Consider the following 57,671-nt stretch of genomic DNA (forward strand, 5'->3'; position numbering starts at 1 on the left):
GGAGCTCGGCGTAGGTGATCGACCTCCGGTCGCCGCCCTCCCCCGCAGCGTCCACACTCACTGTCACCGCATCCCCGAAGCCGAGGCCCCCATGTCGTTCACCCGCTCCCCGCTCACCCGCCGCACCGCACTCGCCGGTCTGCTCACCGCCGCCGCCGTCCCGCTCCTCGCGGGCTGCGTGCAGGGCGAGGGCGGAGGAGGAGCGGCGGCCGCGACCGCCGACGCCGCCTCCGGAGGAACCCAGGGGGGCACGCTCACGCTCGACTTCGCGACGTACAACCCGCTGAGCCTGGTCATCAAGGAGAAGGGCTGGCTCGAGGCCGCCCTCGCCGACCAGCAGGTCACCGTCGCCTGGGTGCAGTCGGCCGGCTCGAACAAGGCCAACGAGGCCCTGCGCGCCGGAGCGATCGACGTCGGCTCGACCGCCGGCTCCGCCGCGCTGCTCGCCCGCTCGAACGGCTCGCCGATCAGGACGATCGACATCTTCTCGCAGCCGGAGTGGTCGGCCCTCGTCGTCCCCGCCGGCTCGGCGATCACCTCGGTCGAGCAGCTGAAGGGCAAGCAGATCGCGGCCACCAAGGGCACCGACCCCTACTTCTTCCTCGTGCAGGCGCTCGAGGCCGCCGGGCTGGGCATCGGCGACGTGACGGTGCAGAACCTGCAGCACGCCGACGGCTGGGCGGCGCTGCAGAACGGCTCCGTCGACGCCTGGGCGGGCCTGGACCCGATCATGGCCGGCGCCGAGGCGGCCGGGGCGACCCTGCTGTACCGCAACGTCGACTTCAACTCCTACGGCCTGCTCAACGCGACCGAGAGCTTCCTCGCGGAGAAGCCGGACCTCGCGCAGACCGTCGTGAACGCGTACGAGCACGCCCGCGCCTGGGCGCTCGAGAACCAGGACGAGACGGCGAGCATCCTCGCCTCCGTCGCCGGCCTCGACGTGGCGGTGGCGACGACGGTCATCACCGAGCGCAGCAACCTCGACGTCGACAACGTCCCCGGCTCCGCGCAGACCGACGTGCTCGCCGTGATCGGCCCGATCTTCGTCGAGAACGGCGACGTCGCCTCGCAGCAGCAGGTCGACGACGCGCTCGACTCGCTGCTCGACGACACCTACGCCTCGGCGGCCGACCCGAGCGCCATCGGCGCCTGAGGGCCCGGCCCTCCGCCCCCGACCCCCGCGATCCGAGGAGACCGACGATGACGATCCGCGACGACGACACCGCGACCGACGCCGATGTGCTGCGCCGGAGCGCGCTGTCCGCGCTGATGCCGGGTGCGCCCGGACTCGTGACGGCGGGCCCGTCGGTCGCGGCCTCCCAGCGCCGGCTCCGCGAGGACCGCTCCCGCCCGCTCACGTCGCGGCGGTGGTTCGTCGTCGCGGGAGGCGCCGTCCTGCCCGTGCTGCTGCTCGCCGCCTGGCAGATCGCGACGACGACCGGGATGGTCTCGGTCGCTGTCTTCCCCTCGCCCGCGATGGTCTGGGCGGCCGGCGTCGACCTCGCCCAGCGCGGCGACCTCGGCCAGGACGTCGCCATCTCGACGCAGCGCGTGCTCATCGGGTTCGCGCTCGGGTCGGCGCTCGGGCTCGTGGTCGGCGCGCTCTTCGGGCTCTCCCGTGTCTGGGAGGTCGTCCTCGGGCCGACCCTCGGCGCGATCCGCGCGGTCCCGTCGCTGGCCTGGGTCCCGCTGCTGCTGCTCTGGATGGGCATCGGCGAGGAGTCGAAGATCACCCTGATCACGATCGGCGCGTTCTTCCCCGTCTTCACCACGGTGGCCACCGCGCTGGGCCACGTCGACCGGCACCTCGTCGAGGCGGGCCGCGCCTTCGGGCTCTCGGGCGTCCGGCTCTTCACGACGGTGCAGCTGCCCGCGGTGATCCCCTCCGTGATCTCCGGGCTGCGCCTCGCGCTCGCTCAGTCGTGGCTGTTCCTGGTCGCCTCCGAGCTCATCGCCTCCTCGATGGGCCTGGGCTTCCGCCTCATCGACAGCCAGAACAACGGCCGGATCGACCGGGTGTTCCTGGCGATCGTCCTGCTGGCCGTGCTCGGCAAGCTCACCGACGCCGTCGTCGGCGTGTTCCAGCGCTACGCCGTGAGGAAGTGGGCGTGAGCGCCGGGGAAGGAGCTCGGAGCGTGAGCGGGACGATCGCCAACCTGCTCGACGAGCACCGCCGGTTCCCGCCGCCCGCGGACTTCGCCGCACAGGCGAACGCCGGCGCGGAGGAGTACTCGCGCGCCGCCGCCGATCCGGTCGCGTTCTGGGAGGAGGCGGCCCGCCGCCTCGAGTGGGCGGAGCCGTGGCACACCGCGCACAGCTGGGAGCCGGCCGCTCCGCTGCCCGACGGCTCGCTCTCGGTGCCGCGCACGACCTGGTTCGAGGGCGGACGGCTGAACGTGGCCGTCAACTGCGTCGACCGCCACGTGGACGCGGGACGCGGCGGGAAGACCGCCCTCCACTTCGAGGGCGAGCGCGGCGACCGGAGGTCGATCACCTACGCCGAGCTCCAGCGCGAGGTCTCCCGCGCTGCGAACGCGCTGACCGCGCTCGGGATCGGCAAGGGCGACCGCGTCGTCGTCTACCTGCCGGTGATCCCCGAGACCATCGTCATCACGCTCGCGATCGCGCGGATCGGAGCGATCCACTCGCTCGTCTTCGGCGGCTTCTCGGCCGAGGCGGTGCGGTTCCGCGTGGAGGACACCGGTGCGAAGCTCCTGGTCACCACGGACGGGCAGTTCCGGCGCGGAGCGGCGGTGCCGGTCAAGGCGGGCGCCGACCGGGCGGTCGAGGGCGTCGCCTCGATCGAGCACGTCCTCGTCGTCCGCCGCACCGGTGAGACCGACGTCCCCTGGACCCCGGGCCGCGACGTCTGGTGGCACGAGCTGGTCGACGCGCAGAGCGACGTCCACGAGGCCGAGGCCTTCGACTCCGAGACGCCGCTGTTCATCATCTACACCTCCGGCACGACGGGGAAGCCGAAGGGGCTGGTGCACACCAGCGGCGGCTACCTCACGCAGGCCTCGTGGACGCACTGGGCGGTGTTCGACGCGAAGCCGGACGACGTGCACTGGTGCACCGCCGACCTCGCCTGGGTCACCGCGCACACCTACGAGATCTACGGACCGCTCTCGAACGGGCTCACCCAGGTGATCTACGAGGGCACCCCGAGCACCCCGCACACGGCCCGGCACTTCGAGATCATCGAGCGGTACGGGGTGACCGTCTACTACACGGCGCCGACGCTGATCCGCACGCTGATGACCTGGTTCCCCGACGGCGTGCCCGCGCAGTACGACCTGTCGAGCCTGCGCCTGCTCGGCACGGTCGGCGAGTCCATCAACCCCGAGGCCTGGGTCTGGTTCCACGAGGCGATCGGCGGTGGGCGCTGCCCGATCGTCGACACCTGGTGGCAGTCCGAGACCGGCGCCGCGGTGATGTGCCCGCTGCCGGGCGTCTCGACCCTCAAGCCGGGATCGTCGCTCGGAGCCCTGCCCGGGCTCGGGGTCCTCGTGGTGGACGAGCACGGCGAGCGCGTGCCGAACGGCTCCGGCGGCTACCTCGTGGTCGACCGGACCGGGCCGGCGCTCGCCCGCACCGTCTGGGGAGACCCGGAGCGCTACCGCGACTCCTACTGGGCCCGCTACGCGTCCCAGGGGTGGTTCTTCTCCGGAGACGGCGCGAAGTACGACGCCGACGGCGACGTCTGGGTGCTCGGCCGCGTCGACGACGTCATCAACGTCTCCGGGCACCGCCTGTCCACGATCGAGATCGAGTCGGCCCTCGTCGCCCATCCGGCCGTCGGCGAGGCCGGAGTCGTCGGAGTCGCCGACGCGACGACCGGGCAGGCGATCGCGGCGTTCGTCATCCCCTCCGACGAGGCCGTCGACCGCGCCGAGGAGGACCCGGCCTACTGGACCGCGCTCGGCACGACGCTCTCGGCGGTCCTGCGCGACCACGTGGCGGTCGCGATCGGGCCGATCGCCAAGCCGCGCGACGTGGTCGTGGTGCCGGATCTGCCCAAGACCCGCTCCGGCAAGATCATGCGGCGGCTGCTCGGCGACATCCGCGACGGCCGACCGCTCGGAGACGTGACGAGCCTCCAGGACGACACCGTCCCGGCGCGCATCGCCCGCATCGTCGCCGAGCGCGGGTAGGCGCCGCGCCGAGCGGACGAGGCAGCGGCGTCTCGGAAGGCGGGGCGGTGTGTCGACGCAGGGCGCGACGCGGGACGCGACGGGGCGCGGGCGGCGCCTGTTTCGGGGAGACGTCCGGAGCCTGCGCGTCCGCGGCGAGGAGGGGCCGCCGGGGAGCATCCGGAGTAGCGTTGAGCCGTGCGCGACGTCCAACAGCAGATCATCTCCGAGCTCCACGTCTCCCCCGCCGTCGATCCGGCCGCCGAGGTCGAACGGCGCAGCGGCTTCCTCGCCGACTACCTCCGCAGCACCGGCGCGAAGGGCCTCGTCCTCGGCATCAGCGGCGGCCAGGACTCGAGCCTCGCCGGGCGCCTCTGCCAGCTCGCGGTCGAGCAGGTCCGCGCGAGCGGCGGCGACGCCTCCTTCATCGCGGTCCGCCTGCCCTACAAGGTGCAGGCCGACGAGGAGGACGCCCAGCTCGCCCTCACGTTCATCCGCCCGGACCGCCAGGTCGTCTTCGACATCCACCAGGGCGTCGACGGCGTGGCCGCGGCGTTCGGCGACGCGGTCGACGAGCCGATCAGCGACTTCGTCAAGGGCAACGTGAAGGCGCGGATGCGCATGATCGCGCAGTACGCGATCGCCGGCCAGGCCGGGATGCTCGTCGTCGGGACCGACCACGCGGCCGAGGCGGTCACCGGCTTCTTCACGAAGTACGGCGACGGCGGCGCCGACGTCCTCCCGCTCACCGGTCTCACCAAGCGGCAGGGCCGCTCGCTCCTCGAGCACCTGGACGCTCCCGCCCGGCTCTACGAGAAGGCGCCGACGGCGGACCTGCTCGACGACAACCCCGGCCAGACCGACGAGACGAACCTCGGCCTCACCTACGCCGACCTCGACACCTACCTCGAGGGCGGCGAGGTCGACCGGGCCGTCGCCGAGGCGATCGAGGCGCGGTACGCCGCGACCGAGCACAAGCGCCAGGTGCCGCTGTCGATGTTCGACGACTGGTGGCGCTGAGCCGCCGCTGACCGCCTCCAGCGGTCCCGCGGCTCAGGACCGCACGGGGCCCCGCTGAGTCAGGAATCGGCGCGGGCGTTGTAGACGAGCACCTCGCCGGAGTCGACGGAGGCGCGGTAGGCGCGGAACACGTCGAGGGCCTCGTCGCGGAGCACGCCGTCGACGACCTCGATGCCGCGGGCCTCGAACTGGGCGGCCCAGTCCTCGCGCATCGGCCCCTCGTCGAAGGTGCTGATCTCCTCGAGCTCGGGGCCGGAGCCCGCGACGACCAGGCGGCGCACTCCCGACCACATCGTCGCTCCGTAGCACTGCACGCAGGGGCGCCAGTTGACGACCAGGTCGTGCGCGGGGAGGCCCTCGCCGCCGAGGTCCCAGGTGCCGAGCGCGGTCTGCGCGAGCCCGAGCGCCGTGACCTCGGCGTGGCCGGACGAGACTCCGCTGCCGAGGACGACGTTCACTCCGACCGAGACGAGACGACCGGAGTCGCGCTCGACGACGATCGCCGCGAACGGGCCGCCGTTCCCCTCCCGGAAGTTGCGGTCGGCGAGCGCGTGCACGAGGGCCATCCGGTCCTCGAGGCTCGGGAGGACCTCGGGGACGTCGCGGAGGGCGTCCCCGATCCAGGCGGGCAGGGCGATCTCGTAGCGGGTGGCGAGGCGGTCGATGTCCATGGGTCCTCCTGGAGACGGGCGGGTCGGCGGGGCGGGGACGGGTCCGGCGCACGTGCGGCGCAGGTGGCGCGCGGACGGCGGCGGCCGCCGCCCCTCAGCCTCGCAGTGCCGAGCGCCGGAGACGGAATCGGCGCGGCGCGTCGAGGCGGGGCGTCGAGGCGGGGGTCAGGCGAGGAGCGCCCCGGCGAGCGCCGCGGCCTGCGCCGCCCAGAAGCGCCTCGCCACGCCGGTGCGGCGGAACAGGGCGTCGAAGCCGTGGAAGGCGCCCTCCACGATCTCGAGCCCGCACGGCACTCCGGCCGCGCGCAGGCGCTCGGCGTAGCGGACGTCCTCGTCGTGGAAGAGGTCGAGGCTGCCGACGCCGATCCAGGCCGGCGGGAGGCCCGTGAGGTCGTCGCGGCGGGCGGGGGCGGCGTACGCCGGGACGCCGGGAGCGCCGGGCTCACCGCCGAGGTAGGCGGTCCAGCCGAAGCGGTTGCTGCCCGGGGTCCAGACGCGGACACCGCGCGGAGGAGGACCCGGCCGGGTGACGGTGCGGTCGTCGAGCATCGGGTAGACGAGCAGCTGGAACGCGGGCTGCACTCCTCCGCGGTCGTGGGCGAGGAGGGTCGCACCCGCGGCGATCCCGCCGCCCGCGCTCGCGCCTCCGACGGCGATGCGCGCCGGATCGACGCCGCGCTCCTCCGCGTGCTCGACGAGCCGGTCGAACACGGCCAGCACGTCCTCGACGGCCGCCGGGGCGGGATGCGCGGGCGCGAGGCGGTAGTCGACGGAGACGACCGTGATGCCCAGGGTGCGGGCGAAGTCGATGCAGGACGCCTCGTCCTGGAGGTGGCTCCCGAGCACCATGCCGCCGCCGTGCACCCAGAGGAGCGCGGGAGCGGTGCCGCGGAGGATGCGCGGCCGGTAGCTGCGGGCCCGGACGGGAGGGGCTCCGGCGACGGGGATCTCCAGGTCGTCGACCACCATGTCGGGCGGGGCCTCGCCTCCCTCGGCCGCGCGTCGCGTGGCGAGGCGCAGCAGTCGCGGGCCGAGGACGATCGGCGGGAGGAAGCGGCCGAGCGCGAGATCGGGGTGGAAGAGGGGCGCCGTCGCGGCGGTGCGGGCTGACGCGGTCATGCGCGGGAGGCTACTCCTCGCGGCCGTGCCGGCGCCCCTCGGCGGGACTACGGACGCACGAGGGTCTTGATCGCGCGGCGCTCGTCCATGGCGGCGTACGCCTCGGCGATCTCCTCGAGGGGCAGCTCGAGGTCGAAGACCAGACCGGGCTCGATCGCACCGCTGAGCACGTCGGGGAGCAGCTCGGCCATGTAGCCGCGGACCGGCGCGACTCCGCCGTTCACGCCCACGTTCGAGCCGAACATCTGGCGGACGGGCAGCTCGGGGCCTCCGTTGGGGACGCCGACGTAGCCGACCATGCCGCCGGGGCGGGCGGAGTCGAGGGCCTGCTGCATCGACTCCTTCGTGCCGACGCACTCGAGCACGCAGTCGGCGCCGATCCCGCCGGTCAGCTCGCGGACGCGCGCGACGCCCTCGTCTCCGCGGGTCTCGACGATGTGGGTCGCGCCGAAGCGGCGGGCGAGGTTCTGCCGCGACTCGTGCCGCGACATCGCGATGATCGTGGTCGCGCCGAGGCGCTTGGCCGCCAGGACGGCGCAGAGGCCGACCGCGCCGTCGCCGACGACCGCGACGGTCGAGCCCGCGGTGACGCCGGCCGAGACCGCGGCGTGGTGGCCGGTCCCCATCACGTCGGCGAGGGTGAGCAGGCTGGGGATGAGCGCCGGGTCCGGGTCGATGCCCACGCGGAAGAGCGTGCCGTCGGCGAGGGGGACGCGCACCTTCTCGCCCTGGGCGCCGTCCGCGAAGCCCTCCTCGCGGACCTCGGCGCCCCACCAGCCGCCGGTGAGGCACGAGGTGGAGACGCCGTTGGCGCAGTTCGCGCAGGTGCCGTCGCAGACGTAGAACGGCGCGATCACGAAGTCGCCGACCGCGACGTCGTGCACGTCGTCGCCGATCTGCTCGACGACGCCGACGAACTCGTGGCCGATGCGGTGCGCCTCCTCGGTCGGAGTGACGCCGCGGTAGGGCCACAGGTCGGAGCCGCAGACGCAGGCGGCGGTGACGCGGACGATCGCGTCGCGCCCCGTCGAGAGCTGCGGGTCGGGGACCTCCTCGAGTCGGATGTCGCGCTCGCCGTGGATGAGTGTTGCTCGCATGGGTGCTCCTGGTCGGGAGGGGGGTGGGGTCGGCGTCCACGGTACGCCCGCGACCGGCCTCGGGCGCCGGAGAGGCGGGGGCTTGCACGAACGCGCGCCGACACTCCACGCGCGGGCCCCGGGCGCCACCGGGGGCGGTCCGGCGGCCGGCCGGGAGGCGTCGTGTCGGACCGGAGCGGCCCCGGAGCGGCCCTGCGCCGCGTCACGGCAGCGCCTCCGCCCACCCGTCGCGTCCGATCACGACGTGCGCGAGGAACCGCAGGCCGCACGCCTCGGCCCCGTCGGCGATCGCCCGCGTCGCCGCTCGGTCGGAGGGGAGCACCGCGGCCTCGCCCGCGTGGCTGTGCGCCAGGCCGATTCCCGCAGCGCCCCTCGCGAGCACCTCGGCGAGCACGGCGGCGACGGGGATCTCGGCGTGCGCCGGAGCTCCGTCGGCCAGCGTCAGGACGTCGCGGACGGCTCCGGACTCGGCGAGCGCCACCGCCAGCACGGTCTCGAGCGGCCGGGCGGCCAGCAGCGGAGCGACGAGCCCGGCCAGGCCGGCGGCGTCGGTCACGCGGGCGGCGCGCGCGGCGCGGTTCATCCTCCGCCGCAGCTCGAAGGAGGCGACCAGGCGGCAGGCGGCGACCTCGCCGACTCCGCGGTGCCGCATCAGATCGGCCACCCCGGCCCGGGCGACGGCGTCGATGCCCCCGAAGCGCGCGAGGAGGCGCTGCGCGACGACGGTCGCGTTCGCGCCGCGGACGCCGGCCCCGATGAGCACGGCGAGGGTCTCGGCGTCGGTGAGCGCCTCCGGTCCGTAGGCGCGGAGGCGCTCCCTCGGCCGCTCCTCGGGAGGGAGGTCGGCCATCCGGGGGCCGGGCGTTTCGAAGGACATGCCGCCGACGCTACGGAGCCCGCTGGACGCGCGGACCGTGGATCCCGCGACTGTGGACGACCGCCGCACTCGTGTGCCCTGTGGAGGGACGTCCCGTCGCCGCCCCCGCGGTCGCCCCCGCGAGAGCGCAGAAGTCAGGCGCCGGGCGCCCCGGTCAGCCCGACGCGGGCATCCCCGCCGTCACCGACAGACTCTCGCCGTCCGGCGCCACGTCCACCAGCACCACGTCCCCGTCGCGCACCGCGCCGCCGAGCAGCGCCGTCGCCAGCTGGTCGTCGATCGCCCGCTGCATCAGCCGGCGCAGCGGCCGCGCCCCGTACTGCGGGTCGTAGCCGCGCTCGGCCAGCCATCCGCGGGCCGCGGGCGTCACTGCCAGGTCGAGCCGTCGCTCCGAGAGCCTCCTCGACAGCCGGTCGACGTACAGCGACACGATCTCGCCGAGCTCCGTGCGGTCGAGCGCGTCGAAGATCACGATGTCGTCGAGCCGGTTCACGAACTCGGGCTTGAAGGCCTGGCGCACCATCTGCTGGACCGCCTCCTCCTTCTGCGGCCGCGACAGCGCCGGGTCCACGAGGAACTGCGACCCCAGATTGGAGGTGAGGATGAGGATCGTGTTGCGGAAGTCGACCGTCCGCCCCTGGCCGTCGGTGAGGCGGCCGTCGTCGAGCACCTGCAGCAGGACGTCGAACACCTCGGGGTGCGCCTTCTCGATCTCGTCGAGGAGCACCACCGAGTACGGGCGGCGGCGGACCGCCTCCGTGAGCTGGCCGCCCTGCTCGTAGCCGATGTAGCCGGGAGGGGCGCCGACCAGCCGCGAGACGGCGAACTTCTCGCCGTACTCCGACATGTCGATGCGGACCATCGCCTTCTCGTCGTCGAAGAGGTGGTCGGCGAGCGCCTTCGCCAGCTCGGTCTTGCCGACGCCGGTCGGCCCGAGGAAGAGGAAGGAGCCGGTCGGCCGGTCGGGGTCGGAGATGCCCGCGCGGGTGCGGCGCACCGCGTCCGCGACGGCCGACACCGCCTCGTCCTGGCCGATCAGCCGGCGGTGCAGCTCGGTCTCGAGGTGCAGCAGCTTCTCGGTCTCGCCCTGCAGGAGGCGCCCGACGGGGATGCCGGTCCAGGCGGCGATCACCGCGGCGATGTCGTCGGCCGTCACCTGCTCGTTGACCATGCGGCCCTCGGCCGGCTCCTCCTCCGCCTCGGCGGCCGCGAGCTCGCGCTCGATCACGGGGATGTCGCCGTAGAGCAGCTTCGACGCGCGCTCGAGCTTCCCCTCGCGCTGCGCCCGCTCGGCGGCGATCCGCAGGGCGTCGAGGCGGTTCTTGAGCTCGCCGACGCGGTTGAGGGAGGCGCGCTCGCGCTCCCAGCGCTCCTGCAGCTCCTCGAGCTGGGTGCCGCGGCGGGCCAGGTCCTCGCGCAGCTTCTCCAGACGCGCCTTCGAGGCCTCGTCCTTCTCCTTCTTCAGCGCCAGCTCCTCGAGCCTCAGCCGGTCGACCGAGCGTCGCAGCTCGTCGATCTCGACCGGGGCGGAGTCGATCTCCATGCGCAGCCGTGACGCGGCCTCGTCGATCAGGTCGATCGCCTTGTCCGGCAGCTGACGGGAGGTGATGTAGCGGTTCGAGAGCGATGCGGCGGCGACCAGGGCGGAGTCGGCGATCGCCACCTTGTGGTGCGCCTCGTAGCGCTCCTTCAGCCCGCGGAGGATCGCCACGGTGTCCTCGACGGTCGGCTCGCCGACGAAGACCTGCTGGAAGCGGCGCTCGAGAGCGGCGTCCTTCTCGATGTACTGGCGGTACTCGTCGAGCGTCGTCGCGCCGATCATCCGCAGCTCGCCGCGGGCCAGCATGGGCTTGAGCATGTTCGCGGCCGCCACCGACCCCTCCCCGCCGCCCGCGCCCATCAGCGTGTGCAGCTCGTCGATGAAGGTGATGATCCGGCCGTCGGACTCCTCGATCTCCTGGAGCACGGCCTTCAGCCGCTCCTCGAACTCGCCGCGGTACTTCGCTCCGGCGATCAGGGCCGAGAGGTCGAGGCTGACGAGCTGCTTGCCCTTGAGGCTCTCGGCGACGTCGCCCGCGACGATCCGCTGGGCGAGCCCCTCGACGACGGCGGTCTTGCCGACGCCGGGCTCTCCGATGAGGACGGGGTTGTTCTTGGTGCGGCGCGTGAGCACCTGGCTGACGCGCCGGATCTCGGCGTCCCTCCCGATCACCGGGTCGAGCTTGCCGCTCGCCGCGATGGCGGTCAGGTTGACGCCGTACTGCTCGAGAGCGGACTTCTCGTCCTGCTGGGGCATCCGACCGGCCTGCATGATGGTGGTCTCCTCCGTGGCTCGAAAGTTGAGTTCGACGGACTCAACTTTACTCCCGCGACGGCTCCGGCGGTCAGGCCGTCAGAAGATCGCTGTCGCGGCCCTGGAGCGCCTCGAGCGCGGTCCGCAGGATCGAGCGCAGCCGGAACTCGTCGATCCCGGTCAGCGCCGAGATCTCGGCCTGCGAGAAGCCGCCGGCCGCAGCCAGCAGCAGGAGCTCGCGGTCGGGGCAGTCGAGGGCGAGCAGGCCGCTGCCGAGCGGACGCCGGGCGAGCTCCTGCGCGGAGCCGAGGGTCTCGCAGAGCACCTCGAGCACCCAGAGCACGGGCTCCGTCGAACGGGCGCCCTCGCGGGAGCGGCGCCAGACGGCGGTGAAGACGTCGGTGCAGAGGCGGTCGCGGCCGGCCGGGTCGGCCTGGACCGTGCCGACGCACGCCGAGACGAGGCCGCCGAAGCGGTCGACGAGCTCTCCCAGAGCGGAGGCGTCCCCTGTGGCGGAGCGGGCCAGCAGACGAGCGGCGTCCTGCGTCAGCGGCGGACGCACCCGTCCTCCGGTCGCGTCCTCGCCTCCAGCACTCACAGGCCTCAGCGTGTCACCGACTCCGGGACGGCGGGACCAGTTGCGCGGAAGGGGGGGTGACAGGTATGGAGCGGATCCGCTCTCCGACATCAGAGGCGCGGCCAGCGCGCGCGGGCGAAGCAGAAGAGCCCGTAGGCGATGAGGCCGACCGCGACGAAGCCGAGGAGGAACACGCCCGCCGGCAGCTCCACGAGCGACTTCAGCGCCTCGTCGAGCCCGCCCGCCTGCTCCGGATCGTGGGTGACGGCGGCGACGATCAGCAGCACGCCGAGCGCGCCGAGGACCACGCCCTTGGCGACGTAGCCGGCGACGCCGAGCACGGTGACGACGGTGCCCGCCGTGCCGCCCGGCTCCGCGACGTTCTCGAGGAACTTCCGGCTCGCTCCGCGGTACACGAAGACGCCGCCGACCGCGAGGACGGCAAGTCCCGCGATCACGAGCAGCACCACTCCGCCCGGCGCCGCGAGGACCTGGGCGCTCGCGCTCTCGGACGACTCGGACGAGCTCGACCCGCCGCCCGTCGCGAACTTCAGCGCCGTCACGCCGAGGGCGCCGTAGACGACGGCCTTGCCCGCCTCCTTCAGCCGGCTGCCCCAGGTCTTCAGGGCGCTCTCGCGCGGGCGGACGAGGAACGCCTCGAGCAGCCCCCAGAGCGCCAGGCCGAAGAGGCCGACCGTGCAGATCCAGAGGATCACCAGACCGCCGGGCTGCGCCGCGAGGGCGCCGAGGGCACCGCTCTGGTCGGCGTCGCCTCCGCCGCCGCGGGCCACGCCGAGCGCGATCACTCCGATCAGGAGGTGGACGAGGCCGTTCGCCGCGAAGCCGCCGCGGGCGAGGGTCCGCACCGCCCGCGAGTCCTGGATGTCGTCGGCGGTGCGCTGGACGTCGGCGGTGCTCGGAGTGTTCACAGGGTGGACGCTACGCGTTTCCACACCCCCGCGCCCGGCGCTCCGCCGTTCCGAGGTGCTCCCGGAGCCGGTTCTCCACACCTTTCCACAGGGTTGTCCACAGCTGTGGAATCGCTGGAAGGACGAGCGGATCACACGTCGACGGCGCGGACGAGTCCGTCCTGGACGCCGCCGAGCCAGTCGTAGACGCTGCGGATCGCGGCCGCGCCGCCCTCCTCCGGGACGACGTCGTCGGTGTCGTCGATGCCGAGCCGCACGGCCAGAGCGAGCCGCATGTCGGTGAGTGCGCGGAGCCAGGCGATCGCCTGCGGCTCCTCGAGACGCACCGCGACCTCGCCCAGCCCCTCGAAGATCCGGCCGTGGCTCGTCCCGTCGCCGGCGTCGAGGGCCGCCGTGACGGCGCGGGCGTCGTCCATCTTGCGGGCGGCGAGGTCCGGAGCGGTGAAGCGGCGGAACTCGTCGGCCGCCTCGGCGTCGTCCCGGTAGGCGTCGGGCAGGAGGCGGGCGAGCGCCGGATCGGAGCGGGCCTGGTCCGAGGACGCCCCGCGGTCGAGCAGCTCGAGCATCTCGCCGGCCAGATGACGGAGGATCCCGGCCTCCTCGCGGTCGAAGCGGGCGACGGCCGCTCCGGAGGAGTCACGGCGGAACGCGCGCATCAGCGGGGCCCCCGGGTGCCGCGGTCGGGGTGCTCTCTCGTCCCCGCTGCGGCGGGGCTCAGCGGGACGCTCATGCGTCGGCCTTCTGCAGCGTCGCCCACAGGCCGTAGCCGTGCATCGCCTCCACGTGCCGCTCCATCTCCTCGCGGTTGCCGGTCGCGACGACCGCGCGCCCCTCGGTGTGCACCTGCAGCATCAGCCGCTCCGCCTCGGCCCGGCCGAAGCCGAAGTAGCTGCGGAAGACGTACGAGACGTACGACATCAGGTTGACCGGGTCGTCCCAGACCAGCACGATCCACGGGACCTCGGCCGCCGAGCGGGTCGCCAGGCGCTCGTCCGCGCGCTCGATCGTGTCCGCCATCCCTCCAGCGTAGGCGGCGGCGCGGGCGGGCGCCCGAGCGCGCGGGCCGGAGCCGGCGACCGTCGAGCGCGGAGTCGCGTGGACGGGGACCACGAGAAGCCAGGAGTCGTCGCACTCGGCGTCCAGTGCGACAACTCCTGGACGGTCGGCGCGGAGCCGCGCGTGGGCGGAGATCGCGAGAGGCCAGGAGTTGTCGCAGTCGAGCGCGAGTGCGACAACTCCTGAACAGTCGGCGCGGAGCCGGCGGCAGCAGCGGCCACGCCGGCAGCAGCGGCCGACCTGGCAGCGGCGCCCGCCCTAGGCCGACAGGCGCGGCAGGACCTCCCGGGCGAAGAAGTCGAGGTGGTCGAGGTCCTGCAGGTCCATGAACTGCAGGTAGACGCGCTCGCAGCCGGCCTCGCGGAGGGCCTCGAGGCGGTCGACCGCCTCGTCGACGCCGCCGGCCACTCCGTGCTCGCGCAGCTCGGCCGGCTCGCGGCCGATCGCCGCTGCACGACGCGTGAACTCCGCCTCGTCGCCTCCGCCGACCGCGATCAGCGCGACCGAGTGCACGAGCGACGAGGGCTCGCGCCCGATCGCGCGGCACGCCTCGTCGACGCGCTCGAAGGCGCCCGGGATCGCGTCGAACTCGGGGAAGGGCAGGTTGAACTCGCTCGCGAACCGTGCCGCGAGCGCCGGGGTCCGCTTGGGGCCGCCGCCGCCGACGATCACCGGCAGCGGCAGGCGCGCGGGCTTGGGCAGGGCCGGGGAGTCGGTCAGCGTGTAGTGCTCGCCGGTGAAGGAGTAGCGCTCGCCGATCGGCGTCGACCACAGGCCGGTCACGATCTCGAGCTGCTCCTCGAGCAGGTCGAAGCGGCGCGGAGGGAAGGGGATGCCGTACGCGGCGTGCTCCTGCTCGAACCAGCCGGTGCCGAGGCCGAGCTCGGCGCGGCCCCCGGACATCGCGTCGACCTGGGCGACCTGGATCGCGAGGATCCCCGGCGGCCGGTAGGTGACGGAGGAGACGAGGGTGCCGAGCGCGATCCGCTCGGTCTCGCGGGCGAGGCCGGCGAGCGTCGTCCACGCGTCGGAGGGGCCGACTCCGGGGTCGCCGTCTCCCATCCGGAGGTAGTGGTCGGAGCGGAAGAAGCCGTCGTAGCCGAGGCTCTCGGCGGCCTGCGCGACGGCGAGGAGATCCTCGTAGCTCGCGCCCTGCTGGGGTTCGGTGAAGACTCTGAACTGCACGGGTCCAGCCTCCCGCACCAGGGCCGGATCGTGCCAGCCCGGCTCCCCCGGCCGGGGCCGCCGACGGGCCCCCGTGTACCGTGGACGGTTGCCGCCGACGAGAGGACCCCATGTCCGAGCACCCGTCCTCCCCGGACACCGCCCCCGCCACCGCGGGCACGACCGCCCCTCCGCACCGCCTCGCGCGGTGGGTCTTCTGGCCCGCCGCCGTCCTCACGCTGTCGATCGCGGCCTTCGCGATCCTCGCGCCCGACGCCGCGACCTCCGTGTTCTCGACGCTGCAGACCACCGTCGTCAACACGTTCAGCTGGTACTACGTGCTGATCGCCGCGGTCTTCGTGGCCTTCGCCATCTGGATGGGCGTCAGCCGCTTCGGCGACATCAAGCTCGGCGCCGACGACGACGAGCCCGAGTTCTCGATGCTCGCCTGGATCTCGCTCCTCTTCGCCGCCGGCATGGGCATCGGCCTCGTCTTCTACGGAGTCGCGGAGCCGCTCACCCACTTCGCCACTCCGCGCCCGGGCGTCACCGGCACCGAGACGGAGCTCGCGCAGAGCGCCATCTCGCAGACCTACCTGCACTGGGGCGTCCACGCCTGGTCCATCTACGTGGTGGTCGGCCTCGCCCTCGCCTACGCGATCCACCGCCGCAAGCGGCCGGTGTCGATCCGCTGGGCGCTGGAGCCGCTGCTGGGCCGCCGGGTCCGCGGAGGCTGGGGCAACGCGATCGACGTGGTCGCCCTGGTGGGCACCATGTTCGGAGTCGCCACCTCGCTCGGCCTGGGCGTCACCCAGATCTCCGCGGGCCTGGAGGCGAGCGGCATCGTGGAGTCGTCGCTCACCGTGCAGATCGTGGTCATCGCCGTGGTCACGGGCCTGACCGTCCTCTCGCTGATCTCGGGTGTCGGCAAGGGCATGAAGTGGCTCTCGACCGGCAACCTGCTGCTCGCGGCGGCGCTCCTCGTCTTCGTGCTCGTCGCCGGCCCGACCCAGTTCCTCCTGCGCGAGTTCGTGCAGTCGCTCGGCAACTACCTCCAGAACTTCATCGGCCTGACCTTCACGGTCAGCGCCTACGCCGGCCGCGAGGGTGAGCAGTGGCAGGCCTCGTGGACCACGTTCTACTGGGGCTGGTGGATGTCGTGGGCGCCGTTCGTCGGCATCTTCATCGCGCGCGTCTCCAAGGGCCGGACGGTCCGCGAGTTCGTCGGCGGCGTGCTGCTCGTGCCGACGATCATGACCTTCCTCTGGTTCAGCGTCCTCGGCGGCACCGCCATCTACCGCGAGCTCTACGGCGACGGCGGCCTCGTCGGCGCCGACGGCTCGGTGGACACCAACCTGGCGCTCTTCTCGATGCTGCAGGGACTGCCCGCCGGATCGGTGCTGACGATCGGCGCCATCCTCCTGATCGGCGTCTTCTTCGTCACCTCCGCCGACTCCGGCGCGCTCGTGATGTCGATGATCGCGACCGGCGGCGAGCCGGAGCCGCGCAACCGCATCCGCGTGTTCTTCGCCGTCGCCACCGCGCTGCTCGCGCTGTCGCTCCTGATCGCCGGCGGCCTCGACGCCCTGCAGACCGCGGCGATCCTCTCGGCCCTGCCCTTCAGCGTCGTGATGATCCTGATGTGCGTCGCGACGGTGATCGCCTTCCGCCGCGAGATCCGCGCCTACGACAGGGCCCGCCGCAAGGCGTTCGTCGGCGACATCGGCACGTTCTACGGCCTCGAGGTCGAGGACCCGGCGGAGCGCGAGCCCGCCCACCCGATCAAGCGCCTCGCGCAACGCCTGAAGCCGGGCTCGAAGGAGTAGTCCGCTCGGAGGAGCAGCCTGTTCGGAGGAAGCCGGGCGCCGCTCGGGCGCCCGGCCCGCCGATCAGCTGGGCGACGGGATGAAGGGGTGCTCCGGCGGGTCCTGGTCGTCGTCGAGGCGGGCGTCGGCGCCCTGGTCGAGCGCCTCGTCGATCGCCTCGGGGTCGTCGATCTCGGCCGGGTCCTCCGGCGGGACCGGCAGGGAGTCGCCGTCGGGGCGGGTGGTGTCGGTGACGTCCTCGGGGGCGTCGAAGCCGAAGCTGCTCATGGTTCCCTCTCCGCGGTGCGCCGGGAGGCGGCGCCGCTGCGGGCAGCCTAGGTCGCGCCCCCGCGGGCGGTCACGGACTTGACGAGGCGCACGAGGGGCCCCGCCTGGTCGGCCTGCCCCGGAGGAGCATCCGACTCGGCAGCCGTCAGTGCACGTACTCGAGCAGGTCGGCTCCGAGGGTGCGCATGCCCTCCAGCACTGCGAGGCGGTAGTGCAGGGTCGTGTCGTCGAACTGGGTGGCGACGGCGTAGGCGACTCCGGCGCGCGGGCCGCGGAGGACGCCCGCCTCGGCGCGGACGCCGACGTCGGTGCCGGTCGCGTTGACGAGCAGGACCCCGTGGTCGGGGTGGCGGTGCGCGAGCGGGTCGAGCCCGAACGAGGCGGCGACCATCGAGAGGTCGGTGCCGAGCGAGAGCCAGCCGATCACCCGCGAGCTCACGGCGGCGTCGACGATCTCGCCGTTCGCGAGGGTGGCGAGCAGCCAGGTCAGCTCGCGGGCGGAGCCGATCGAGAGCTGCGGCGCGTCGTCCGGGCCGCGCTCGTCGCGCACGACGTCGAGCAGGGCGGTACGGGAGAGGCCGAGCGCTTCGGCCCGCTCGCGCACGGCGTCGAGGCCGACGCGGCGCAGCAGGACGTTGGTCGCGAGGTTGTCGCTCGAGGCCCCGACGAGGGCGGCGAGGTCGGCGATCGGCATCGACGGCACCTGGAGGTGCTGCCAGAGCCCGGAACCGGAGACCGCGTCCGCCGCGGTCCGGTCGACCAGGCGCAGGTTCTCCTGCGGCTCGTTCGCCAGCCGGGCGGCGACCTCGATCAGCAGCACGACAGTACCGAGGGAGGCGGTGGGCATCGAGACGGAGTCGTCGACCGCGAAGAGCGTGCGGCCGGTCGCCAGGTCGACGGCGCGAGCCGAGACGACGACCCCGTCGATCGCGAGACGCCCGAGGGCGTCGAACCCGCGCTGGAAGTTCTCGCGGTCGCCGCCGCCCTTGTGGCGCCCCCGGCGGTTGCGTCGGCTCTCACGGCGGGTCTCGCTGGTGGGGATCACCACGGGTACGGCCCCTCTACGGGTCGGGAGTGCGGTCGTGCGGAGGGGGGACCTGGGTCCTCACGCGCCGGCAGGACGCGCGATCGGCGGACGACCCCGCGGCATCGGTCGGCTCTCGATGCCCGGGGCTCCTCGTCCGTGGTGCGGAGGTGGTCGGCGGCGACTACCAGATGGTGACGCGCTCGCTCGGGGAGAGCCAGAGGGCGTCGCCTTCGGAGACGTCAAAAGTAGCGTAGAACTCGTCGATGTTCCGGACGATCTGGTTGCACCGGAACTCGGCCGGAGCGTGCGGATCGATGGCGAGGAGGCGGATCGTCTCCTCATCGCGCGACTTCTGCTGCCAGGCCTGCGCCCAGGAGAGGAAGAAGCGCTCGGCGCCGGTCAGGCCGTCGACGACGGGCGGCTCCTCGCCGCCCAGCGAGAGCACATACGCCTTCCACGCGATGCCGAGGCCGCCGAGATCGCCGATGTTCTCGCCGATGGTCAGGGCGCCGTTCACGTGGTGCCCGGGCGTGGTCGCGGGAGCGAGCGCGTCGTACTGCGCGATGAGCGCCTTCGTCCGCTCCTCGAACGCGGCCCGGTCCTCCTCGGTCCACCAGTCGGTGAGGCGGCCGTCGCCGTCGAAGCGCGAGCCCTGGTCGTCGAAGCCGTGGCCGATCTCGTGGCCGATGACGGCGCCGATGGCTCCGTAGTTGGCGGCGGGGTCGCGGTCCTCGTCGAAGAAGGGGAACTGGAGGATCGCGGCCGGGAAGACGATCTCGTTGAAGCCGGGGTTGTAGTACGCGTTGATCGTCTGCGGGGTCATGAACCACTCGTCGCGGTCGAGCGGGCGGCCGATCTTGCCGAGCTCGCGGGCGAACTCGAACTCGGCGACGCGGCGCGCGTTGCCGAGCAGGTCGGCCGGGTCGATCGAGAGGGCGGAGTAGTCGCGCCAGCGCACCGGGTAGCCGATCTTGGGCGTGAACTTCGCGAGCTTCTCGAGCGCGCGCTCGCGGGTGGCGGGGCTCATCCACTCCAGGTCGACGATGGAGCGGCGGTACGCCTCGATGAGGTTGGCGACCAGCACGTCCATCGCGGCCTTCGCCGTCTCGGGGAAGTGGCGGGCGACGTAGGTGCGGCCGACCGCCTCACCGAGCGAGCCCTCGACGAGCGAGACGGCGCGCTTCCAGCGCTCCCGCTTCTGCGGGGTGCCGGTGAGGGTGCGGCCGTAGAAGTCGAAGTTGGCGTCGACGAAGCCGCTGGACAGGTAGGCCGCGGCTCCGCGGATCACCTGCCAGGACAGCCAGTCGCGCCAGGCCGGGAGCCGGTCCTCGGTGAGCAGGCCCGCGAGGCCCTGGAGGAAGCTCGGCTGGCGGACGACGACCTCGGCGAGCGCTCCCTCCGGAGCGCCCATCGCGGTGAGCCAGACGCCGAGGTCGACGCCCGCGGCGAGCTCCTCGACCTCGGACCAGGAGCGGAGGTTGTAGGTCGCCTGGCTGTCGCGGCTGCGGACCTTGTCCCAGTGCGCGGCGGCCAGATCGGTCTCGAGGGCGACGATGCGCTCGGCGCGGGCCTCGGCGGCGTCGATGCCGGCCAGCGCCAGCATCCGCGCGACGAACGGCGTGTAGGCCTCGCGGACGGAGGCGAACTCCTCCTCGCGGTAGTAGCTCTCGTCCGGCAGGCCGAGGCCGCCCTGGTTGACGAAGACGAGGTAGCGCTCGGGGCTGCCCGGGTCGTTGTCGACGAAGAGGCCGAAGAGGCCGGGGACGCCGGTGCGCTCGAAGGCGCCGACCGCGCGGAGCAGGCCGGGGATCGAGTCGACCCGCTGCACGGCGGCGAGGTCGTCGGCGATCGGGGCGGCGCCGAGCTCCTCGGCCCGCTCCTCGTCCATGAAGGAGGCGTAGAGATCGCCGAACAGGCGCTCCTCGGTGCCGTGCTCCGCGGTCTGCGCCTCGACGATGATGTCGCGCACGGCCTTCTCCGCCTCCTCCTGGAGGACGTGGAAGGAGCCGTAGCGCGCCTTGTCGGAGGGGATCTCGGTGCGGTCGATCCAGAGCCCGTTGACGTGCCGGTAGAGGTCGTCCTGCGGGCGCGTCGCGGGGTCGAGTTCGGAGCGGTCGATACCGGAGCGAGGCGTCGTCGAGGTCATGGCGGACAGCCTACGTCGGGGCGCCGACACGGTGGCGCGAGGGGCGGCGGGCCGGGCGCGCCAGGCGCCGGGAGGCCGGGCGGGCGCGCCCGCGTCCGGCTCGCGGGAGCGGGGTGCTCCTCGCGAGCCGGACGGGGCCGGCGGGGACGCCGGAGCGTCAGCGCCCGATCTGCTCCTCGATGTACGCGCGGATCGTCGTGGTCGGCCGCCCGATCAGACGGGAGAGCGAGCCGTCGGTCCCGCCGAGGAGGCCGTCGGCGATGTTCGCGTCGAGGCCGACGACGAAGCCGACTCCGCCCTCGGGGACGCCGGCGCCGGTGAGGACGCGGGCGTGCTCGTCGGAGGAGACGTGGCTGATCGCGGCGTCGCGTCCGGCGACCTCGGCCACGATCGCGGCCAGCTCGTCGAAGCTCCAGGCGGTGTCGCCGGAGAGCTCGTGCACGGTGCCGACGAGGGACGGGTCGGTCAGGGCGACCGCGGCGGCCTCGGCGTAGTCGGTGCGCGCGGCGCTGGCGACGCGGCCCTCGCCGGCGCTCGAGAGGGTGCTGCCGGTGGCGGCGAGCTCGGCGACGGTCTGCTCGTAGTTCTCGTTGTACCAGCCGTTGCGGAGGATCACGGCGGGGACGCCGCTGGCGGCGATCGCCTCCTCCGTGGCCTTGTGATCGGGGGCGAGGATGAGCGGGCTCGTGGTCGCCTTCAGGGCGCTCGTGTAGACCAGGCGCGCGCCGGCGCGGACGGCGGCCTCGATCGCGGCGGTGTGCTGCGCCACGCGCCTGCCGACCTCGGAGCCCGAGACGAGGAGGACGGCCTCGGCGCCGGAGAAGGCGGCGTCGAGCGAGGCGGGGTCGTCGAAGTCGGCGACGGCGGTGCGGACGCCGAGGTCGGCGGCGAGCGCCTCGAGCTTCGCGGCGTCGCGGCCGGTGGCGACGATGTCGGAGGCGGCGGTGCCGCGGGCGAGCAGGTGCTCGACGGCGAGACGGCCGAGGTGGCCGGTGGCTCCGGTGACGACGAGGGTCATGAGGGGTCCTTCCTGACGGGTGGGGCGGGCGGGGTCCGCCGCCAGGAGGGTGCAACCGGCGCATCCTCCTCCTGCTTCCCGGAATGCAGTACCCACTATTTTGTTAGTACTGTCACCACCCCTGATCCCGAGGAGCCCCCATGACCATCGCCGACTCCCCCCTGCTCGTCGGGGACGTCTACTCCGCTGACTGCCCGAGCCGCGAGATCTTCGGGCACGTGACCAGCAAGTGGGGCGTCCTGGTGCTCGCGGCGCTCGCGCCGGGCACGCTGCGCTGGGGCGGACTGCGGCGCCGGATCGGCGGGATCAGCGAGAAGATGCTCGCCCAGACGCTGCGGACCCTGGAGGAGGACGGCTTCGTGCACCGCGAGGCGCGGCCGGTCGTCCCGCCGCACGTCGAGTACCGGCTGACGCCGTTGGGGGCGGAGCTGGCGGAGCGGCTGCTGCCGGTCGTCGAGTGGATCGCGGGGAACGTCGGTGCGGTCCTGGAGGCCCGCTCGGAGGGCCGCCGGGAGGGAAGGTGAGGCTCGCCTTCTTGTGAGAACGTTCATATTCCGTTCAGGGAGGAGCCTCCGCCCGGCGGCATCGGCGCCCCCTCCCCCTGCTTGCCTCGATCGCATCTCCTGCTCGTGATCGAAGGACCTCCATGTCAGACACCGCCCGCCGCCCGCTCCTCCTCCCGATGGCCGGCCACGTGCGCGGCAAGCGCAGCCCCGTCACCTGCGCGCTGAAGTGCGCCAACGCCTGCTCCACCGCGACCTGCAACACCTCGCACAACAGCTACTTCCGCGACATCGTCTCGTCGCAGCTCTCCCGCCGCAGCGCCCTCGGCCTCGGCCTGGCCGGCGCGGTCACCGTCGCCGTCGCCTCCGCCGGAGGAGCGCCCACCGCCGAGGCGGCCGTGGCGACCGCGGCCGACGGCTCGCCGCTCGCCTTCACTCCGATCGCTCCGGTGCCGTACACCGTCGACCGGTTCACCGTCCCCGAGGGCTTCGCCTGGCAGCCGATCATCCGCTGGGGCGACCCGCTCTTCGCCGACAGCCCCGCCTTCGACATCGCCGACCAGACGGAGGCCGCCCAGGCCGCGCAGTTCGGCTACAACAACGACTACACCGACATCGTCGAGATCCCGGGCTCGAAGCGCCTCCGCGCCCTGCTCGTCGTGAACCACGAGTACACGAACGAGAGCATCATGTTCCCGGCCGCGCAGCTCGAGGCGGAGCCGGAGCGCGTGCGCGCCGTCGGCCGCGCCGCCCACGGCCTCAGCGTCGTCGAGCTGGTCCGCACCGCGGTCGACCGCCCGTGGGCCTACGTCCGCGGGGGCGAGCGCAACCGCCGCTACCTGATCGACACCCCCTACGAGGTGACCGGCGCCGCCGCCGGCACCGACCTGCTGAAGACGGTCGCCGACCCCGAGGGCCGCACCGTGCTCGGCACGCTCGGCAACTGCTCCGGCGGCACGACGCCGTGGGGCACGATCCTCTCGGGCGAGGAGAACTTCAACGGCTACTTCCGCGCCGTCGGCACGAGCGACGCCGAGAAGCGCTACGGCCTCGCCGACTCCGAGACCTCGCGCCTCTGGGAGCTCGACGACCCCCGCTTCGACGCCCGCACCCCGGGCTACGAGAACGAGCCGAACCGCTTCGGCTGGATCGTGGAGTTCGACCCCTTCGACCCCGACTCCACGCCGAAGAAGCACACGGCGCTCGGCCGGCTGAAGCACGAGGGCGCGAACGTCGTCATCGCGCCGGACGGCCGGGTGGTCGCGTACCAGGGCGACGACGAGCGCTTCGACTACCTCTACAAGTTCGTCTCCACGAAGCGCTACATCGAGGGCGACCGCGCCCACAACAAGACCCTGCTGGAGGAGGGCGACCTCTACGTCGCGCGCTTCACCGGCGACTCCCCCGTGGCCGAGATCACCGGCACCGGCGCGGTCCCCTCGGACGGCGGGTTCGACGGGATCGGCGAGTGGCTGCCCCTGGTGCTGAACGGCGCCTCGACGATCGCCGGGATGAGCGTCGCCGAGGTGCTCGTGCACACCCGCCAGGCGGCGGACGCAGCGGGCGCGACCAAGATGGACCGCTGCGAGGACGTGCAGCCCAGCCCGGTCAGCGGGCGGATCTACGTGGCCTGCACCAACAACTCCGCCCGCGGCACCGAGGGGAGCAAGGAGGGAGCGACCGAGGTCAACCCGCGGACCGAGAACCGCGACGGCCACATCGTCGAGATCATCGAGGACGGCGGCGACCAGACCGGCCGCACCTTCACCTGGAACCTGCTGATGCTCTGCGGCGACCAGGCGCAGGGCGACGTCGTCTACTTCTCCGGCTTCCCGGCGGACCAGGTCTCGCCGATCTCGTGCCCGGACAACCTGGCCTTCGACTCGGTCGGGAACCTCTGGATCTCGACCGACGGCGCCCCGAGCGGCATCGGCTACAACGACGGGCTCTTCACGGTGGCGCTCGAGGGCGCGACGCGCGGCAGGGTGGAGCAGTTCCTCTCGGTGCCGCGCGACGCCGAGACCTGCGGGCCGATCGTCCACGACCTCGACCAGCACGTGTTCGTGGCGGTGCAGCACCCGGGCGAGGAGGGCACCTTCGAGGCGCCGACGTCGTTCTTCCCGGACTACGGATCGACGGCGGCGGGAGCGGTGGCGGCACCGCGTCCGACCATCGTGCAGATCCTGCCGGCGTCGCAGGTGATGGCGCCGACTCCGACGCCGACCGCCGGGCCCACCACGGCTCCGACGACCGCGCCCACCGCGGCTCCCACCACGGCACCGACCGCGGCACCGACCGCCGGGCCGACCGCGGCGCCCACCGCGGCTCCGTCCCCGGTGCCCACGGCCGCGCCGACCGGCACGCCGACCCCGCTGCCCGTCGGCGGGTCGGGCGGTGGGCTCGCCTCGACCGGAGTCGAGAGCGTCGGCCTGATCGCGGGCGCCACCGCGCTCCTGGCAGCGGGCGCCACCGCGCTCGGCCTCGGAGCGCGCCGCCGCGCGGCCGCCGAGGACGACCCGGAGGTGTGAGGCGGGCTGTGCGATTCGCAGGGGATCCGCGCGCGAAGGGGCGTTCCGCCGCCTGATGCAGCCCCTGGGCGGTAGATCTCCTGCGAATGGCACAGTGGCACCCGGAACGGCGCTCCTCGCAGGCCCGCCGAACGTGCGATCTGCAGGGGATCAGCGTCGAGAAGGGCGTTCCGCCGCCCGGCGCGGCTCCTGGGCGGCGGATCCCCTGCGAATGGCACAGTGGCACCCGGAGCGGCGCTCCTCGCAGGCCCGCCGAACGTGCGATCTGCAGGGGATCAGCGTCGAGAAGGGCGTTCCGCCGCGCGGCGCGGCTCCTGGGCGGCGGATCCCCTGCGAATCGCACGGTGGCACCCGGAGCGGCGCGCACGCCTGCCCCCCTCGACTCCTACAGCAGACGCCGCGCCGAGGCCCAGGCGGTGAGCTCGTAGCGGGAGGAGAGCTGCAGCTTGCGGAGGACGGCGGAGACGTGGGACTCGACCGTCTTGACCGAGATGAAGAGCTCGGCGGCCGCCTCCTTGTAGGCGTAGCCGCGGGCGATCAGGCGCATCACCTCGCGCTCGCGAGCCGAGAGGCGGTCGAGCTCGTCCACCGACTCCGCCTGCTCGCCCGTCAGCGCCCCGAAGGCGTCGAGCACGAAGCCGGCCAGGCGCGGCGAGAACACGGCGTCCCCGCCCGCCACCGCGAGCACCGCCCGGCTCACCTCGGCTCCGGAGCTGGCCTTGGTGATGTAGCCGCGGGCGCCGGCGCGGATCACGCCGACCACGTCCTCCGCGGCGTCCGAGACGCTGAGCGCGAGGAACCGCGACGACGAGCCGGCGCTGCGCCGCAGCACCTCCGCTCCTCCTCCGCCCGCGCCGCCGGGCAGGTGCACGTCGAGCAGCACCACCTCGGGCGCGAGCGAGGCGACCAGGCCGACGGCGGAGTCGACGTCGGCCGCCTCCCCGACGACCTCGAGCTCGGGAGTGAGGTCGGCCCGCAGGCCCGAGCGGAAGATGGAGTGGTCGTCGACCAGCAGCACGCGGGTCACCGCTCGACCTCTGCGGGGAGCCGCAGGTGCACCTCGGTGCCGGTGCCGCCGACCCCGGGTCGCACGGTCGCGCTGCCGCCGGCGCGCGCCATCCGGCCGATGATCGACTCGCGGATGCCGAGGCGGTCGCCGGGGACCTCGTCGAGGACGACGCCGGGGCCGCGGTCGCGCACGAACACGTCGACGCCCTGCACGGAGGACTCGAGGTACACCGAGACGTCGCCGCCCGCGTGCCGGGCCGCGTTCAGCACGGCCTCGCGGGTCGCGGCGAGGAGCGCGGCGGCGCCGGGCACGGAGGCGCCGACGGCCACCACCTCGAGGTGCACGGGGTAGTCGAGCTCGACGGCGGCGGCGATCGCCCGGACCTCGGCGGCCAGGTCGTTGGCGACCGGGACGTCGCGCTCGAACAGCCAGTCGCGCAGCTCCCGCTCCTGGGCGCGGGCGATGCGGGCGACCTCGCTCGAGGCTCCGGCGCGGTTCTGGATGAGCGCGAGGGTCTGCAGCACGGAGTCGTGCAGGTGCGCGGCGATCTCGGCCCGCTGCTCCTGGCGCACGCGCGCGGCCCGCTCGCCCATCAGCTCGGACCAGAGGGTCACCACCCGGGGCGCGGCCAGCACGCCGGCGGCGATCAGCAGCACGCCCACGGCGAGCACCGCGTTCAGGGCGCTCGGGCGGCCCGTGAGCACGGCCGCTCCGGCGAGCACCAGCAGCGCGCAGGAGGCGAGGCGCACCGCGGAGCCGTACCGGGCGGGGCGGACGGCGTCGCCGCGGTCGAGTCCGAGGCTCCAGCCGACGGCGCCTCCCGCGAGCAGGCCGACGGCGACCAGCGCGCGCGTGATGTCGGCGTCGTCGCCGCGATCGACGGTGATCAGCACGGCGAGCGCCGCGACGGCGGCGGCGAGGGTCAGCAGGCCGGCGACGGGAGCGGAGCGGCGGACAGCCGGGTCCGCGTCGCGCGAGTCGAGCGGCGCGAGGGGCACCAGCGCCCAGAGCCAGAGGTAGAGGAGCGCGCCGCCCCCGCCGAGCGCGGTCGTGAGGACGGCGAGGAGGCGGGTCCTCCGCACGCTCCAGCCGAGGTGGTCGGCGACCGCGGTGCACACTCCGCCGAGCAGCATCGTCCGCGGGCGCCGCAGCGGGGGGCGGACGGCGGTGCCGGGGACTGTGCTCACCCCTGCATCCAAACAGGTCGGCCGCACGATCGGGGGTGCTCTCGGGGTCGGATCAGGGGTTCCCCCGATGGCCCGGGCCGCGGAGCGCACGGGAGACTCGCAGCATGACAGGACAGAGCACGACCCCGCCGGGCTCCCCGGAGCCGGACGGCGCGGAGGCGGCGAGCACGTCGACGACGCCGATCGCGACGGACCCCGGAGCCGACGGCCACGACAGCGCCGGCTCCGAGCGCCCCGGCCCGGGAGCCCCCGGCCCCGCCGATCCGCCCCCCGCGCCCGAGAACCGCTTCGTGCTCTGGCTGCGCGGCCTCGACCTGCCCCGCCGTCCCGGCTGGATCGGCGGCGTCTGCGCGGGGATCGCCGACCGGCTGGGCATCGACCCGCTGATCGTGCGCGGCATCGTGCTCGTCGTCGCGGTGCTGGGCGGGCCCGCGCTCCTCCTCTACGCCGCGGCCTGGCTGCTGCTGCCCGACCAGGACGGCGCCCTGCCGGTGGAGCGGCTGCTGCGCGGCTCGCTCGACCGGGTGCACGCCGGGATCGGCGTCCTCGTGCTCGCCTCGATGCTGCCGGTGGCGCAGGGCTTCTGGTCGCTCGGCGGCGCCTACACCGGGGCGATGCCCTGGGCGCCCGCGACCGGGCGGACGCTGTGGTCGCTCGTGGTGCTCGGGCTGATCGTGGCGTTCGTGGTCTGGGTCGTGCGGCGGAGCCGGCGATCGGACGACGCGGCCGCCGCCCCGGCCCAGGCCCCCCCGTCCGCGCACCCCTCCGCGACGCTCCCGTACCCGGCGCCCGCCGCTGCGGGCTACCCCGCACCCGACCCCGGACTGCAGGACGAGCGCCCCTCGTCCCCCGAGGCCGTCGCCGAGTGGCGCGAGCGCCAGGAGGCGTGGCGGGCCGAGCGGGAGGCGTTCCGCGCCCAGCAGAGCGCGTCGGCCCGTGAGACGGCCCGCGCCCGGGCGGAGGAGGCGCGACTCGCCGCCGCCGCCGCCACCGCTGCGCGCCTGGAGCGCCTTCGCCTCCGACGCGCCGCGAACCCCCGACTGCGGGCGAGCCTCACGCTGCTCGCCCTCGGGGCCGCCGCTCTGACCGGCGCGCTGGTCTCGCTCACCGCCTCCGGACCGACGGCCCTCGTCGTCGGAGCCGCCTCCGCCGCGCTCGTGCTGGCCGTGGTGATCGTTCTCGCCGGCCTCTTCCGGAGGCGCGCGATCGCACTGATCGCCCTCGCGACGGTCGCGCTGGTCACCGCCGCCTGCGCCGCCGTGCTGCCGACCGACCGCGAGCTGCTCCCCGTGCTGGGCTCCTACGGCTTCTCGAGCGCCGCCCCCGGCCGCTACGCGACGCTCGCGGCGAGCGACCTGCAGGTCACGGTCGCACCCGGCTACGAGGCCTCCGGCGAGCCGCTGGACCTCTGGATCGGCTACGGGCAGGTGTCCGTCGCCACGACGGAGGGCACGGCGGTCCGCGTGGAGGCGACCACCGAGGACACCGAGCTCCTGGTGCTGGGTGCCGACGGAGGCGCGATCGACGCGCCCCGCGAGGTCCGCACCGCCGAGGGCCGTCAGCTGTGGACGCAGACCTTCGGCGACCCCGAGGCCGAGCCGTTCGTGGTCCGGATCGCCCAGGAGGGCGGGTCGATCCGCGTCTACGACTCCACTCCGGACGCCGAGCCCGCCACGCCCGCCACCCCCAGCCCCACCCCCGAGACCGGAGCCGCACGATGACCACCACGCCCACCCCCGCCACCGCTCGCCCGCGGATCCGCGCCGGCGCCGTCCTCTACGGCCTCGTCCTCGCCGCCGCCTCGATCGGCCTGCTCGTCGTCTCGGCCGACCCGGTGCTGCGCGCGCAGGTCGTCGAGCGCGGGATCACGCTCGAGCCCGGCGCCGCGCTCGCGCTGGCCGTCGCCGCGCTCGGCGCCATGGCGCTCCTCCTCGCGCTCGCCCGCCTGCTCGACCGGCGCACCGCTCGCGACGACGGCTGACCCCGGCGCGGGACTCCGGGCGCTCGCAACCCCCTGCACCGCATCCGCCGAGAGGCGCAGACTCGTCCCGGGCGATCGCCCGCCACCCCCTGGAGACGAGACCATGCCCTTCTGCGCCCTCGAGAGCCTCCGCTGATGGAGCTGGGCATCGCCGCGATCGTCGGCGTCTCGGTCCTCGTCGCGGTCGCCGTCTTCTCGCGGCGCCTCGGCGTCGCCGCCCCGATCGTCCTCGTCCTCGCCGGCGTCGGCCTCTCGTACATCCCCGGGGTGCCGGAGGTGGTCGTCCCGCACGAGTGGGTGCTCGACGGCGTGCTGCCGCCGCTGCTGTACGCGGCGGCGCTCAGCGTCCCGTTCATCGACTTCCGCCGGAACCTCACCACCATCACCGGCCTGTCGGTGGTGCTGGTGCTGATCTCGGCGGCCGGCGTCGGCGCGCTCCTCTTCCTCCTCCTCCCCGACCTCGGGCCGGGCCTGGCGATCGCCGTGGGCGCGATCATCAGCCCGCCCGACGCCGTCGCCGCGACCTCGGTCGGCCGGCGGCTGGGCCTCCCGCCGCGGCTGCTCACCCTGCTCGAGGGCGAGGGGCTGATCAACGACGCGACCGCGCTGGTGCTCCTCCGCTCGGCCCTCGCCGCCGCCGCGGGGACGCTCGCGACGCCGTGGGCGGCGATCGGCGACTTCCTCTCCGCGGTCGTCGTGGCCGTCGTGGTCGGGTTCGTGGCCAGCGTGGTCACCGTCTTCGTCCGCTCGCGGCTCGAGGACCCGGTGCTCAACACCGTCCTCTCCTTCATCGTCCCGTTCGTCGCGTTCATCCCCGCCGAGGGCCTGGGCGCCTCGGGCGTGCTGGCCGTGGTCGTCGCCGGTCTGCACACCGGGCACGCCTCCTCCCGCGCCTTCACCGCGCAGTCGCGGGTGAACGACCGGATCAACTGGCGGACCGTGCAGTTCCTGCTCGAGAACGGCGTGTTCCTGCTGATCGGGCTCGAGATCCGCTCGCTGATCCACGACGCCGACAGCGCGCGCCTCTCCGTGCCCGGAGCGGTCGGGATCGGCTTGATCGCGGTGGTCGGACTGATCGTCGTGCGCTTCCTCTGGGTCGGCCCGGTCCTCCTCGGCGAGCGCTGGCAGACCCGCCGGGCCGAGCGCCGGGCCCGCGAGCAGAAGGAGCTGCTCGAGTCGCCCGAGGCGCAGGAGCTGCCGAAGGAGGAGCGCGGCCGGGCGAAGCGGCGCTACCTGCTGCGGCGCAGCGACTACCGGCACTTCAGCCGCAACGGCATCGGCTGGCGCGGCGGTCTGGTGCTCGGCTGGTCCGGGATGCGCGGAGTGGTGACCCTCGCGGCCGCGCAGTCGCTGCCCGAGGACATCCCGTACCGCCCGCAGCTCGTGCTGATCGCCTTCACCGTGGCCGTCGCGACCCTGCTGGTCCAGGGCAGCACGCTGCCGCTGCTGATCCGGGCGCTGGGCATCCGCGGGATCGACGTGCCCGAGGACCAGCGCGCGCTCGCGGGCCTGCTCGACGAGATCACCGAGAAGGGCCTCTCGGTGCTCGAGCGCCCGGGCGACGCCGTCGAGGGCGCCGACGACGTCGCTCCGGACGTCCTGGAGCGGGTGCGCCAGACGTCGTTCCTCCGCTCCGAGGCCGCCTGGGAGCGCTCGCGCGGCACGGAGCGGTCGGTCGCCGACACTCCGCACCGCCTCTACCGGGCGCTGCGGCTCGCCGTGGTCGCCGCCGAGCGGGAGGCGCTGCTGGACGCGCGCTCGCGCCGCGCCTACCCGCAGCGCATCCTGCGCGACGCCCAGTCGCTGCTCGACCTCGAGGAGACGCGGCTGCGGGTTCGGCGGGGCTCCGAGTCCTGAGGGCTCCGGATCGTGACGATCGCTTCACGGGGATGCCCGCGCTGATCCGCGCCCTGTGGAGGAGCGCCGAGCTCCTCGAGTGCGCGCCATCCGGATCGACCCCCCGGACCACGGCCGTCCGACCTCCCCGGCAATAGCCCGCCGATGCGTCACCCCCCGTTAAGCCCGCGTGCCCCGCTTCCTCTGGCACTGCTGTCGCCCCGCCCGTAACCTGCGGATCGCCTGAGAATCGGATCCCCCGACCCGTCCGGGCGTCCGGAAGGCCCGCCATGCGCTCGACCCCGTCCCCCTCGACGCGGTCCCGCCTCCGGCGCCCCCTCGCCGGCGGTCTCGCGGTGGTTCTCGCCGCCGCGGCGCTCACGCTGGTCGGCGCACCCCCCGCCTCCGCCAACCGCTTCTACGACGCGTGCACGACGGACGGGAGGTTCACCGTGCCTGCGAACGTCCACACCGCCGACGTCACCGCCCGGGGAAACCGTGGAGCCGACGGTCAGGACTTCGACAGCGTGGGGAACACCGGGGGCACCGGCGGCGCCGGCGCCGCTTTCACGCTCTACGACGTGAAGGTGACGCCCGGTCAGACGATCTACTGGGGAAGCCTCCGGAGCGGGGGCTTCGAGGGGGGTGGGGACGCCAAGTGGGTGTCCTTCAGCGAACCCGACGAGAACTGCGACCCCGTCGGCGGCGACGTCATCGCCGTCGCCGCGGGCGGAGGAAGCGGATCGAGCGCGACCATCCTGTACGACGGCTCCGACGGCGGTGCCGCCGGCCGGCCGGGCGAAGCAGGCCACGGCACCGGCGGCTTCCCCGGGGGCGGCGGCGGCGGCGCGACGATCGACACCCCGGGGGTCGGCGGCAGCGGTGGCGACACCGCCTACCTCGGCGGCTTCCTCGATGCCGTCCCGACGTTCGGCTCGGAGGCGAGCGGCGGCACCGGGCACATGTTCTGGGACGGCCTGGGCGCCGACCCTCACGGCTTCGGTGGAGCAGGCGCGCGGGCCTCGGGCGACGTCTACGCCAGCGGCGGACAGGGCGGCGCCGGATCGGCGGGCGGCGGCGGAGGCGGTGCGGGCGGCGGCGAGTTCATCTACACCAGCCTGGGAGCGGCCGGCGGCGGAGGCGGAGGCGGAGGGAGCTGGCCGATCGCCGATCCCGGACTCAGCCCCTACAAGGTCGGCGACGCACTCGTCTCCTGGCTCCCCGACGCCACCATGACGGTGAGCGCGTCGACGACCGCGATCGACGTCCCCACGACCCTCACCGCCACTCTCTCGAAGAACTCCTACCGGGACGTCGACACCGGCTACACGAGGAAGCCGGACCAGATCGGCGGAGGATCGATCTCGTTCACCGAGTTCACCGGCCAGACGCAGCGACCGCTCGGCACCGTCACGCTGACCGGTGCGGAGACGTCCGAGACCGTGAGCATCGAGGTCCCGGAGGGATTCGCGCGCGGGAGCCACGAGATCCGCGCGCTCTACACCGGATTCAACGGGTACAACCGGGATCCCGTCGTCTACGCGCGGACGCCGATCACGCGCTCGACCTTCACCCTCACCGCGCAGACCGGGCAGACGATCGCGTTCCCGGAGCTGACCGGCCTCGACACCGACGGTCGGGACCTCGTCCTGCAGGCCACCGCGTCCTCGGGTCTGCCGGTGACCTACGTCAGCACCACTCCTGACGTGTGCACGGTGACCGCGGGACGCGCGGTCGGCCGGGTCGGCGGGCTCTGCTCCATCACCGCCTCCCAGGCCGGGGGCACGGGCTGGACCGCGGCTCCGGACGTCGTCCGCACCAGGACTCTCTCGCCGAGGTCCCAGTCGGTCGCCTTCGCTCTGGCGGGCTACGCGTACTCGACCGGGTCCTACTCGGTGACCGCGACGTCCACCTCGGGTCTCCCGGTGGACTTCACGACCACGACGCCGGAGGTCTGCCGGCTCGACGGCACTCCGTTCCTCTTCGAGGGACTGAGCCGGTCCGTGTTCGCGGGCGTCGCCGCGGGGACCTGCGTCGTCCGCGCCGGCCAGCCCGGTGACCAGCGCTACGCGTCGGCCCCGGCGGTCGAGACGAGCTTCACGGTGGTCGCCAAGCCGGCGGAGGAGGTGGTGCGGAAGGCGCAGAGCATCGACTTCCGCCTCCCCACGAGCGCTCTCACGACGGATGAGGACGCCGACCTCCGCGCCAGTGCCGGCAGCGGCCTGCCGGTGACGGTGACGAGCACGACCCCGGAGGTCTGCTCGATCATCGGCGGCACCTCCGTGCGCAACCTCCACCCGGGCACCTGCACCATCCGCTTCGACCAGGAGGGCTCGGAGCTCTACCTCCCCGCGCCGCAGCGCACCGGATCGTTCACCGTCGACCGCCTCCCGCAGAGCATCGTCTACGACTACCCGCACGGCATCGACACCGCGCGCTCCGCTACCTACTCCCCGGTCGCGACAGCCACGTCGGGGCTCCCCACGACCTACGGCGCGACCGGCGGCTGCACCATCGCCGACGGCGTGGTGACCTTCACCGAGGTCGGCGAGGAGTGCGTCGTCACCGCCGACCAGCTCGGGAACGCGGACTACGCGCCCGCTCTGCAGCGGTCGTCCACCTTCACGGTGCGGAAGGGCCCCCAGACGATCACCCTCGCCTCGACCCCTCCCACGACCGGAGCCGTCGGCGACACCGTCACCCTCACGATGACCACGAGCTCGGGCCTGCCCGCCTTCGCCGTCGCCTACGACGCCTGCCGCACGACCCGGGTCGATCCGGGCTCCGTCGACATCCTCCTCACCGCTGTCGGCACCTGCTCGTACTACGCGTTCCAGCAGGGCGACTCCACCTATCAGCAGGCTCCGAACGTCGCCGGCACCGTTCAGGTGACCCTTCCGGCCCAGACGATCGCCTTCACCTCCACTCCCCCCTCCCCCGCCGTCCCGGGCGGCACCTACACGCCCGCCGCGACGGGCGGCGCGTCCGGGCAGCCGGTCGTGCTCGCCGCCTCGGGCGCCTGCACCCTGACGGACGGCGTCGTCACCTTCGAAGGCTCCGGCACCTGCACCGTCACGGCCGATCAGGCCGGGGACTCCGGTCATCTCGCCGCTCCGCAGGTCTCGCAGACCATCGCGGTGGGCCTGGCCGCCGGGTCCGTCTCGTTCGGCGGCGAGGCTCCGGGCGACGCGGTCGTCGGCGGATCGTCCACGCCGGTGATCGTCCGAGGCCCCTCCTCCGCGGATCCCCGCCTCACCGCCTCGGGGGCCTGCTCGGTCTCCGGCGGCTCGGTCTCCTACGACCACGCCGGCACCTGCACCCTGACCCTCGAGCAGGCCGGCGACGCTGCGCACGCCGCTGCTCGCGCCGACCGCGCCTTCACGATCGGCAGGGCTGCGCAGACGCTCGCCTTCACCTCCACCGCTCCCGCGGCGGTCGTCGGAGGAACGTGGACTCCGACCGTCACCGGCGGCGCGTCGAGCGCCCCGATCGTTCTCGGGACCGCCTCCGCGGCCTGCACCGTCGCGAACGGCACCGTGACCTTCGCCGCTCCGGGAGACTGCGTGCTCACCCTGGATCAGGCCGGGGACGCCGACCGGAACGCCGCCCCGCAGGCGACCCGCACCCTCGTGGTGACCGCCGCGTCGATCCAGAAGAAGCCGCAGACCGTCGCCTTCACCGCGAACACGTCGGCGACCCCGACCACCGGAGTCGCCTACTCGCTCGCCGCGAGGGCCTCCTCCGGTCTCCCGGTGACCTACACCGCCACCGGCCCGTGCACCGTCACCGCCGCGGGAACGGTGACCCTCACCGGGACGAGTGCCTGCACCGTCACCGCCGCCCAGGCCGGCGACGGCACCTGGGCCGCCGCGACCGCCACCCGCATCGTCAAGATCGTCTCCGGCAGCCGCGCCGACCTGAAGGTCGCCCTCACCCCCACCGCCACGAAGATCACCGGCAGGACCCTCACCGCCACCACCACCGTCACCAACGTCGGCACCCGCGACACCGGATCCACCGTCATCCAGATGATCGTCCCCACCACCGTCACCGACATCGGAGGCGCCACCCGCACACCCGGCAAGATCGCCGGGACCACGGTCCTCACCTGGAAGATCCCCACCCTCGCAGCCGGACAGAGCACCACCAGGACCATCGTCCTCACTCCCAAGACCGGCACCTCCACCATCACCGCCAAGAGCTCCACCGCGATCGGCGACCCCACCCCCGGCGACAACACCCTCACGAGGAGCTACAAGAAGTAGGCACGACCGGGGGCGGCAGCGGAGGCGGTCCGGCCGTGCCGCCGTCCGTCGTCTCGCGACGCCGACCGGGCGGGATCCGACAGCCCCGAGCCCCCGACCCCGCCGCAGGCCCTCTCCCGCGCCTGTCCGGGGGTGCCGGCTCGGCCCGGCGCCGGTGACACGCGGCGCGGTTCTGCCAGGATCGACAGCAGCACGCTCATCGTCTCGATCCGGTCCGCCGGATCCCTCCTCGACAAGGACGGCCCTGTGGGAATTCGCGAGTACGGACGACTTCTCCGCAGGGGCTGGCTCGTCATCTCGATCTTCGTCGCCCTCGGCCTCGCGGCCGCCTCCGTGGCGACCATGGCGTCGGAGTCGGAGTACCGGGCGCAGACGACCGTGTTCGTCTCCGTCGCGACCGCCGACAACCAGTCCAGCGCCGAGGTCGGCGCCTCCTTCACCAGCGCCGAGGCCCGGGTGGCCTCCTACGTCGCGCTGGTCGACTCGAGCTCGGTGCTGCAGCCCGTCATCGACGACCTCGGTCTCGACATGACCGTCGGCGATCTGGCGGGCGAGGTCACGCCGGCCGCGCTCCCCGGCACCGTCATCATGAGCATCGACGTCGTCGACGCCGACGCCCAGCAGGCCGCGCGGATCGCCGACTCGGTCGCCGAGAGCCTGCGCAGCTACGTCGCCCAGATCGAGCGCCCCGTCACGGGCGGCGCGAGCCGGGTCGACGTGAAGGTGCTCGAGGCCGCGTCCGTGCCGAGCTCGCCGCTCAGCCCCGACCTGCTCGTCTACCTCGTGCTCGGAGGAGCGACCGGCCTCATCCTCGGCGTCGGCGTCGTCGTGCTGCGCTCGCTCGGCGACTCCCGCATCCGCTCGGCCAAGGACGTCGCCGCCGGCACCACCCTGCCGGTGCTCGAGTCGATCCCCTACGACACGGCCGTCCGCCGCTCCCCCCTCGTCGTCGACGGCCGGAGCGCCGTCGCCGAGTCGTTCCGGATGCTGCGCACGACGCTCCTCTTCGGCTCCGGCACCCACGAGCGCACCCTGCTCGTCACCTCCGCCCGCGAGGGCGACGGCAAGAGCACGGTGGCCGCGAACCTCGCCGTCTCGATCGCCCAGATCGGCCGCACCGTGGTGCTGATCGACGCCGACCTCCGCAACCCGGCGCAGTCGACCGTCTTCCGCCTCCCCACTGGCGGACCGACCCTGGCCGACCTGCTCCGCACCGGCACCCTGCCCGCCGACGGGTCGCTGCCCGTCAGCGCCCAGGGCGTCACCGTGCTCACGGCCGGCGGCAGCCAGGCGAACCCGAGCGACCTGATCGGCACCCCTGCGATGGAGCGCGTGATCGCGCACCTCTCGCGCCGGTACGACCACGTGATCGTCGACTCCCCCGCGATCCTCTCGGCCACCGACGCGGTGCTGCTGGGCAAGATGGTCGCCACGACGGTCCTCGTCGCGGGCGCCGGCGTCTCGTCCTCGGCCGACCTCGTCGCCGCGGCCGACCGCCTACGGGACGTCGGGGGCGACGTCCTCGGGACCGTTGTCGCGCAGGCTCCCCGCAGCACGGTCGTCACCGCCGCGGCGACGGCGACCGCCTGAGACGCGGGAGCGCTGCAGCCGGTGCCGGCGCCCCTCCCCCCGGGGAGTGACGACGTGCGCTCCGGTGCCGGCGCGCGGCCCGTCGAGGTGGGCGGCGTTGCGCGAGGGTGAGGGCTCGCGGACCCGGGCCGTGCTGGGGCGCACCGCCTGCTCGGCCCGCCCCGCCACGATGCCCATGCCGCAGACGATCCAGAGCGTGTACGCCACCGGACCCTCCTGGAGCGTCGGCAGCACCGTGTAGCTGACCAGCGTGCCCGCGACCACGGCCGTGGGCAGGAAGCCGTCGAGCGTCGGCGCCCGCAGCCCGCGGAGGAACAGGTACACCAGCAGCGCCGCGAACAGCAGCATCACGAGGATCCCCGACTCGATCGCGAGCACCAGGAAGAAGCTCTCGACCAGGACGCTGTCGGTCGAGTACAGCTGCGCGCGCGGGCCCACCTTGCCGAGGCCGAAGCCGAACGGGTGCGCGACGAGCAGCGGGATGTTCTCGAGCAGGCTGTCGCTGTGGCCGATCAGCGACGGGTCGGCGACGTGCGAGATCACCTTGTCGATGTAGAGGTAGAGCGTGACTCCGCCGACGGCCGCGGCCGTGGTCACGGTGAGCATCGCCCAGACCAGCATCGGCTTCGCGCGGAACAGCGCCCAGGCCACCAGCGTCACCGCGAGCATCGCCAGGCCGATGTAGCCGCTCCGGGACTGCGTCAGGTACACCGCCACCAGCGGCAGGAGCGTCAGAGCGCCCTTCAGCCACAGTGGCCAGCGCGGGCGTGTCCACAGCACGGCCAGCGCGATCGTGACGGCGACGGCGCTCTCGTTCGGGGCGCTGTAGGGGCTGAAGCCGCGGGGCACGATGCTGCCGGCGACGAAGAGGGAGGAGGGGAACGGCGTCCCGGGGGCCAGCGGGAACACCCCGAGGGTGAACAGCCAGTCGAGCCCCTGGTTCCAGGTGAGGATCGTCGTGATCGACGAGAGCTGCAGCGCGACGACGAACGCGGTCGCGAGGATCGCGAGGTGGCGCTTCTCGAGTACCGCGGGCACCACGATGAGCGCGAGGAACGGCAGGAAGTCGTTGCGCCAGCCGTAGGCGGCCTGGATCGGGTTCTCGGTCCACACGGCCGAGACGGCGCCGAGGCCCACGATCATCAGCACGAGCACGACGATCGGCACCGGCACCCGCTTGATCCGGCCGCTGACGAGCACGAGCAGGAAGAGCCCGAGGACCGTGGCGTCCTTGATCGCGCCGAACGCGGTCGCCGTGGCACCCGGCAGGAACGCGGAGGCGACTCCGTTGGCCGGGAGGGCGAAGACCAGCAGCAGGACGCCCAGCCACGGCAGGCCGAGCCCGTCGCGGCCGAGGAGGGCGCGGAGCGTGCGGCGGGTGCGCACCGGTCCGCGGGCGACCGTGCGGGAGCCCGCCCGGGGCAGCGGCGCCGCGGCGCGGGTCATGCCGCGCCGCCCCGCATCGTGAGGCGCCGGACGACCAGCGGCACGTCGGAGGGCCGCGGGACGATGGTCCGCGCCGGCGGCCGGATCGCGAGCACCATCACCACCAGCGCCGTCAGGATCCCGCTCGCGTTGGCGATGGCGGCGGCGATCGCGCCGTTCGCCGGGCCGAACGCGAACAGGAGCACGAGGCAGGTGATCAGCCCGGCGCCCTGGGCGACGGTGAGGCTGATGCCGCGGTTGCGCGCCGAGAGCACCTCGCCCGCGCTGACGGTGACGACCACGAAGACGGAGCCGAGGATCGCGAAGAGGACCGCGGGCATCGCCTCCGCGAACTCGTCGCCGAAGAGGAACGGCACGCCCCACGGAGTGACGACGGCGAGGAACACGGCCGAGGCCAGGCCGACCGCGAAGGCCGAGCGCAGCGCGTCGCCGGTCGCGGTGACGCGGGCGCCGCCCTCCGTCCGGCTGATGTCCGAGAAGACCGGAGCCGCGACCGCGTGCGCGAGGAACACGGGCAGAGTGCCGATCGTCACGGCGACGGAGTAGAGGCCGGCCTGGTGCGAGCCGATCAGCGGCAGCATGATCACCTGATCGAGGCGCTGGTAGGCGGCGTCCGACGCCTGCGCGCCGTAGAAGGTGACGGAGCCGCGCACGAGCGGCCGCCAGGGCGCCGGAGCGGCTCCGCGCGGGCGGTCGAGCAGCGAGCCGATCAGCGCGGTCATCACGGAGCCGGCGAAGTTCGACCAGATCACGCCGGAGACGGTGATCGAGTCGAGCAGGAACAGCACGACGATCCCGCCGACGTAGACCAGCGGCTGCGTGGCCTGGAGCAGCGCGACCGCTCCGAAGCGGCGCTGCGCCCCGACGACGCCGATGTCGATCATCCAGCAGACCATGAGCGGAGTACCGGTGATCGCGACGAACACCGCGATCGTGGCCGCCTCGTCGAGCGCCGAGAGGAGGGTGGAGGTGAGCAGCCAGGCGATGAGCGCGGCCGGGATCGCGGTCAGCAGCGCGAGCCGCCGGGCCGTGCGCACCGCGCCGAGGTCGCCCGCCGCGGCGAGTACGCGCCGGCGGATCTCGAGGGGCATGCCGAGCGCGAGGACGATCGGGATCAGGTACATGGAGGCGAGGGCCGCGGCCGTCTCGCCCCGTCCGCTCGGGCCGAGGGCCTGCGCGATCAGCGGGGCGCTCACCAGGCCGAGCGCCGCCACCGAGAGGCGGCTCGCGAGCATGGTGATCGGGGAGTTCAGGAGGCGCAGCAGCCCGCTCACGAGGCCTCCGCGGCTCGGGCGCCGACAGCGGCGAGCAGCCGCTCCTCGAAGCCGTCGAGAGCGAAGGTGCCGGTCTCGTCGTGGACGGTCAGGTGCATGCTGTCGCGCATCGGCGCGACCTCGACCCAGACGCCGAGCGGGAAGCGCAGGTGGGCGGGCATCCCGCCGACCATGGTGTCCGGCTCGATCCGCGGCAGCAGCTCCTCCGGGACGGGCACCTCGGTCGAGGGCAGGGAGACGTGGATCTCCCACGGCACGCGGGGCGTCCCGCGCGGCGGGCGGAGGGGCGCCAGCGGGTGCTGCACGAGGGTCTTGACGCTCAGCAGCGCGCTCGCCAGCAGCCAGGTCGCGGGGAGGCCGGACCTGGTGGCCGCGGACAGCCGCTCGAGGAGCGAGGTCGCGGACCAGTCGTCGGCGCGGAGGCGGCCGAGCGGGAGGGAGGGAGAGAGGTTGCCGCCGACCTCCGTGCCCTTCGCGACCCAGCGGCGGCCGTCGACGGGGACGACGACGCGGAAGTCGAGGCCGTCGGCGGCGCAGTCCTGCAGGCAGCGGAGCACGAGGCTCGCGGTCTTGAGCGACACCGGCGGGCGGGCGGGGCGCCGGCCCTCGCGCGCCTGCTCCGGGGTCGCGGCGATCGCCCGCAGCGTCTCGGGGCCGAGCACGGCGGTCACGAGGCGCGCGCGGCGGTCCGACTCCTCCTTCGAGAGGGTCGCGTCGAGCTGGTAGCCGGTGCCGGTCGCGGCGGTCAGGGTGCGGAAGGTGTCGCGGGCCTTCCTGGCGCCGGCGAGACCGGTGAGCTCGAAGCGCTCCACGACCTCGCGGAGCGGTGCGGCGGCGAGCGGCTTCCGGGCGGTGCCGTCGGCCCCCGGAGCGCCCAGCTTCTCGATCACGAGCGCCACGACCGCGGTCGCCCCGGTCCCGTCGAAGAGGCTGTGCGGGAAAGTGAAGCCGACCGTCGCGCCGTCGAACAGGATCCGGAGCGGCAGCTCGCCCGGCGCGAACTGCGAGGCCAGCAGGCGGTGCGCCAGATCCTCGCGCTCGAGGGGGCCGTCGACGACCCGCACCGCGCGCTCGGCCGCGTCCAGGGCGACCGCCACGTCGATCCGGCGCCACCCGCGGAGCCGGGTGCGGCGCCGCAGGAGCACGGCGCCGCGGGGCGAGAGGAGGACGTCGCGCAGCGCGGTCCGCACGCGCTCCGCCGTCACGCCCGTCAGCGGGCCGACGTGGTAGCCGATGAGGAGGTCGTCGTAGCCGAGGTCGCGCGGGGCCCTCACGCCCGGCTCCTGCTCGCTCCCGCGCCGGCCCGCTCGGCGATGACGCTGAGCAGCGAGCGCTCGTAGCCGGCGTTCACCTCGGCCCAGGAGTAGGAGTGCACGGCCCGCAGGTGCCCGCGGTACGAGAGCCGCTCCTGCTCGATCGGGTCGTTCAGCACGGCGAGGACGCCCTCGGCGATCGCGTCCGGGGTGGGAGCGACGAAGCGCCCCGCCTCCTGGAGCACCTCACGGTTGAAGACGGTGTCGCGGGCGACGACCGGGGCGCCGCAGGCCATTGCCTGCACCAGCGCCGGGTTGGTGCCGCCGACGCTGTGCCCGTGGAAGTAGGCCCCGGCGTGCTGCCAGAGGGAGTGGAGCCGGGTGTCGTCGCTGACGTGGCCGAACCAGTGCACCCGCGCGTTCTGCTGCGCGAGGGCGCTGACCGCCTGGTCGATCGGGCCGCCGTAGCCGGACGAGCCGACGATCACCACGTCGTGGGTCCGCGCGATCCGCTCGGCGGCCTCGATGAACTCGGGCACCGTGTTCTCGGGGACGAAGCGCGCCACGATCAGCGCGTAGCCGCGGTGGGTCAGCCCCGGCTCGACCGGGTGCTCCGGCGGGACGTCGCCGCCGTAGGGGATGACGTCGCCGTCGCGGCCGAACTCCCGCTTCCAGCGCGTCTCGATCGCCGCGGCGTCGTAGACCATGCGGTCGCCGTGACGGGCGGTCCAAACCGCGCCCTGGTGGAAGACGAACTTCGCGAACCGGCCCCACTTGGCGCGGTCCCACTCGATGCCGTCGACGTTGACGACGGTGGGGATGCCGCGCTGCCTGAGGATCGGCAGCCAGAAGCCGTTGGCGCAGTTGAGCACCAGGGCGACGTCGGGCTTGCGCTTGGCCGCGTCGAGAGCGGCCGTGAGTCCGTAGGAGAGGGTGCTGAGCGACTTGCTCTCGACACCCCGCGTCTGCCGGGTGATCACCCGCTCGTCGCGGTCCGGGTCCCGGAGAGCCGTGGTGCCCGGCCTCCCGTAGACCGTGACCTCCCATCCCTGCTCGGCCAGATATGGCGCGAGACGTCGGACCGCTGTCTCGAATCCCCCGTAGTAACTGGGATAGCCCCGCGTGCCGATAATGGCGATCGACCTGCCCATGTCCCGGTTCTCCCTTTGTCGTGCTTCGCCTCGACACAGGCGATCGCCGTATCGGATCTGCTGTCGCAATACCAGGCGTATGCGACGGTGCACAGCATTCATTCGACGGCCTACTCGCACCCCCGAAGGCGGGTATCGGCGCTCATACTAGCGGCGAACGTACCGCCGTCCGCCACCGCTGGAGGGACAGGATCGCGACACCCATCAGGAAGAAGATCGAGAGGATCAGGACAGTCATCCCGATGATGATCCGGTCCCCGCCGGAGAGTTCCGGGTCGAGGAACTCGTACACGTAGCGCGAGGTGAGAGCGCCCCGGACGAAGGTGTAGGCGAACCACAGGACGGGGAACACCATCACCGCCCAGACCAGCCGGAGGTCGACCGGGCGGGTGCCGGGGACGGCGAGCAGCTCGACCAGCGCGAGCGCCGGCACGAGCACGTGCAGCACCACCGTGCTCGGGTTCAGCTGGGCCGGGTCGCCGAGAACGGTGGGCCCGTAGATCACCAGGAACAGGCCCGACATGCTCAGCAGCGTGGCGGTGTTGAGGGTGCGGATCGCGGTGACAGATCGCGACTCCCCGTGCGCCGCGGCGCTCCTCCTGCCCCCGGATCTCGCGGATCTCCAGGCGCTCCGGCCCGCGATCGCGAAGGCGGCCACCGAGAGGATGTTGGTCAGTGCGGTGACCGAGCTGAGGAAGTCGGCGGTCGCGTCGGTGCCCACCTGCGTCTGGGCGACCACGACCGCGTTGAGCACCACGACCGCCCCCAGCGCGGCGACGGCCCAGCGGACGAGTGCAGTGCGGCGTCGAGCTCTCATGGGGCCCTCTCCTCGGTGCGGCGGCCCTCGGGCCGGTACTCGTGGGCGTCCGGTGCAGGAGTCCGTTCGCTACAGTCGGGACGTCCACGAGAACCCATTCCCAGACAGGGGTCGAATGCCCGGCACAGGTTCGCACCGAGGATCCCTACGGGTCCTGCTCGATGGTAATTGGTGGATTCGCGGCCCGATCTCCAATCGTGAGGTCATGCGAGAGATCACCTTCTCCTGGGCGAGACTCTTTCCTGAGGATTCACTTGTCATTGCCGTCCCCCTGACGGGGGTGGAGACGGCGAGACGGGAATTAGCGGGACTCGCCCGGATAGTGCCGACAAGACTCCGGCCGCAGGGGATCAGCGCCATTCTCGAACTCGCCCTTCTCTCTCTCCGGCTGCGTCCGGACATCACACTGGCGCACAACTTCACCCCCCTGACGGGGCGGTCCGCGGTGTTCATCCAGGACTTCCTCTTCCTGACGAATCCGGAGTGGTTCACCCGGAGGGAGCGCGCCTACTTCTCGCTCATGCCGCTCAGCGTCCGCCGCGCCGATGTGGTCATCGCGAGCAGCGTCGCGGAGTCGCGCCGCATCGTCCGCACGTCGGCCGCGACGAGCGCCGTGCCCGTCGGCCTCGGCCTCAACCGGGCGTTCGCCGCCGCGGAGCCCGTGGCGCCCGCCGGCGTCGACGGCCTCGACGGCTTCCTCCTCGCCGTCGGCCGCCTCAACGCCCGCAAGAACCTCGCGACCACGATCGAGGCCGCTCTCGCCTCGGGGGTGCTCTCCCCCTCCTTCCCGCTCCTCGTCGTCGGCGAGGCCTCCGGCGTGCGCACCGAGTTCCCCCCGGCCGTGCGAGCCGCGCTCGACGACGGCTCGGTGCGCCTGCTCGGGCGGATCGAGACGGAGGAGCTGCGCTGGCTCTACGAGAACGCCGCGCTGTTCCTCTTCCTCACCCTTGACGAGGGCTTCGGCCTGCCGACCCTCGAGGCCCTGGCCTGCCGCACGCCGATCCTCGCCAGCGACATCCCCGTGTTCCGCGAGATCCTCGGCGAGCACGCCCGCCTGGTCGACCCGCGCGACGTGCCGGCGATCGCGGCGTCGATCCGCGAGCTCGTCGCCGACCCGCCGGAACAGCTCGATCCGGCTCCGGTGCTCGAGTACTACAGCTGGGACGCCGTGGTCGCCCGGCTGCGCGCCGCGATGGTGGCGGTGCTGCCGTGAGCGGGCCGTCCGTGTCGATCGTGATCGTCACCTACAACAGCATCGGCGTCATCCGCTCCTGCCTCGACGCGCTCGCCGGCCGCGACGAGAGCGTCGAGATCCTGGTGGTCGACAACCTCTCGCGCGACGAGACCGTCGCCGTGCTGCGCGCCGAGTACCCGGACGTCCGGGTCGTCGAGAACACCGAGAACGCCGGATTCTCGCGGGCCGTCAACCTCGGCGCCGCCCACGCCACCGGCCGCCACCTGCTGCTGCTGAACCCGGACGCGCAGATCTCGGCGGAGGTCGTCGGCTCGCTCGCGTCACTCCTCGACAGCGATCCGACGATCGGCGCCGTCTCCCCCCTCCTCGAGAACGAGGGCGAGGACGTCGTGATCGTGGCCGCCGGCCACGCCCCCACGGTCCGCCGGATGCTCCTGCACCAGACCGGCCTCTCCCGCCTCGGCCGGCGCTTCCCCTCCTTCGAGGGCCACTACCTGTTCGCTGCCGACCTGCACGGCAGGCCGCGCGACGTCGACTGGGTGAGCGGCGGCTGCCTGATGATCCCGCTGGCCGTCTGGGACCGCATCGGCGGCCTCACCGACCGCTGGTTCATGTACGCCGAGGACGTCGAGATCTGCCTCCGCCTGCGCGCCGAGGGCCTGCGCGTGGTCCTGGATCCGCGCCTGCACGCCCTGCACGCGATGGGCGGCTCCTCGAGCGGCGTCGACGGCCGCGTCGGCACCGCCTGGATCGTGAACCTCTTCGACCTCTACGGCTGGCGGATGGCGCGCTCGGACCTGCAGCAGCAGTTCTGGCGGGCGGTCGTGCTCGCGGGCATGGCGTCGCGGGTGCTGGTGTACCGGCTGTCCGGGCTGCGATCCGGGCGCGCCGCGGCGTCGGCCGGCCAGCTGCGGCGCTACGGGATCTACCTGCGCGCGCTGCGGGCCGCCCCGCTGACGCGCGACCGCGAGCCGCTCGCCTGACGACCCCGCTGCGCCCGGAGCTCCCCGCGCGCACCCCCGGCCCGCGATCGATCCGTCACGAACGGTCGCCTCCGGCCGCGCGCGGCGACCGTTCGTGACGGATCGGATCCGGCACTCGCGGAGCGAGACGCGGCGGCGCGGTCGGCCGAAGGATGCGCGGGTGGCGCGCTGCGTGCGCCACAAGCCGGCCGGTCTCCGCAGGGGTGCGGCGCCCTGCGGTGGAACAGCCTTGTCCCCGACATGGCGTCAGCACTACGGTCGCGGGCATCACGTCCGCCGTCCTCGTGACCGCCGTCGGTGCGGGGCAGGAGGACCCGGTGGGCGTGATCCGGTGGGAAGCGACGGGCCTCGGGTCCACCGGCTCCCGCTCGGCGGATCACCTCGGCGGGGCCCGGATCGGAACGGCGATGAACGGACTCCTCCCGGCGCGGACGGCAGCGACCGGCGGCGTGGCTCCTCGCAGCCGGACGACCGCTCCCGGCCTCCGCTCATCGGCGCCTTTCTGATGTCGGAGGAGGAAGGGACTCGCCGCCTGCGCCCCTGGCTCCTGTTCGGGGCTGTCCTCGCCGCCGCACTCGTCGTCCTCTGGCTGCTGATGACCGCGTTCCCCGCGTCGTCGGACCGGCTCTTCCTGATCGGCAGCCCGATCCTCATCCTGGGCGCCGCGCTCGGAGCGAAAGGGCTGCAGCGGCGGGGTACCGGGCGGCGCGAGGAGGAGCCCTAACCGGGCCGGTGGCCGTCCTTCGGCGGCTCCCGCGACCGGGTGTGGCGCCCGGACGCGGTCTACGGACGCGCGATCCGGCAGCGGGCACGGAAAAGGGGGCGGCCGCCCCGGGTCGAGCCCGGAACCGCCGCCCCCTCCGTCGCCGCTACTCGCCGGTGCCGCGGTACGCCACCCGGAAGGTCTCCCGGGTCCCGTCCGGTGCGGTCGCCGTCACGCGGAACGAGCCCGACGGCACCCGCGAGAGGTGCGTGTCGACCGAGACCGTCTTCGTGCGGCCCGCCGCGAGCGAGGTGACCTTCAGCTCACCGAAGGCCGTCGGGATGCTGAGACGGACCGGCGTGCTCCCCTCGTTCGTCGTGGTGGCGGTCAGCACGACCGAGCCGCCGCGCTTCACGCCGGTGATCGTCACGTCGACGTCGACCCGGGTCGCCGGGGCGACGACGGTGACGGCGGGGAGGAGCCGGCTGACGCCTCCCGAGACCGCGGTGATCGAGACGGCACCCGTGCCGGGACCCGCCGTGGCCGCGGGGAGCGGAGCGGAGCCGTCGGCGCCGGTCGTCGCGGCCGCGGTCGTGCCTCCGTCGGCGAAGCGGGCCGGACCCTCGATCGTGTAGGCGACGTCCGCGCCCGCCACCGGCTCGCCGGCCGCGTTCGCCGCGGTGACTCCGAGGCCGATGATCGCCGCTCCGGTCTCGACGGTCTGCGCCGTGCCCGCGGGGGTCAGCGAGGCGACCGCCGCGGGGTCGGTGAACATCGACGGCGTGAGCGGAGTGACCGTCAGGCCCTCGAGGCGCGCCGTCCCTCCGGAGGAGAGGAGCGAGACTCCCGTGCTGCTCGGATCGGGGAAGACCTGGTCGGTGATCGTCGCGCGGCCGCCCTGCGCGAACGTCTCGACAGAGGCGTGATCGACGTAGAGCTCGAGGTGCAGCTTCCCGTCGTCGAGGGCCACCGGCGCGGTCTCGACCGACGGGAAGTCGGCGTCGAAGCCGACGTCGCCCGAGCGGGTGCGGTCGACGCTCAGCTGACCGGACGCGACGTCGTAGGTGATCGGCGTGCGCTGGGAGCCGTCAGCGGAGTTGCGGACCGAGAGTCCGAAGGAGTCCGCGTCCCCGGCGCTGAAGGTGGCGTCGAGCTTGTAGACGCTGCCCTCGGCCGCGGCCGGGAGTGCGGTCTCACCGTCGGCGATGTCCGTGGCGCCCAGCGTGAACGCCTCGTCGCCGCGCTCGAGGGCCGCGGTCTGATCGACGACCTTCTGCACGAGCTTCGGGGCGCCGCCGACGGTCTCGAGGGAGAGCTCGCGCGGGAGCGCCATCGCTCCCCGCCAGGTTCCGGTGGGGACGGCCTCGCCGTACTGCCAGTTGTTCATCCACGCGATCATGATCCGCTTGTCGTCGGGCGCGTTGTCGAAGGTGACTCCGGCGTAGTAGTCGCGGCCCCAGTCGAGCCAGTCGTAGTCGACGAGGCGGCTCTGCGCGGGCTCGCCGGACAGCATGAACTGGTCGGCGAGGATGTGGCCCCAGCCGGCGCGGTTGTTGTCGACGACCTGCAGGTGCGCCGTGCGGCCGGCGAGGTCGGCGACGTCCCAGCTCGTCCAGTCCAGCGACTCGCTGTCGCTGCCGGTCGCGGTGCGGACGATCTCCCCGTCGACGACGAGGTTCACGCTCGTCTCGTTCGAGCGGACCTGCGCCGGAGCGTCGGCGAGCACGACGTGGTCGATGGTGAGGTGACCCCAGCCGCCGGTCGCGTCGTCGACGACGACGATCCGCGCCGCCTTCCCCTGGTAGGCCGAGACGTCCCAGCTCTTCCAGTTCAGGGCGCCGTCGTTCGTGCCGGCGGTGGTCTGCACGACCTCTCCGTCGACGACGAGCTGCACCTCGAGGGTCTGGGGGTCGCCCTCGGGGCGGAAGCCGCCGCCGACGAGCATGCTCACGTGGCTCCTGTCGATCGTGAACTCCGGCGAGGTCAGAGTGCCGAGGTTGTCGTCGCCCTTCGGTCCGCCGTCGAAGGTGTTGATCCGCTTCTGGCCGAGGAAGAACTCGCCGCCGCTGGTCGAGGGGTTGGTGCCGCCGGCGAGGTCGCCGGTCACTGCCCAGCCGTTGTCCGCGAGGCCCTGCTGGTCCGGGAACTCGAAGCCGTCGAAGAGCAGCTCGCTCCCGGCGGGCGGGTCGTTGGCGAGCTGCGTGCCGTCGACGTGCGGGTGGTTCCCGCCGCCGACGAGGAAGTTCAGGTGGTCCTGGTCCACCGTGAAGTCGGGCGACTCCATCGAGCCGACCGGCCAGTCGCCGTCGTTGAACCCGTTGATCAGTCCCGTCCCGGCGAAGCCGGTGACGGTCTGCTGGCCGTCGATCGGCCCGGTGGCGGGAGTGGAGGCGAAGGGCCCGTTCTTCCAGTTCCCGGGCTCGTTGTCCACGGTCCAGCCGTTGTAGGTGCCGTCGTCGAAGCCGGCGAGGGTCGTGCCCTCGGGGAGGGTGTCGGAGCCGACGGTCGACTCCGAGGTGAACGTGGTGCCGTCGAAGTCGCCGACGAAGTACTGCCCGCCGGAGCCGCCGCCCACCGCTCCCGGGTTGAGGTTGACGACCATCACCCACTTGACGTTCGAGGGGTCGCCGTCGACCGCCAGCGGGAAGAGGTCGGGGCACTCCCAGACGCCGCCGGTCGCGTTCGCCGGGCCGAACTCGCTGAGCTCGGTCCAGTTCTTCAGGTCTGTCGACTTGTGGAGGAGGACCTTGTGGTCGTCCGCCTCGACCGTGACGACGACCCAGTAGGACGACTCCGGGGTGCCGCCGTCGTACCAGAACACGTGCGGGTCGCGGAAGTCGTTCTGGTCGCGGTCGATGACGGGGTTGCCGTCGTACTTCGTCCAGGTCTGCCCGGCGTCGGTGCTGTAGGCGAGGGCCTGCGCCTGCTCCCCCGTCTTGTAGGCCGCGGTGTACATCGCGACCAGCGGCGGGTTCTCGGCGGTGCCGAGTCCGGAGGTGTTGTCCTTGTCGACGACGATCGAGCCGGAGAAGATGTCCGACTCCGCGTCACCCGGGATCGCGAGCGGCTGCTCGGTCCAGTGCGTGAGGTCGGTGCTGGTGGCGTGGCCCCAGCTCATGTTCCCCCAGCGCGTGCCCTGCGGGTTGTACTGGTAGTAGAGGTGGTAGACGCCCTCGTAGTAGACGAGACCGTTGGGGTCGTTCATCCAGTTCTTCGTCGGCGAGTAGTGGACGGCCGGTCGGTAGGTCTCGGCGGCCGCGTCGAGTGCCGCGGCGCGGTCGAGCGGAGCCGCGGAGACGGCGGGGACGGAGAGCCCGCCGCCGACGAGGCAGAGCGCGGCGGCAACGGCCACCAGGCCGCTGCGCCGGGGGAGCGAGCGATGAGGAGAAAGCACGGAAGAACGCCCTTCGTTGCGCGTGTCACGAGTGACAACGTTGTCAATTGCTGGGCAATCTACGGACTGTCCTCCGGACAATTCAAGAGAGGCCTGCGAGAAAGATCAGATCCCGTCCCACCGCTTCTCAGTCGGGGCAGGGCACCTCGCCGGAGCCGCGGGCGATCAGCTCGGTGGGGATCACGAACGTCTGCGCCGGGTCGTCCTCGCCGTCGAGGCGGAGGAACACCCGCTCGGCGGCCGTCCGCCCGATGACCGCGGGGTTCTGCGCGATGACCGAGACGGCGGGCTCGAGCAGCTCGGCCAGGGGGATGTCGTCGAAGCCGATCAGGGCGACCCTTCGGTGCGCGCCACGACGGCGGAGCGCGGCGAGCACGCCGATCGTGATCAGGTTCTGCCCGCCGACGATGGCGGTCGGCGGCACCTCGAGGTCGAGCAGAGCGGTCGCCATCTCCTCCGCCGCGTGCTCGTCGTGGGCGCCGTGGCGCACGTACGCGGGCGGCACCGGCAGGCCGAGGCGGCTCATCTCCTCGAGGAAGCCGCGCTCCCGCTCCTGCGCGGTGAAGATCTCGGGCCGGTCGCCGAGGAACGCGATGCGGCGATGCCCGAAGGAGGCGAGGTGGCCCACCGCGCGGGCGATGCCGGCGGCGTTGTCGGTGATCACCGCGTCCGCCGTGATGCCCGAGGGGATGCGGTCGACGAACACGGCGGGCGTGCCGCGGTCGACCTCGACGCCCAGGTAGGCCTGGCTGGGCGCGACCGTGGTCAGGATGAGCCCGTCGACGCGCCGCGAGACGAACGCGTTCACCGAGGAGCGCTCGCGGGCGGGGTCGTCGTCGAGGCTCGAGGCGAAGACCGCGACACCGCGCTCGTTCGCGAGATCCTCGACGGCACGGTGGAGAGCACCCGAGAAGGGGTTCGCCACGCTGCCGACCAGCAGGCCGAGGGTGTTGGTGCGCCCGTTGGAGCGGCGGAGGTTCCCGGCGTGCAGATCCGGCTGGTACTGCAGCTGCGAGGCGGCGGCCTGCACCCGCTCGATCGTGGCGGCCGACACGTTCGGCTCGCCGTTGATGACCCGGGAGACCGTCTTGATGCCCACGCCGGCCAGAGCGGCGACGTGCTTCATGGTCGGACGGCGGCCTGCACCGGCGCCGCTTCGATCTGACAACGATGTCACGGTCTGGTCTCGCTTTCTGGAGGATCGCTTGACCTTAGCGCCAGCAACCCGATAGACCTACCTCTGACATCGTTGTCGGGAGGCTGCTCCCGCCTTATGAACAGGACTTTCAATGACGAACCGTTCCCCTCGCCTCACCCGGTACATCGGCCTCGGCTCCGTCGCGATCCTCGCGGCCCTGGGCATGACCGCCTGCTCCAGCTCCGGTCCCGGCTCGTCCGACGCCGGCTCCACCGCCGGCAGCGGAGACGGCGTCGGCGTCACCCTCATCGTCAAGACGACGACGAACCCCTTCTTCGTCGCGATGGAGGACGGCGCCAAGGAGGCGGCCACCTCCGCCGGCGTGAACCTCACGCTCGCCGCGGGCAAGGAGGACGGCGACGAGGACACCCAGATCCAGGCCATCGAGAACGCGATCTCGAAGGGCGACAAGGGCATCCTGATCACCCCGAACGGCCCCTCCGTCGTCGACGCCATCCAGAAGGCGCGCGACGCCGGTCTCTTCGTGATCGCCCTCGACACCGCGCCCGACCCCGCCGACGCCGTCGACATCACCTTCGCCACCGACAACTTCAAGGCCGGCGAGGCCATCGGCGAGTGGACCGCCGCGCAGCTCGACGGGAAGAAGGCGACCATCGCGATGCTCGACCTCTTCGACGACAAGGTCGTCTCGGTCGACTACAACCGCGACCAGGGCTTCCTCACCGGCATGGGGATCGACGTCGCCGACGACCAGACCAACGGCGACGAGGCGAAGACCGGCAGCTACAGCGGCGGCGACTACGAGATCGTCGGCAACGAGGCCACTCAGGGCGCCGAGGACGGCGGCCGCACCGCCATGGAGACGCTCCTGTCCAAGAACCCCGACGTGAACGTCGTCTACACGATCAACGAGCCCGCCGCCTACGGCGCCTACCAGGCCCTCCAGGCCGCGGGCAAGGAGAAGGACGTCCTGCTCGTCTCGATCGACGGCGGCTGCGCCGGCGTGAAGAACGTCAAGGAGGGTCTCATCGGCGCCACCGCGCAGCAGTACCCGGTGAAGATGGCCCAGCTCGGCGTCGAGGCGATCGCCCAGCTCGCCGAGGACGGCACCAAGCCCAGCACCAGCGAGGGCCTCGACTTCTTCGACACCGGCTCGCAGCTGGTGACCGACACCCCCGTCGACGGCCTCGACAGCATCACCTCCGACGACGCCGCCGGGATCTGCTGGGGCGAGTAGCCCACCGCGGACGGGGCGCTCCGGCGCCCCGCCCTCCTCCTCCCGCTCCCAGCGACTCCAGAAAGGCCATCGTGGCTCAGAAGACCACCGACCCGAATCCGCCGACCTCCGCACTCGACCTCGCGAGCGAGTTCCTCGACCGCCGCACGCCGCTGGACCGCGTCCGCGGAGTCCTGCACCGCTATCCGGCCGTCAGCCCGGCGGTCGTCCTCGTCCTGGCGGTCATCGTCTTCGGGCTCCTGAACGACCGCTTCCTCGACCCGTCGAACCTCTCGCTCATCACGCAGCAGGTCGCGGTGGTCGGCACCCTCGCCGTCGCGCAGACGCTGATCATCCTCACCGCCGGCATCGACCTCTCGGTCGGCGCGGTCATGGTCCTCACCTCGATGGTCATCGCGCAGACCGCGACCGAGAACGGGCTCCCGGCGGTCGTCGCCCTGCTCCTGGGCCTGATCGTCGGCCTCGCGGCCGGCGCCTTCAACGGCCTGCTCGTGACGAAGCTCCGGCTCCCTCCGTTCATCGTCACCCTCGGCACGCTCAACATCTTCGTCGCGCTGACGCTCCTCTACTCGAGCGGCTCGACGGTCCGCGGCACCGACATGCCGGCCCTGCTGCCCTCCACCGGCGGCACCTTCGACATCCTCGGCGTCCGCATCAGCTACGGCGTCCTGCTGATGCTCCTCGTCTACATCGTGGTCGCGTTCATCCTCGGCAAGACCGCCTGGGGCCGGCACGTCTACGCTGTGGGCGACGACAAGGAGGCCGCCCGCCTGGCCGGCATCAGCGTGAACCGCGTCCTGATGAGCGTCTACCTCGCCGCCGGCGCGATCCTCGCCATCGGCGCATGGATCCAGATCGGCCGCACCAACGCGGCGAGCCCGAACGCCGGAGCCGACCTCAACCTCGACTCGATCACCGCGGTCGTCATCGGCGGCACCAGCCTCTTCGGCGGGCGCGGCACGGTCTGGGGCACGCTCCTCGGCGCCCTCATCGTCGGCGTCTTCCGCAACGGGCTCTCGCTCGCCGGGCTCGACGTCCTCTACCAGACGCTCGCTGTCGGCGTCCTCATCATCGTCGCCGTCTCGGTCGACCAGTGGATCCGGAAGGTTCGCAAGTGACCCTCATCGATGCCGCGGGCACCGCTCCCGCCGCCGCCCGCACCCCCGTCCTGCAGGCCAAGCGCCTCGTCAAGACCTTCGGCCGCGTGGTCGGGCTCGACGGCGTCAGCCTCGAGCTCTACCCCGGCGAGGTCCTCGCCATCATCGGCGACAACGGCGCCGGGAAGTCGACGCTGATCAAGTGCCTCACCGGCGCCGAGATCCCCGACGAGGGGGAGATCCTCCTCGACGGCCGCCCCGTCTCGTTCAAGCGCCCGCAGGACGCCCGCGGCGCCGGCATCGAGACGGTCTACCAGAACCTCGCCGTCTCCCCGGCGCTCGACGTCGCCTCGAACCTGTACCTCGGCCGCGAGAAGCGCAAGAAGGGGATCCTCGGCTCCGTCTTCCGGATGCTCGACACCGCCGGAATGCGCAAGGAGGCGCGCGCCGAGCTGACCGAGCTGGGCATCTCGACGCTCCAGGACGTCACGGTCCCGGTCGAGAACCTCTCCGGAGGACAGCGCCAGGCCGTGGCCGTCGCCCGCGCCGCCGCGTTCGGCTCGAAGGTCGTCGTCCTCGACGAGCCGACCGCCGCCCTCGGCGTCCGCGAGTCGAACCAGGTGCTGCAGCTCGTGCGCAACCTGCGCGACCGCGGCATCCCGGTCATCCTGATCAGCCACAACATGCCGCACGTCTTCGACGTGGCCGACCGGATCCACATCCAGCGCCTCGGCAAGAAGGCCGCGACGATCACCCCGCAGTCGCACTCGATGACCGACGCGGTCGCGATCATGACCGGGGCGGCGACGGCATGAGCGCCCGCATCCTCTACGCCGAGTTCACGGCGAAGCCCGGCCACGAGGAGACGGTCGCCGGCATGATCGCCGACCTCGCCGTCCTGGTCCGCCGGGAGCCGGGGAACGTCGAGTTCACGCCCTACCGCCGGGAGGACGATCCGGCCCGGTTCTTCGTCTACGAGGTCTACCGCGACGAGGACGCCTTCCAGGCGCACATCTCGGCCGACTACGGAGCCGAGTTCAACAGGGAGCTGGGCCCGCTGATCGTCGAGCCGCACTCGCAGCTCACCTGGCTCGTCGCGGTCTGATCCGCCGCAGAAGCGCACCGTCCCTCCGGGGGCGGTGCGCTTCCGCGTGCCTCGGCTTCTTCCACGCCGACGGGAGCGCCCTCGAGTCCCCCGGCAGCGACCGGATGGTCCGCGTCTCCCGCGAGGACCTGGCGGCCGTGCCGCACGCCGTGGGCGTGGCGGTCGGGGCCGAGAAGACCGCGAGCATCATCGGCGCCGTCCGCGGCTCGCTGATCGACACGCCCGTGACGGACGCCGCCACGGTGGCGGCGGCGGCCATCCTCGCCACCCTCTGAGCGCCGGCCGTCGCTCCCCACTGTCCAGAAGTCGTCGCACTCGACGCCGAATGCGACAACTCCTGGAGGATCGAGGAGGACGGCCGGCCCGAGACCTCAGAAGTTGTCGCACTCGACACCCGAGTGCGACAACTCCTGGAGAGTCGAGGAGCGGCCGTCCCGCAGCGGCCCGCGTCAGGGCTGTGTGAACGCGACCTTCTGCACGCCGGTGCGCCCGTCGAGAGTCGTCGTCGTGATGCGCATGCTGTACGACCCGGCCGGGGCGACCGCGCCGTTCGTCAGGCGTCCGTCCCAGGCGAGGGTCTGCCGGCCCGCGAGGTGGCGGATCGACGAGGTCAGCTGCTTCGCGACTCCGCCGGACGCCGTGAGCACCGCGACGCTGGTCGTCGCGCCGTCGCCGGTCATCCAGTCGAGCGTCGTCGTGCCGCCCGGGCGGGTGATCCCCGGCGCCGAGACCACGAACGTCGGCGTCCGGCCGAGTGCCGCCGTCGCGTGAGCGTCGGCGACGGTCAGCGGCGTGCTTCCCACGGTGGTCCGGATCGACGCCGTCGCCCCCGAGACCTGCACCGAGGCCGTCGACGGGCCCGCGGTGTAGAGCGCCTGCACCGTCTCGGTCGGCGTCTGCAGCACCGTCCCGTGCAGGTTCACCCCGTAGTCGGCCGTCACGTCGTCGATCGAGACCGTGCCGGAGGAGATGCCGGACATCGCCTTGTAGACGAACGCGTCCACGAGCTTCACCGGGTAGTCCCACACTCCGTCGCCGTCGCCGCCCGCGTGCGTGTAGTTGGCGTTCAGACCGTCCGAGAACAGCGTCATCTTCTGCCACGGCGAGCCGCCGACGTTGCCGACGAGGCCCTGGAAGGTCTCCCCGGTCGCGTCCTGCAGCTTCAGGTAGACGGGGCTGGTGCTCGCGTCGCCGCTGACCCGGACCGAGACCGCCGTGGGCGACCCGGGGAGGGTGCGCGAGGTGTGCAGCTGCGCGCCCTTCGAGGCGCCGGAGAAGTCGTAGGTCAGCTTCAGCGCGCCCGAGCCGGAGTAGCCGGTCGAGGTCGCGGCGAGCGAGGCGGACCCGCCGCCGATCGGAGCCACGGCCCATCCGCTCGTGGAGGAGAGGTCGTCGACCGTCACCGGAGAGGCGGAGGCGGTCGCGCTCGCCCGGCCGACCGCGGTGCCGGTCGCGAGGACCGCGCCGACCTCCTTCAGCGCCTCGTAGGCGGGCTTCTGCCGTCCGGAGCGCTCGGTCACCGAGAAGGTGTCCAGCGGCGCCTGCGGGTCGGGGCCGCCGACGAGGTTGTACCAGGCGATCGCCTCGATCCCGCGGGCCGCGGCGTCGAGGTAGGAGCGCGAGAGGTACGACGCCTGGTCGGCCTCGCTGGTGGCGCCGGTGCAGGTGGTGCACGTCGCCCAGCTGACCTCGGTGATCCACAGGCTCCGGCCCGGCGCGCTGCGGGCGAGGAAGTTCTGCGCCGCGTCGAGGTAGGTCGGGATCGCTCCGGTCTCGGGCGCTCCGTCGACCGTGTACGTGTGGATCGCGAGTCCGTCGAAGGAGTCGCCCGCTCCGGCCGCCAGCACGCCCGCCATGAACGGGTCGCTGAACTGGTCGAGCCCGCCGACCAGCACGGTCGCGGTCGGGTCCACGGCCTTGATCGCCGTGTACGCGGCCTTCAGCATCTCGCCGTACTGGCCGGCCGTGGCGCCTCCGCGCCAGTAGTAGTCGGTGTTCGGCTCGTTCCACACCTCCCAGACGTGCACGCGGTCCTTGTACCGGGCCACGGTCGCCGCCGCGTACGCCGCGAAGTCGGCGTTGCTGCGGGGCGGGTAGTACTGCGCGTCCTCCGCCGCGGTGCCGGCCGGAGCCGAGGAGGCCCAGGGCGCCGAGTAGGCGAGCTTGCCGATCATGTCGACGTTGCGCGCCTGGCTGATCGCGACGGCCTGGTCGAACTTCGCCCAGTCGAAGAAACCCTTCCGCGGCTCGACGCGCTTCCACTCGAACTCCTCGCGCGCCCAGCGCACCTGCGCGTCCTCGAGGAGGGCGGCCTGCCGGTCGGCCTCGACGGGCGAGTCCTGCTCGGTGAGGAAGCTGTTGATGCCGCTGATCGACGTGGGCGACGCCTCGGTGACGCGGGCGCTCACTCCGGTGAGGTAGGGGCGGGTCGCCGTGGCGGCTCCCGAGAGTGCGCCGTCGGCGGTCGTGTCCCAGGTGAGGCGGCCGGCGATGCTGCCGGCCATCGCGGCTCCGCTGTCGTCGGTGCCGTCGTAGGTCGCGGTGATCTCGCCCGCTGCGGCGGCGGTCCCGCCGAAGGTGCGGGTGCGGCCGGCGCTGTCGCGCAGCACCAGGGCGTAGTCGCCGGGCCCGCCCGCGGTGAAGCGGACGGTCGTGGTGGCCGCGTTCTCGCGCGAGAAGCGCGGGGCGCTCGCGGTCGGCAGCGTCCAGTCCTTGTCGAGCACGCGCAGGTCGTCGAGCACGACGGTGCCGGTGGCGGGGGCCGAGGCGCCGTTCCGCACCACGTTGATCCGCACCAGCGAGACCGGGTAGTCGAGCACGCCGTCGTCGTTGCCGAGGTGGGTGTTCGCGGCGGGCGACCGGAGGTCGATCGTCGCGGTCGTCCACCGGCTGAGGCTCATCGCGTCGACCCGGTAGAAGAACATCTCGCCGGTGGCGTCCCGCAGCTTGAGGAACACGGTGTTCCAGCTGCTGTCGCCGAGCAGGTCGACCTTGAGCGCGGTCGCGGGCTGCGTCAGCAGCGGCACCGGAGTCGTCGCGGTCTCGATCTCGGCGTCGGCGCGGGAGAGGTCGTAGGCGATCCTCAGCGCGCCCGAGCCCTCGGTGCGGGTGGCCGAGGTCGAGGGGGTGGCAGTGCCGGCGGCCTGCACCCAGTCGGTCCCGGCGGAGTCGAAGGACTGCGCGAGGCTCGCGTCCGCGTCGATCTCGGCGAGGGTCAGCAGGAGCGGGATCCCGCTGCGGGTGGCGTTCGAGGCGAGAGCGCCGTCGTCCGTCCCGTCCTGCGAGAAGACGCCGCTGACGTCGCCGCGCATGCGGGTCCCGGAGTCGTCCGAGCCGTCCCAGGTCAGGGTGACCGGTCCGGCCGCGGCCGCACGCCCGGTGATCGTCTTCACGCGCCCCTCCTTGTCGCGCAGCTCGAGCCGGTGGTCGCCCGGGCCGGCCGCGGTGAACGAGAACGAGGTGGTCGCCGAGGAACCGGGGGTGAAGAACGCGGTCGCGGCCGCCGGCAGCGACCAGCCGGTGGCGAGGGTGCGCAGGTTGTCGAGCACGACGGTCCCGGTGGCGGGCTGGCTGCCGTTGCGCACGATGATCACGCCGGAGAGCTTCACCGGGAAGTCGAGCACCTGGTCGCCGTCGCCGCCCTCGATCAGCGCGGCCGGGGCGGTGAGGTCGACGTCGATCGTCGCCCACGCCGTCGAGCGCATCGCGTCGAGCCGGTAGGTGAAGGTCTCGCCCGAGGCGTCGCGGAGGCGCGTGTAGACGGTGTTGTAGGTGCCGTCGCCCTTGAGGTCGATCCGGAGCGACGAGGCCGGCTTCGCGATCACGGTCGCGGGGGTGCTCTGCACCGTCTCGACCGCGATCACGGTCGCGGGGGTGCTCTGCACCGTCTCGACCAGGCCCGACGAGACGTCGTAGTCGATCCGCTGGGCGTAGGAGCCCTGGGTCTTCTGCGCGCTGGTGCGCGAGACGGCCGCCGAGCCCATCGCGACGCTCCAGCCCGACGCCGCGCCCTCGAAGCCCTCGACCACGCTGGTCGTCGACGGCTGCGCCGCGGCGACGGTCAGCAGGGTCGGAGTCGCCGAGCGGGTCCGCGTCGCGGCGAACTGCCCGTCCGGGCTCGAGTCCTGCAGGAAGGTGCTGCGGATCGGGCCGTCCATCTCCTGGCCGTCGTCGGCCTTGCCGTCCCACTGCACGGCGGTCTCGCCGGGCTCCGCGAGGGTGCCGGTGAGGGAGCGGCTGCGGCCGGTGCCGTCGCGGAGGACGATCATCCAGTCGCCGGCCGTGGCGGCCGAGAACGCGAGGCTCGCGACTCCGCCCTCCGACGGCACCAGGAACTCCGTGTCGGCGACGGGCATCGTCCACCGGCTGCTCACCGCGCGCAGGTTGTCGAGCACGAGGGAGCCGGTGGCGGACTGCTCGCCGTTGCGCACGACGAAGAAGCCGGTCAGCGTCAGCGGCATGTCCAGCACGGAATCGGCGTTGCCGCCCTCGGCGAGCACCGGGTCCTGGGTGAGGTCGATGGGCACCGTGGTCCAGGTGGTCTGCCGCATCGCGTCCATCCGGTAGGTGAACGCCTCGCCGCTCGCGTCGGCGACGCGGAGGTAGACCGTGTTGTAGCTGCCGTCGCCCTTGAGGTCGACCTTCAGCCCCGTGACCGGGCCGGTGGCGACGTCGAGCGGAGCGGTGCGGGTGATGCCGGCCATGCCGTCGGTGAGGTCGTAGTCGACGGCGAGCGCGT

44 protein-coding genes (1 of these 44 running past the window's edge) are annotated in these 57,671 nt (G+C 73.1%); 20 read left to right on the top strand and 24 right to left on the bottom strand.

Annotated elements, in window-relative coordinates:
- Positions 1-91 precede the first annotated feature (91 nt).
- From C5D44_RS07085 to nadE, 4 genes are all read left to right on the top strand, one after another.
- Positions 92-1,153, top strand: a complete 1,062-nt coding sequence (locus C5D44_RS07085; protein ID WP_104281252.1) for an aliphatic sulfonate ABC transporter substrate-binding protein — start codon at positions 92-94, stop codon at positions 1,151-1,153.
- Positions 1,154-1,200: 47 nt separating this feature from the next.
- A complete protein-coding gene (locus tag C5D44_RS07090) occupies positions 1,201-2,112 on the top strand; it encodes an ABC transporter permease (RefSeq protein ID WP_258065352.1) in 912 nt (303 codons plus the stop codon).
- A gap of 23 nt (positions 2,113-2,135) precedes the next feature.
- Positions 2,136-4,154, top strand: a complete 2,019-nt coding sequence (gene acs / locus C5D44_RS07095) for an acetate--CoA ligase (protein WP_104277320.1) — start codon at positions 2,136-2,138, stop codon at positions 4,152-4,154.
- Between the two features lie 177 nt (positions 4,155-4,331).
- On the top strand, positions 4,332-5,153 hold the full coding sequence (gene nadE, locus C5D44_RS07100) for an ammonia-dependent NAD(+) synthetase (RefSeq protein ID WP_104281253.1): 822 nt from the start codon (positions 4,332-4,334) through the stop codon (positions 5,151-5,153).
- Positions 5,154-5,212: 59 nt separating this feature from the next.
- Here nadE and C5D44_RS07105 read toward each other — a convergent pair whose 3' ends face one another.
- From C5D44_RS07105 to C5D44_RS07150, 10 genes are all read right to left on the bottom strand, one after another.
- Positions 5,213-5,824 (bottom strand): nucleoside deaminase, encoded by a 612-nt coding sequence (locus tag C5D44_RS07105; protein ID WP_181027247.1) that lies wholly within the window; start codon positions 5,822-5,824, stop codon positions 5,213-5,215.
- Between the two features lie 165 nt (positions 5,825-5,989).
- A complete protein-coding gene (locus C5D44_RS07110) occupies positions 5,990-6,943 on the bottom strand; it encodes an alpha/beta hydrolase fold domain-containing protein (protein ID WP_104281254.1) in 954 nt (317 codons plus the stop codon).
- 47 nt (positions 6,944-6,990) lie between these two features.
- Positions 6,991-8,040 (bottom strand): zinc-dependent alcohol dehydrogenase family protein, encoded by a 1,050-nt coding sequence (locus C5D44_RS07115; RefSeq protein WP_104277317.1) that lies wholly within the window; start codon positions 8,038-8,040, stop codon positions 6,991-6,993.
- A 202-nt stretch (positions 8,041-8,242) separates the two neighbouring features.
- Complete coding sequence (locus C5D44_RS07120) at positions 8,243-8,917, bottom strand: RadC family protein (protein ID WP_104304276.1); 675 nt, start codon at positions 8,915-8,917, stop codon at positions 8,243-8,245.
- A 154-nt stretch (positions 8,918-9,071) separates the two neighbouring features.
- Positions 9,072-11,228, bottom strand: coding sequence for an ATP-dependent Clp protease ATP-binding subunit (locus C5D44_RS07125; protein WP_104277315.1), 2,157 nt, complete (start codon positions 11,226-11,228; stop codon positions 9,072-9,074).
- 73 nt (positions 11,229-11,301) lie between these two features.
- Positions 11,302-11,808, bottom strand: coding sequence for an RNA polymerase sigma factor (locus C5D44_RS07130; RefSeq protein WP_146082507.1), 507 nt, complete (start codon positions 11,806-11,808; stop codon positions 11,302-11,304).
- A gap of 89 nt (positions 11,809-11,897) precedes the next feature.
- Entirely contained in the window at positions 11,898-12,716 is an 819-nt protein-coding gene (locus C5D44_RS07135; protein ID WP_258067902.1) for a DUF1206 domain-containing protein, read from the bottom strand.
- Positions 12,717-12,847: 131 nt separating this feature from the next.
- Positions 12,848-13,372: a DUF2017 domain-containing protein gene (locus tag C5D44_RS07140; RefSeq protein WP_104281257.1), complete on the bottom strand. Its 525-nt coding sequence runs from the start codon at positions 13,370-13,372 to the stop codon at positions 12,848-12,850.
- A gap of 70 nt (positions 13,373-13,442) precedes the next feature.
- Positions 13,443-13,733, bottom strand: coding sequence for an ATP-dependent Clp protease adapter ClpS (gene clpS, locus C5D44_RS07145; RefSeq protein ID WP_104222829.1), 291 nt, complete (start codon positions 13,731-13,733; stop codon positions 13,443-13,445).
- Between the two features lie 297 nt (positions 13,734-14,030).
- Positions 14,031-14,957: an LLM class F420-dependent oxidoreductase gene (locus C5D44_RS07150; RefSeq protein ID WP_104281258.1), complete on the bottom strand. Its 927-nt coding sequence runs from the start codon at positions 14,955-14,957 to the stop codon at positions 14,031-14,033.
- A 110-nt stretch (positions 14,958-15,067) separates the two neighbouring features.
- Between C5D44_RS07150 and C5D44_RS07155 the strand changes: the two genes are divergently transcribed.
- The gene (locus tag C5D44_RS07155) at positions 15,068-16,762 is read left to right on the top strand and encodes a BCCT family transporter (protein WP_104281259.1); all 1,695 of its coding nucleotides are present in this window, start codon (positions 15,068-15,070) and stop codon (positions 16,760-16,762) included.
- Between the two features lie 63 nt (positions 16,763-16,825).
- Here C5D44_RS07155 and C5D44_RS07160 read toward each other — a convergent pair whose 3' ends face one another.
- From C5D44_RS07160 to C5D44_RS07175, 4 genes are all read right to left on the bottom strand, one after another.
- Positions 16,826-17,029 (bottom strand): hypothetical protein, encoded by a 204-nt coding sequence (locus C5D44_RS07160; protein ID WP_104277309.1) that lies wholly within the window; start codon positions 17,027-17,029, stop codon positions 16,826-16,828.
- 145 nt (positions 17,030-17,174) lie between these two features.
- Positions 17,175-18,077, bottom strand: a complete 903-nt coding sequence (locus C5D44_RS07165) for a serine hydrolase (RefSeq protein WP_104222833.1) — start codon at positions 18,075-18,077, stop codon at positions 17,175-17,177.
- A gap of 160 nt (positions 18,078-18,237) precedes the next feature.
- Complete coding sequence (locus C5D44_RS07170) at positions 18,238-20,202, bottom strand: M13 family metallopeptidase (RefSeq protein WP_104281260.1); 1,965 nt, start codon at positions 20,200-20,202, stop codon at positions 18,238-18,240.
- Between the two features lie 157 nt (positions 20,203-20,359).
- A complete protein-coding gene (locus C5D44_RS07175; protein ID WP_104281261.1) occupies positions 20,360-21,220 on the bottom strand; it encodes an SDR family oxidoreductase in 861 nt (286 codons plus the stop codon).
- A 140-nt stretch (positions 21,221-21,360) separates the two neighbouring features.
- Between C5D44_RS07175 and C5D44_RS07180 the strand changes: the two genes are divergently transcribed.
- Together C5D44_RS07180 and C5D44_RS07185 are read left to right on the top strand one after the other, a co-directional pair.
- Positions 21,361-21,744 (top strand): helix-turn-helix domain-containing protein, encoded by a 384-nt coding sequence (locus C5D44_RS07180; protein WP_104281262.1) that lies wholly within the window; start codon positions 21,361-21,363, stop codon positions 21,742-21,744.
- A gap of 122 nt (positions 21,745-21,866) precedes the next feature.
- Complete coding sequence (locus C5D44_RS07185) at positions 21,867-24,251, top strand: PhoX family phosphatase (protein ID WP_104281263.1); 2,385 nt, start codon at positions 21,867-21,869, stop codon at positions 24,249-24,251.
- 385 nt (positions 24,252-24,636) lie between these two features.
- Here the strand turns inward: C5D44_RS07185 and C5D44_RS07190 are convergent, their stop codons facing one another.
- A complete protein-coding gene (locus C5D44_RS07190) occupies positions 24,637-25,278 on the bottom strand; it encodes a response regulator transcription factor (protein WP_104281264.1) in 642 nt (213 codons plus the stop codon).
- Complete coding sequence (locus tag C5D44_RS07195) at positions 25,275-26,447, bottom strand: sensor histidine kinase (RefSeq protein ID WP_104277303.1); 1,173 nt, start codon at positions 26,445-26,447, stop codon at positions 25,275-25,277. Before C5D44_RS07195 ends, C5D44_RS07190 begins: the two co-directional genes overlap by 4 nt.
- 104 nt (positions 26,448-26,551) lie before the next feature.
- Between C5D44_RS07195 and C5D44_RS07200 the strand changes: the two genes are divergently transcribed.
- From C5D44_RS07200 to C5D44_RS07220, 5 genes are all read left to right on the top strand, one after another.
- The gene (locus tag C5D44_RS07200) at positions 26,552-28,168 is read left to right on the top strand and encodes a PspC domain-containing protein (RefSeq protein ID WP_104281265.1); all 1,617 of its coding nucleotides are present in this window, start codon (positions 26,552-26,554) and stop codon (positions 28,166-28,168) included.
- Positions 28,165-28,428: a hypothetical protein gene (locus C5D44_RS07205; protein ID WP_104281266.1), complete on the top strand. Its 264-nt coding sequence runs from the start codon at positions 28,165-28,167 to the stop codon at positions 28,426-28,428. The genes C5D44_RS07200 and C5D44_RS07205 overlap by 4 nt, the downstream gene beginning before the upstream one ends.
- A 135-nt stretch (positions 28,429-28,563) precedes the next feature.
- On the top strand, positions 28,564-30,285 hold the full coding sequence (locus tag C5D44_RS07210) for a sodium:proton antiporter (RefSeq protein WP_104281267.1): 1,722 nt from the start codon (positions 28,564-28,566) through the stop codon (positions 30,283-30,285).
- 269 nt (positions 30,286-30,554) lie between these two features.
- Complete coding sequence (locus tag C5D44_RS18640; RefSeq protein ID WP_104281268.1) at positions 30,555-34,529, top strand: DUF11 domain-containing protein; 3,975 nt, start codon at positions 30,555-30,557, stop codon at positions 34,527-34,529.
- A gap of 246 nt (positions 34,530-34,775) precedes the next feature.
- Entirely contained in the window at positions 34,776-36,119 is a 1,344-nt protein-coding gene (locus C5D44_RS07220) for a polysaccharide biosynthesis tyrosine autokinase (RefSeq protein WP_181118465.1), read from the top strand.
- Here C5D44_RS07220 and C5D44_RS07225 read toward each other — a convergent pair.
- The 5 genes from C5D44_RS07225 to C5D44_RS17995 form a co-directional block, all read right to left on the bottom strand.
- Positions 36,027-37,565: an O-antigen ligase gene (locus C5D44_RS07225; RefSeq protein ID WP_104281270.1), complete on the bottom strand. Its 1,539-nt coding sequence runs from the start codon at positions 37,563-37,565 to the stop codon at positions 36,027-36,029. The two genes, C5D44_RS07220 and C5D44_RS07225, sit on opposite strands and share 93 nt — an antisense overlap.
- Positions 37,562-38,839 (bottom strand): lipopolysaccharide biosynthesis protein, encoded by a 1,278-nt coding sequence (locus C5D44_RS07230; protein WP_104281271.1) that lies wholly within the window; start codon positions 38,837-38,839, stop codon positions 37,562-37,564. The genes C5D44_RS07225 and C5D44_RS07230 overlap by 4 nt, the downstream gene beginning before the upstream one ends.
- The gene (locus C5D44_RS07235; RefSeq protein WP_104281272.1) at positions 38,836-40,113 is read right to left on the bottom strand and encodes a hypothetical protein; all 1,278 of its coding nucleotides are present in this window, start codon (positions 40,111-40,113) and stop codon (positions 38,836-38,838) included. Before C5D44_RS07235 ends, C5D44_RS07230 begins: the two co-directional genes overlap by 4 nt.
- Complete coding sequence (locus C5D44_RS07240; protein ID WP_104281273.1) at positions 40,110-41,243, bottom strand: glycosyltransferase; 1,134 nt, start codon at positions 41,241-41,243, stop codon at positions 40,110-40,112. The genes C5D44_RS07235 and C5D44_RS07240 overlap by 4 nt, the downstream gene beginning before the upstream one ends.
- Positions 41,244-41,385: 142 nt before the next feature.
- A complete protein-coding gene (locus C5D44_RS17995; RefSeq protein ID WP_181110131.1) occupies positions 41,386-42,060 on the bottom strand; it encodes a Pr6Pr family membrane protein in 675 nt (224 codons plus the stop codon).
- 445 nt (positions 42,061-42,505) lie between these two features.
- Between C5D44_RS17995 and C5D44_RS18000 the strand changes: the two genes are divergently transcribed.
- From C5D44_RS18000 to C5D44_RS07265, 3 genes are all read left to right on the top strand, one after another.
- The gene (locus tag C5D44_RS18000; RefSeq protein WP_181110129.1) at positions 42,506-43,273 is read left to right on the top strand and encodes a glycosyltransferase family 1 protein; all 768 of its coding nucleotides are present in this window, start codon (positions 42,506-42,508) and stop codon (positions 43,271-43,273) included.
- An 11-nt stretch (positions 43,274-43,284) separates the two neighbouring features.
- Complete coding sequence (locus C5D44_RS07255; protein WP_181118466.1) at positions 43,285-44,238, top strand: glycosyltransferase family 2 protein; 954 nt, start codon at positions 43,285-43,287, stop codon at positions 44,236-44,238.
- Positions 44,239-44,743: 505 nt separating this feature from the next.
- The gene (locus tag C5D44_RS07265; RefSeq protein ID WP_104281277.1) at positions 44,744-44,962 is read left to right on the top strand and encodes a hypothetical protein; all 219 of its coding nucleotides are present in this window, start codon (positions 44,744-44,746) and stop codon (positions 44,960-44,962) included.
- Positions 44,963-45,107: 145 nt separating this feature from the next.
- Here the strand turns inward: C5D44_RS07265 and C5D44_RS07270 are convergent, their stop codons facing one another.
- Together C5D44_RS07270 and C5D44_RS07275 are read right to left on the bottom strand one after the other, a co-directional pair.
- On the bottom strand, positions 45,108-48,335 hold the full coding sequence (locus tag C5D44_RS07270; RefSeq protein ID WP_258067903.1) for a GH32 C-terminal domain-containing protein: 3,228 nt from the start codon (positions 48,333-48,335) through the stop codon (positions 45,108-45,110).
- 127 nt (positions 48,336-48,462) lie between these two features.
- Positions 48,463-49,461, bottom strand: coding sequence for a LacI family DNA-binding transcriptional regulator (locus tag C5D44_RS07275; RefSeq protein WP_104275537.1), 999 nt, complete (start codon positions 49,459-49,461; stop codon positions 48,463-48,465).
- Positions 49,462-49,624: 163 nt separating this feature from the next.
- On the opposite strand from C5D44_RS07275, the gene C5D44_RS07280 reads away from it, so the two are divergent.
- From C5D44_RS07280 to C5D44_RS07300, 5 genes are all read left to right on the top strand, one after another.
- Positions 49,625-50,731, top strand: coding sequence for a substrate-binding domain-containing protein (locus C5D44_RS07280; RefSeq protein WP_104238959.1), 1,107 nt, complete (start codon positions 49,625-49,627; stop codon positions 50,729-50,731).
- 71 nt (positions 50,732-50,802) lie between these two features.
- Complete coding sequence (locus tag C5D44_RS07285) at positions 50,803-51,849, top strand: ABC transporter permease (protein ID WP_104275536.1); 1,047 nt, start codon at positions 50,803-50,805, stop codon at positions 51,847-51,849.
- Positions 51,846-52,643 (top strand): ATP-binding cassette domain-containing protein, encoded by a 798-nt coding sequence (locus tag C5D44_RS07290; RefSeq protein ID WP_104250284.1) that lies wholly within the window; start codon positions 51,846-51,848, stop codon positions 52,641-52,643. Before C5D44_RS07285 ends, C5D44_RS07290 begins: the two co-directional genes overlap by 4 nt.
- Positions 52,640-52,933, top strand: a complete 294-nt coding sequence (locus C5D44_RS07295) for a putative quinol monooxygenase (protein ID WP_104250283.1) — start codon at positions 52,640-52,642, stop codon at positions 52,931-52,933. Before C5D44_RS07290 ends, C5D44_RS07295 begins: the two co-directional genes overlap by 4 nt.
- Entirely contained in the window at positions 52,933-53,208 is a 276-nt protein-coding gene (locus C5D44_RS07300; RefSeq protein WP_258067910.1) for a sugar-binding domain-containing protein, read from the top strand. The genes C5D44_RS07295 and C5D44_RS07300 overlap by 1 nt, the downstream gene beginning before the upstream one ends.
- 174 nt (positions 53,209-53,382) lie before the next feature.
- On the opposite strand, the gene C5D44_RS07305 is transcribed toward C5D44_RS07300, so the two are convergent.
- On the bottom strand, positions 53,383-57,671 hold the 3' portion of the coding sequence (locus C5D44_RS07305; RefSeq protein ID WP_104281279.1) for a FlgD immunoglobulin-like domain containing protein. It continues 1,024 nt past the right edge of the window; the window shows 4,289 of its 5,313 coding nt (coding positions 1,025-5,313); its start codon lies beyond the right edge, outside the window — the gene reads right to left on this strand; its stop codon occupies positions 53,383-53,385.

It is taken from the genome of Rathayibacter sp. AY1B5, assembly GCF_002932795.1.
Taxonomy (GTDB): domain Bacteria; phylum Actinomycetota; class Actinomycetes; order Actinomycetales; family Microbacteriaceae; genus Rathayibacter.

Coding starts and splice junctions, on each gene's coding strand:
- C5D44_RS07085 (WP_104281252.1), top strand. CDS start 92: ATGTCGTTCACCCGCTCCCCGCTCACCCGCCGCACCGCACTCGCCGGT.
- C5D44_RS07090 (WP_258065352.1), top strand. CDS start 1,201: ATGACGATCCGCGACGACGACACCGCGACCGACGCCGATGTGCTGCGC.
- C5D44_RS07105 (WP_181027247.1), bottom strand. CDS start 5,824: ATGGACATCGACCGCCTCGCCACCCGCTACGAGATCGCCCTGCCCGCC.
- C5D44_RS07110 (WP_104281254.1), bottom strand. CDS start 6,943: ATGACCGCGTCAGCCCGCACCGCCGCGACGGCGCCCCTCTTCCACCCC.
- C5D44_RS07115 (WP_104277317.1), bottom strand. CDS start 8,040: ATGCGAGCAACACTCATCCACGGCGAGCGCGACATCCGACTCGAGGAG.
- C5D44_RS07120 (WP_104304276.1), bottom strand. CDS start 8,917: ATGTCCTTCGAAACGCCCGGCCCCCGGATGGCCGACCTCCCTCCCGAG.
- C5D44_RS07125 (WP_104277315.1), bottom strand. CDS start 11,228: ATGCAGGCCGGTCGGATGCCCCAGCAGGACGAGAAGTCCGCTCTCGAG.
- C5D44_RS07140 (WP_104281257.1), bottom strand. CDS start 13,372: ATGCGCGCGTTCCGCCGTGACTCCTCCGGAGCGGCCGTCGCCCGCTTC.
- clpS (WP_104222829.1), bottom strand. CDS start 13,733: ATGGCGGACACGATCGAGCGCGCGGACGAGCGCCTGGCGACCCGCTCG.
- C5D44_RS07155 (WP_104281259.1), top strand. CDS start 15,068: ATGTCCGAGCACCCGTCCTCCCCGGACACCGCCCCCGCCACCGCGGGC.
- C5D44_RS07160 (WP_104277309.1), bottom strand. CDS start 17,029: ATGAGCAGCTTCGGCTTCGACGCCCCCGAGGACGTCACCGACACCACC.
- C5D44_RS07170 (WP_104281260.1), bottom strand. CDS start 20,202: ATGACCTCGACGACGCCTCGCTCCGGTATCGACCGCTCCGAACTCGAC.
- C5D44_RS07175 (WP_104281261.1), bottom strand. CDS start 21,220: ATGACCCTCGTCGTCACCGGAGCCACCGGCCACCTCGGCCGTCTCGCC.
- C5D44_RS07180 (WP_104281262.1), top strand. CDS start 21,361: ATGACCATCGCCGACTCCCCCCTGCTCGTCGGGGACGTCTACTCCGCT.
- C5D44_RS07185 (WP_104281263.1), top strand. CDS start 21,867: ATGTCAGACACCGCCCGCCGCCCGCTCCTCCTCCCGATGGCCGGCCAC.
- C5D44_RS07200 (WP_104281265.1), top strand. CDS start 26,552: ATGACAGGACAGAGCACGACCCCGCCGGGCTCCCCGGAGCCGGACGGC.
- C5D44_RS07205 (WP_104281266.1), top strand. CDS start 28,165: ATGACCACCACGCCCACCCCCGCCACCGCTCGCCCGCGGATCCGCGCC.
- C5D44_RS07210 (WP_104281267.1), top strand. CDS start 28,564: ATGGAGCTGGGCATCGCCGCGATCGTCGGCGTCTCGGTCCTCGTCGCG.
- C5D44_RS18640 (WP_104281268.1), top strand. CDS start 30,555: ATGCGCTCGACCCCGTCCCCCTCGACGCGGTCCCGCCTCCGGCGCCCC.
- C5D44_RS07225 (WP_104281270.1), bottom strand. CDS start 37,565: ATGACCCGCGCCGCGGCGCCGCTGCCCCGGGCGGGCTCCCGCACGGTC.
- C5D44_RS07240 (WP_104281273.1), bottom strand. CDS start 41,243: ATGGGCAGGTCGATCGCCATTATCGGCACGCGGGGCTATCCCAGTTAC.
- C5D44_RS17995 (WP_181110131.1), bottom strand. CDS start 42,060: ATGAGAGCTCGACGCCGCACTGCACTCGTCCGCTGGGCCGTCGCCGCG.
- C5D44_RS07265 (WP_104281277.1), top strand. CDS start 44,744: ATGTCGGAGGAGGAAGGGACTCGCCGCCTGCGCCCCTGGCTCCTGTTC.
- C5D44_RS07275 (WP_104275537.1), bottom strand. CDS start 49,461: ATGAAGCACGTCGCCGCTCTGGCCGGCGTGGGCATCAAGACGGTCTCC.
- C5D44_RS07280 (WP_104238959.1), top strand. CDS start 49,625: ATGACGAACCGTTCCCCTCGCCTCACCCGGTACATCGGCCTCGGCTCC.
- C5D44_RS07295 (WP_104250283.1), top strand. CDS start 52,640: ATGAGCGCCCGCATCCTCTACGCCGAGTTCACGGCGAAGCCCGGCCAC.